Below are 57671 nucleotides of genomic sequence, written 5' to 3'. Positions count from 1 at the left end.
TTTTCGCCAGTTAATATATGAATAGCCGTGAGCGACTCGAATACTTGCTCCAACTCGACACCATAAGCGCCAATATTCTGCATTGGAGACGCACCAACCGTACCTGGAATCAAGGAAAGATTTTCCATACCAGCATAGCCTCTTTTTACACAAAAAAGAACTAACTCGTGCCAGTTGACCCCTGCACCAGCCGTCAAGTAAACGTGGTTGTCATCTTCCCGGATAATGTCAATTCCCTGAATATTAATTTTAACCACCAACCCATCGAAATTCTGACGGAGGAGCACGTTACTTCCACCACCAAGAATCAGTTTTGGGGTATCGATAAATTCCGAGAGTTGAAGCAAAGTCCGAAGATCCTCTTCGTTACTAATCTCGACCCAATACCGCGCATTGGCATCAATCCGGAATGTATTATAGGGCTTGAGCGATACGCGGCTTTGTATATTCAGCATGTAGTATTTCTGGTGAATAGCCAAAATTAACTAAAATCCGGCATGGGTTTGTACTGAGCTTGGTGGATTCACGTATTCGAATGCCAAAATGGCTATTTTAGCGTTTTATTTGTCGATGAGTATGCATTACAAAGTAGGGGGAGTATTTATACTGGCGGTATTCATTCTAAGTGGTTGCGCAGGAAGTCGTCCTGTCAGCTCAAGCCGAATGACTACCGACTATAATAGCTATAACGAAGATTTAGCTTCGGTACGTCCTGTATATGGGTCAACGTCAACCACTTCGCCCGTTGCAAGCCGCCCAACAGCCCCAGCAACTCCGACGACCACACCCCGAAAAACGGATACACGTAAACCGAACGCCCCCATTGAAGCGCTGCATATTAATCGACGGCTCGATTTGGTCCTTGATACAATTGCTACGCAAAATCGAACCATACGTTATGCGCCCGGCTATCGTATTCAGGTGTATGTTGGAAATCAACGTCAGGAGGTCGATGGCGCGAAGCTATTGATTTCGCAGAATTTCCCGGAACTAAGCCCTTATCTGACATACAATCAACCGACTTATAAACTCAAGGTAGGTGACTTTATGCGTCGTTTAGATGCCGAACGCTACTATAATTCCATTCGTAGATTAATTGCCTCGGCGCAGTTACAGCCGGATAAAGTAGATATCCGCCGTAGCCTATTAATAAAGTAATGGACGAGATTTCCCAAACATACATTACCTTTGAGTAGTTTTTGACAAATTTATACGTTGAACATGACCTATTTAAGATGATATGAAAAAAGCACTAATTACTGGTATTACTGGACAAGACGGGGCCTATTTGACTGAATTACTGTTAGAGAAAGGATATGAAGTACATGGTATTAAACGCCGAAGCTCTCTATTTAATACCCAACGTATTGACCATTTATACGAAGATCCGCATGAAAAGAATGTGAATCTTAAGCTACATTATGGCGATTTGTCAGATTCTGCCAATATTATCCGCATCATTCAGGAAGTTCAGCCCGACGAAATTTATAACCTAGGGGCTATGTCACATGTTCGGGTAAGTTTTGATGAACCCGAATACACGGCTCAAGTTGATGGTATTGGTACCTTGCGTATCCTAGAAGCAGTTCGCTTATTAGGCCTTACAGAAAAAACCCGTATTTATCAGGCGTCTACATCTGAACTATACGGTGGTGTTCAAGGACACGCTCAGTCTGAAACGACTCCATTTTACCCGCGTTCGCCTTATGCGGTAGCTAAATTGTATGGCTACTGGATTACGGTTAACTACCGTGAGGCTTACAATATGTACGCTTGCAACGGAATTCTGTTTAATCACGAATCGCCACTACGTGGTGAAACATTTGTGACACGCAAAATTACCCGTGCTGTATCGCGTATTGGTTTGGGCTTGCAGGACAAAGTTTACCTGGGCAACATGGACTCCCTACGCGACTGGGGTCATGCAAAGGATTACGTTGAAGCAATGTACCTGATTCTACAACAGGACAAGCCTGAAGATTATGTGATCGCTACGGGTGTAACAACCAGCGTACGTGATTTTGTACGGATGTCGTTTGCCGAAATTGGCGTTGAATTGGCGTTCTCTGGCGAAGGTGTTTCTGAAGTTGGAACGGTAGTAAGTTCGACCAACCCTGAATTCCCTGTTGAAGTGGGCAAAGAAGTGGTTTGTATAGACCCACGTTATTTCCGTCCAACCGAGGTTGACTTGCTCTTGGGTGATCCAACTAAAGCGATGACTAAGTTGAACTGGAAACCTAAATATGATCTGCCAGCTCTTGTAAAAGACATGATGACAGCTGATATCGACCTATTCCGTCGTGATCAACTTTTAGCTAATAGCGGGCATCAGATCCTGAATTATTACGAATAGAAGAGAGAATACAATAATGATTCTTGTGCGGTCGGGTTCTCAAACCCGACCGTTTTTTGTGCATAAAAAAAGCGTCGGGTTTGAGAACCCGACGCCACATTAAAGATTTACTGTGTTATTAGACTGGCACAGCGTAGTAGTACATCCGTGAGCTGTTAGGGTACATGCCGATCAGCATCAAGCCTTCACCTTCTTTCACCGACGCCATAATTGCCTGAAGGTCTTTTGTGCTTTTAACGTTTTTGCCGTTAGCTTTCACGATAATAAAGCCTTCTTCAACATCAGTTTCAGCCAGTTTGCCATCAACGATCTTCTTGACCCGGACACCACCGCTTACGCCTAATTGTTTAGCATCCTGAGCAGAGAGGTCTTCGAATTGAGCACCAAGTGTACTTAGTGAGGTGTTCGCTGCTGTAACTTCCGTTTTCTTGATGATATCACGACCACCATTCCGGTTACGAAGCTCGACTTTAACATCGCGTTCGGTGCCATCGCGGTTAATTGTAACCGTAACAGCATCTCCAGGACGACGACGGCCGATGATTTCACGCATCTGAGCATCTGAATCCAGTGCCTGGCCTTCCATCTTCACAATAACATCGCCTTTTTTCAGACCAGCAGCTTCAGCAGCGCCTTTTTCAACAACGTTTTCAACATAGATACCCCGACCTACTTTGGCGCCCTTTTCTTTCGCTATAGTGCTATTTAGTTCAATAGGCAGAATACCAATGTAACCGCGTTGTACATTGCCATATTTAAGCAGATCAGCAGATACTTTCTTCACGAGAGATACAGGAACTGCAAAGCCATAACCGCTGTAATAACCAGTTGCTGAAGCAATCGCAGAGTTGATTCCAACTAATTCACCACGTAGGTTAACTAAGGCTCCACCCGAATTGCCTGGGTTGATAGCTGCATCTGTTTGAATGAAAGCTTCTACAGGAGTATCACCTTGTTTATCTGTACGAGCCCCTTGCTGACCTTGACGCTGAGCGTAGTCCTGATCCAGAATACCAATCCGACGACCTTTAGCACTTACTATACCAGCTGTAACAGTCGACTCCAGATCAAGCGGATAACCAACGGCTAGCACCCATTCGCCTAATTTCAGCGCATCAGAGTCACCAAGTGTGATAGAAGGCAGGTTGTTTGCTTCTACTTTAATAACGGCCAGATCTGTTAATGGATCAGTGCCAATTACTTTCGCTTTGAAGCTACGCTTGTCCGTCATAATTACTTCAACTTCGTCGGCATCCTGCACTACGTGGTTGTTCGTAACGATGTAGCCGTCTTTGCTGATGATTACGCCTGAACCAGAAGCCTGTCCCTGTTGACGACGGGGTTGTTGCCGTTGTCCACCAAACTCATCGCCGAAGAACTCCCGAAAAATGTCGGGCATTTGTTGCTGACGAACAGTACGAGTCATTGTCGTCCGAATATGTACAACCGTTGGGGTTACGGCTTCGGCTGCGGTCGAGAAATCACCTGGCACAGATGATGGTCCACCTGGCATTGAGGCCAAACGACCCAAAATAGTTGGGGCTGGCGACGATTCGTTAAAAATTACATCCCGGTTGTTGAATCCCAACAGGCTGTAAGCGGCCAGCGTTATTCCACTCGATAGAAGTGCTATCAACGCTAATAATTTCCAGTTGCTTTTCATGTTTAAATGGGAAAATCTAATTGCTTTCTTTTTGTGTTAGAGACAGCTTTCACTGTTTGTAGGTATAACGGAAAGTCGCTTCCGAAAAATCCAGGTCTTGTGGGTGCTTAACAAAATTTAACAAGGCTTTGTTAGAGAGCGTTTTGGACCTTTAATGACTCTTTAACGCATAGGAACCGTCTACCAACTTATGGTAAATTTCAAATTTTGTACCAATAGTATAAATAAGTACGATCATGACGATTTGACATGATTTTATACCACCCAAGTTCGAAATAATGCCAAAATGAACAATTTATTTGTGAATAATTCACAGTCTGCCCTAAGAGGAAGGCAGAAGCCGGATAGCTTATAAGCTATGAAGTGTGAAAGTCTACTTGATTGCTAATTGCTCAAATGCCTTTTCGGCGGCAGCTTGTTCCGCTTTTTTCTTGCTGTAGCCGCTACCCGTAGCAAACGCTTCATCGTCAACAAGAACCTGGGCGATAAACTCGCGAAAGTGGCTGTTGCCTTTTTCGGAGACAATTTCAAAACGAATCTCTTTGCCTTCTCGTTGCGCCCATTCGATCAGGCGGCTTTTGTAGTTACCGTTGTTCTGCACTACCGATTCGATATCGTAGTGAGAGAGAAGGTCTTTTAAAATAAATTGACGGGAGAACTGGAATCCTTTATCTAAGTAAACCGCCCCGACTAATGCTTCGAGCGCATCGCCATACATCGATGTGCGAGCTGGCAGACTGCGAGTTCGACTTCCGTCGTATTCAATCAGTTGATCGAGGCCAATTTTTCGGGAAATCCCGTTCAGTGTTTCCCGGTTAACAATCCGGGAGCGAATTTCGGTCAAGAAACCTTCGTCTTTGTAGGGGTATTTCTTGAAGAGAAACTCGGCAATAACCATACCCAGTACGGCGTCGCCTAAATATTCCAGTCGTTCGTTTGATTCCCTAAATCCCTCAATAGCCGTCGCCTTTGACGCTGACGTGTGACGCAGCGCCAATTGATACAACCCCAGGTTTGATGGGCGGGCGCCAATAATATGGCCAATTGAACGACGCAGATTCTTGCGCGGATCGCTGTTGCCAGACCGAAACCACTCTAAAGGGTTAAATAAACTACGAGGCAGAGCGAGTTGCACGACTCAGCTAAGTTTACGGAAAATAATGATGGCATTATGACCTCCGAACCCAAACGCATTACTCATTACGGTTGTTATGGATCGCTCCTGAGCCGTATTGAATGTTAAATTAAAGCGTGGGTCGATTTCTTCATCGTCAGTGAAGTGATTGATTGTCGGAGGAACGATTTGGTGTTCCATCGCTTTTAGACAGGCAATCGCTTCTACGGCACCCGCTGCACCCAGCAAATGGCCAGTCATCGACTTAGTCGAGCTGATATTTAGCTTGAATGAATGCTCTCCAAATAATTGATGGATCGCTTTCAGTTCCTGTGGGTCACCAATTGGTGTTGAGGTGCCGTGGGTATTAATGTAGTCAATGTCGGTGGGTGCGATACCGGCGTCGTTAAGAGCATCCTGCATAGCTAAAAATGCGCCTAATCCGTCCGGGTGTGGAGCTGTGATGTGATAAGCATCAGAAGACATTCCACCTCCAATTAATTCTGCATAGATTTTAGCTCCCCGTGCCAGAGCGTGTTCATACTCTTCGAGGATAATGGCACCGGCCCCTTCTCCCAGTACAAAACCATCACGATCTTTATCGTAAGGCCGGGAGGCTGTTTCGGGTGAGTCATTACGTTCTGATAAAGCCCGATTGGCGTTGAAACCACCAATGCCTGCCCGTGTAACAGCCGCTTCTGAACCACCCACAACGCACATGTTCAGACGCCCTAAACGGATGTAATTAAGCGCATCAATGATCGCGTTGTTCGTAGAGGCACAGGCAGAAACTGTTACGTAGTTTGTGCCCCGGAAACCGTAGCGCATCGAAATCTGGCCCGATGCACTATCAGCAATCATGCGAACGATGAAGAAGGGGTTGATACGAGGAGTACCATCACCTTTAGCATAGTCGATCATTTCGTCCTCAAACGATTTGAGTCCACCAATACCCGATCCCCAAATGACACCAACTTTGTTTTTGTCTAAGGTATCGAGATTCATGTTCGCATCACGAACGGCTTCTTCGGTAGCGATGAGCGCGTAATGGGTAAACGCATCCATTTTACGAGCTTCCTGCCGAGGAATAAACTGAGTGACGTCAAGCCCTTTCACTTCGCAGGCGAACCGCGTCCGAAATTTGCTGGCGTCAAACTTCGTAATGGGACCGGCCCCGCTTACACCGGCGGCTAAGTTGTTCCAATAAGTGGGTACATCATTGCCAATGGGTGTCAACGCACCGAGGCCGGTCACTACTACTCGTTTGAATGTCATACAGTTGTACTGCGTAATGGAAAAAGAGAAACAACGCCAAGCCTAAACTAGCTGGTGTTGACTTCCAGGTACTTAATGGATTTACTGATCGGAATGAACCATTCGAGCTCGGCCTAGTCGCCTTACTTCCGAATCAGGTTTCCGTCAATGGGCTTACTTGCCGATGTGTTTTTCCAGATATTCGATGGCCAAACCAACGGTAGAGATTTTTTCAGCCTCGTCGTCGGGGATAGGCAAGTTGAATTCTTTTTCAAATTCCATGATCAGCTCAACTGTATCGAGCGAATCGGCACCCAGATCGTTGGTGAAGCTTGCTTCTGGCGTTACTTCTGACTCTTCAACACCCAGTTTCTCAACAATGATATTCTTAACTTTTTGTGCAATGTCCGACATTTTGATAGTCTGTTCTAGTTAAAAAACTGCGCAAAGAAACGTATTTACCTTTGTATTATCAAACAATTTTTTGGACTATAAATCGTTCGTGAAAGCTGCGTATATAGATCTAATGTTCTAAAAATCAGCCGGTTGCAGATAGAAATCAAATAAAAAGATAGTTTCCTATACAATGGCGTATTCTGTAAAAAACTAGTCTAATTACGAATCACAACTGACTTACAGACGTAAGTTGGAATAATACCTGTGCTTCGAATTAGCACTTCAGCGTCTTGTTGTTGGGTATTTCCGGTTAGTACAAGGGCCGTATCTAAGCCAAATTTGTTACCGCCCAGAATATCAGTTCGTAAGGTGTCGCCCACCATCAAAATATCTCGCTTACTAATATGAGCCGCATTCTCGAGTCGCTCATAGGCAAACATGAACAATTGGGCATCAGGCTTACCGAATCGGATAAACTGTTTGCCAACAATGTTCTCGATCATTTTGGCTATGGCGCCAATCGCAATGGCAACACGGGTTTTTGAAACAGGATAGGTATTATCCGTATTGGCGACAATTACCGGGATATTACGTTTTCTAAGCAAATTCACGGTCTTGGTTAGGTCGGTATTCCAGTCAAAACCCTCATCGTCCAGAAGTACCAATGCATTAATATCAGCCACATCCTTAAGATCAACCTCGCTGATAGGAAGGGTTTTTAGACCAGTGGTTTCGAGATAATGGGCCGACTTTTCAGTACCCAGATAGGCTACAGTTCCATTGTGAACCTTTAAATCCAGGTACTCTCGAGCCAGCATTCCCGACGATATAATGCGTTCAGGTGTAATGGCATAGAAGCCTTTTCGGTAATACGATTCGGCGAGTTCGTGTGGCCCACGCGAGGCATCGTTGGTTAACACATAAAAATCTTTACCGCTCTCCCGAAGCCAGTCGAAAGTATGTTCAATACCCGGTAAAAGACCTTCTGAATTTTTTAAAACCCCAAATGCATCGAAGAAAATTACTTTATAGTTTTCGGCTACAGTCTTGAAATCGGTAAGTTGCATAAGGGGATTAGCTGAGTAGTAAGTTCGTTGTTTACCTATAGATTATTGGTAAAAATACGACCCAAGCCGAATTTTCAATTAGTTTTCTTTAATCTGGGCTCGTATAACAATAATTAATTGGTCAACAGCTAATAACAGCCTACCTGTATAAACTCCCTGAGTTCAGTGACTTGAGCCTCCAGAAAACTAGTTTTCGTTATTAGAAGGAGTAGACATTATCAATTAATTTCTAGGAGGAGGGGGGAAGTTTTCGGGTGGCCCACCTGGACGATCATCCGGTGGCCCCTCGCCATGAGAGTGGGGTGGTCGCTGACGTTGGCCAAATAAACGAGCTAGGTCAGTGACTAATTTCGCGAAATCTGCCTGTTGGTCTGAACGACAAAGTGATTTGATTTGCTGGAAATGGGAAAAGTTCAGTTCAGCGATTTGCTGCTGTACATCTGCAATTTGCCGAACCAGCGAACTCTTTGTTGAATCAGGGTGAACTTGAGTGAGTAGACCGTAATAGGATTGAAACAGCCGAATCGACTTAGTATTTAACTGCATCGTCTGCTGTTTATGCTGCCTAACTAGGTCTAAGTATTGTTTTTGCTGCTGTTCATCGAAATGAAGTCGAGCAATAATTAGTCGGGATGGTCCTTTATCATCGGGCTGCGGTCCTTGCATCTGATCCTTATGAGGAGATTGATCAGACCTGAAGATCAAAAAACCAATGGTCAGCAGATTAACTAAGAGCAGACCAAGTACAGCAAGGGTCAGTAGCTTTGTCCGCTCCATAGATCATATGGTTGATTGGTAGACGGATAAAGCTGCATGTCTGACACAACTGCGTTTAACTCAGCAGAGTTTGGACTAAAGGGGGCCGACTGCTGGCTTATAATATGCCAGTTAAGCAGTAGCAATAAGGCAAACGAAGCAATTGTAAGCCAGACTGTTCGGGCTGATAGATATACTGTGGAAGCTTCCGTATCGAGTCGATTCTGGATTTTGGCGAATAGAAACGGACTTGGGTCAACCCGCTGGATGCCATCTGAACTAGAAAGTATATCGTTGATCCATTTATTTTTCTTAGGTTCCATATTGATTGAGACGACAGGAGTTGAGGATTCCTACGGGTTCTGTAGAGTTTTATATAAACCGGCCAATTGTTTTTTTAGATTTTCAATGGCTCGTTGTAGTAACGACTCAACGGCTCCTACGCTTATTACCATTACTGCTGCCGCTTCAATATTGTTCAATCCTTCGATTTTTGTTAGAACGTAAGCTGTTTTTTGCTTGTCGGAAAGCTTGTCAATAGCGCGGAATAAGATAGCCGCACGCTCCTGGTTTTCGAGGGCAATACCTGGGTGATAAAAATCGGTAGGATGGTGTAGTACGTCGCCGGTGGAAGCATCGAACAGGCTGGTAAGGAAAGCAAATCGCTTCTGTCGCTTTTGATGTTTTAAGAAATCGAGCGATTTATTAACCGCAATTCGATAGAGCCAGGTTGTCGGACTAGCGTCTCCTTTAAAAGTACTTGCCGAGCGAAATACTTCGACAAAAACATCCTGCGTAATTTCTTCGGCATCTTCGCGACGGTGAACATAGCCCAATGCCAGCGTAAATACCTGACTTTTTGTTTGGTCATAGAATTCACGGAAAGCCTGATTACTGCCTTCCTGAATTTCTTTGACCAACAATGACAAGTCACGTAGATTGTTTATCATCAAGCTATATGCTCAATGCCTGGAGCGATGCTTTGACGGCTTGTCGTGACAAAAGTCATCTATCGAGAAAGCTATATCCCTAATGCTCGTAGGATTTTATCGGCATCAAACTGCTCAATAGATGGGAAATAGATTTCATATGCCTCGCGTTGCAATTTGATCGCATAGGTTCGGTGGAAAAAATAACGACCGTATTTGATCACGTAGTTGAGTATGAAAAAACGATAAGCTTCGGGCAGGAATCGAATTTCGTTTTCGGTAAGCGGGAATACTTTATGGTACTCTTTTAAAAACAGCAGGAAGCGTTCTTCCATCAATGGCCCAATAACGTAACTAAATACCGTCCGGTCGCCAGCATTGGAAACTACCCGACTGAAAAAGTAAAAATCCAGGACCCGATAACTGATGCGAAACCAATCGTAATCCCAACGAGAGTAAAGTTCGAGGTTTTGCGTAACTGAAAAGTTGCCAATATTCCAGTCAACGAAAACAGGCATGGTTTCTACAGTGCCTGCTACGAGTTTTTGTCGGTTGGCTAGAAACAATTCGCACTGTCGTTTTAACTCATCGATATGCAGTCGGTGCTCAAACTGACCAACTTCTGTATCTAGTAAATCTAGCAGATCCCAAACATCTGAACGTAGCGTTTTTGATGATTTAGGCAGCACTGTACTTACCCGAGAACAAGCCTTATGGAACTTCGCAACCTGTCGGCCAAGCATTTGAATATGGTGCTCTTCTAACCGACGGGGAAGTTTTAGCTGAATTCGAATTGGGTTATAGAACACCACCCAGGCATCAACAAAACTATCTTTTTGTCGATACGTATAAACCTGACCATCACGCACCAGCGATTTAGCAAGTACATTCTCAAACGGATAGAGCAGATTGTTGGCCAACGCATGAATAATGCGATGGTCTTCCAGAAAGTGCTCATACTTACCGAAATAAGACAACTTAGCGATGATATGCTCGCCATCCTCAAACGTAACTTTGAAGACGTGATTGGTTGAAACCTTTGCACTAATATCTTCAATAGTCAGGATTGGAACAGAACCATCAAACTCTGCCCAGGCCTTTTTTATAATGGTAGGATAATCGACAAGACGCATATTCTATGGTTTTCTGTTTACGGTTCACTGTTTACGGTTGCGCGAAGCGATCATGCGTCAGCCAACCGTAAACAGTGAACCGTAAACAGAAAACTCTTTAAATAATCTCAAAATATCGTTTCAGTTCCCAGTCGCTGACCTGGCGGAGATATTGCCGCCATTCCCAGTCGCGAGTGCGCGTGAAATGGTCAACAAATTCGACGCCAAACAGTTCAGCCGCCACTGGCGAATTGGCCATTGCCCGCGTGGCTTCGTCCAAATTCGTAGGTAATATGCCATTCCGCTTATCGGCATAACCATTTCCAACCGAAGCTGGAATGTCTAATGTTAATTTATGCCGGATGCCATACAAGCCAGAAGCTAATGACGCAGCTATTGCCAGATACGGATTTGTATCGGAACCAGACACCCGATGTTCAACACGCGTATAGGCCTCCTTATGATTTAACACCCGAAGCGCAGTTGTCCGATTATCTACCGACCAGGTTAATGTAGTAGGGGCCCAGGCACCTTCAACCAGCCGTTTATAGCTGTTGATGGTTGGCGCAAACATGGGCGTAATATGGGGCAGGCAATACAATTGGCCGGCCATGAACTGGCGCATTAGCTCACTCATGTTATCTGGTTGAGTGGCATCATAAAACAGATTTTTTGTCTGTTCGGGGTTCCAGAGACTCTGGTGAATATGACCGCTACAACCGGGCAAATCAGCGTTCCATTTCGCCATAAACGTAGCCACTATGCCATGTCGGTAAGCAATTTCCTTCACAGCGGTTTTGAATAGAGTAGCTTTGTCGGCGGCTCTAACGACTTCATCATGCATGATAGCCGCTTCGTAAACGCCCGGCCCCGTCTCGGTATGAAGCCCTTCGAGCGGTATATCGAATTGAGCCAGTAAATCGAATAGATCGTGATAAAAGGCACTTTCGAGCGAAGGGCGCAGGATAGAATACCCAAACATGCCTGGCGTAAGTGGCTCTAATTGCCGAAAGTCTTTATGCTGTAGACTTTGGGGTGTTTCGCGGAAATTGAACCACTCAAACTCCTGGGCAAATTCAGCGTGGAAACCCATTTGCTGGCACTGGCTGGCAATGCGTTTGAGCAAACTACGTGGACAAGCGGCTAAAGCGTAGCTAGACGGCTGATTAGTTGGGCTAGGACTAAAATCGGCGAGAAAAAAGGGAATATTATCTTCCCAGGGAAGTTGCCGAAAGGTAGAAACATCAAGCCGAACCGGCGCGTCGGGATAGCCGGATTGCCAGCCCGTTGTTTTACCATTATCGTAAGGCGTATCGGATGAATCCCAACCCCAAACGACATCACAAAAACCGAACCCATCGGTCAAGCCATCCAGAAACTTCTGTCGATGAATGATTTTGCCGCGCAGAACGCCATCAATATCGGTAAACGCATATTTGATTTTTGGGCTATCACTTTGATTGATGAAGTCGATAATGTCTTGCTGATTCATGATTCTGGGGCAGATTAGGCTGGGAACGCGTCCATTTTATTTGTCATTGCTATCAGCCCAAAGAATTAACCTTTGATAAGCCACAATGATATATTGAAGCAATGGATGTTTAGCTTGTAGAATAAGCGAAGTATAAACGGGAACTTCCTTATCCTCAAACTCCAGATCTATCTTCATTAGCGTTGTCCCTCTACCTTCGAAATAACTATACCAGGAATTGAATTTTCTGAAACGAATGGCTTGCCGTCCATCCGATGAATCGCAAATATAAACGACTACTGCACCTTCTCGTTTAAAGAAATCTCGAAATATAGCAGCAATCGTTGGGGGTAGAAGAGAGTCAGATGGAGGATTTATAGTAAGTATATTTTCTTCAATACGAATAATGAACTCATATACATCCTTATTGAATTCAGGATATTCTGGAAATAAATAGCCTGATGGCTTAAACATCACTTCGTAGGTTATTCCTACTCCATTTACAAAATAATAGGAGTTTGTAGGGCCACCACCAAAAATAAAATCATGCTTTAATGACTGATGTTCCTCGTTCTGCATTACGTTTTTTCAATTCAGCAATGGCGGCTTTTTGACTTTCAGTTAGTTCGCGAGGCTGGTTTTCTTCTAATTTCCTTTGCTCCAGAATCCACTGGAACAAGGCTGCTCCACCTTTAGGGCGGCTGTTGGAGTCATGTATTCGTTCCATAATGCTTTATTTATAAGAGCCAAAGATACTATTTAGCTGTAAAACAATAATGAACCCAATTCGCGTTCGATCTGGTCGAAATAGCTAGTTAATGAGTATTTCTTTAGAGGATCAAAGACAGAATTAATTAACTAAACAACAAGTTTGTTGCCTATTTCACATTATCCAGATTAAAATGCAGTCCACTGTTTTCGCGCCGGGCCATTGCCATTTTAATAACCAGGTAAGCTACTTCGATCATGTTCCGGAGTTCGCAAATAGGAACCGATACTTTCGATTGGCGATAGAGTTCTTCGTGTTCTAAGTAAATTAATTCAAGACGGTCCATCGCTCGCTTCAGGCGTCGATTGGTGCGTACAATGCCAACATAGTTGGACATGATCGATTCCAGTTCTTTTTTCATCTCGGTCACTAGCACCAATTCCTCAGGATGGGTTGTGCCTGCGTCGTTCCAGGCTGGGATATTTTCAGGTAAAACGGCCTGATCGAGTAATTCTACCGTTTTCTCATAGGCTCGATGGCCAAAGACAACGGCTTCGAGGAGTGAATTGGAGGCCAGGCGGTTGGCACCGTGAAGACCCGTACAGGAGCACTCACCAACCGCATAGAGGAACTGAATGTTGGTCTGTCCCCATTCGTTAACCCGCACACCACCACATAGGTAGTGTTGCGCCGGTACAACGGGGATATAATCTTTCCGTAAATCCAGCCCCAAATGGTCGCGGCAATAGGCGGTTATATTGGGAAAGTGTTCAACAAATCGTTCGTAATCGCAGTGAGTTACATCCAGATAAACGTGTGGATCCCCCGCTTTTTTCATTTCGGAGTCGATGGCACGGGCCACAATGTCGCGCGGGGCCAGCGACAGGCGCGAGTCGTAATTCTCCATAAACGTCTCACCTTTGCGCGTTCGTAGTACACCGCCAAACCCACGAACGGCTTCGGAAATCAGGAAATTGGGTTTTTTACCGGGTTCGTACAGGGCCGTCGGGTGAAACTGGATAAACTCCATGTCCTTGCCGATCCCCTTGGCGCGGTAGGCCATTGCAATGCCATCGCCAGTTGCAATGTTTGGGTTCGTCGTATTCTGATAAATATTCCCGATACCGCCAGTTGCCAGTAGGGTCGTTTTGGCCAGAAACTGTTCGACTTGCCCGGTACGGGTATTTAGTACGTAAGCACCAAAGCACTTATTATCAGTGTCATAACGATGAACCGTTTCGCCAAGTTGGTGGCGTGTGATGAGTTCAACGGCGTAGAAATGCGTAAAAATCTCAATGGATTTCAGCGAATTTGCCTTTTCGAGTAATGCCCGTTCTATTTCAGCGCCAGTAATGTCTTTAAAGTGCAGAATTCGAAAATCGGAATGGCCGCCCTCTTTGGCGAGGTCGTAATCGGAGCCACCATGTTCCTTGTCGAAACGTGTGCCGTAATCAATCAGCTCCTGGATACGGACGGGTGCTTCGCGAACAACGATCTCAACAATATGCCGGTCGCTCAGAAAGTCGCCTGCCACCATCGTATCTTCGATGTGTTTTTCAAACGAATCTCCTTCCGACCAAACAGCTGCAATACCACCCTGAGCGTATTTAGTGTTAGTTTCTTCGGCCTGAACTTTGGTGATTACACCGATTTTTACAGCCTGCTGTAACTTCTCAAAGTGCATTGCCAGCTTAGTAGCATAACTCAGGCCCGCAATGCCGGAGCCGATAACCAGAAAATCGAATTGATGGGGCATTGATCTAAGGAATATTTAAAAGGCGGTCATCCAAGTCGCCTTCTGCAATGGTGTCTGCTTCGCTTTTATCGTAGATCGCAACCAGATAGACCGTTTCATCAATTAATTTGACGCACGATATAGCTCTAGCTCCGCCACGCTTGCCCTTGTTTTTACTGGATATTGCTAATCGAATTTTATAGCAGTCCTTACCCAATGATTCACCTTGTTGCGGGTCTTGCTGCAAGGATTCAATTAAGTTTGCTAAATCACTTTTGAACGAGGGGTATTTCTTTCGTAGTTGTTTAGCATCACGCAACGCATCGGAGGTGAAAATTACTTTATAACTCATCAAGAACTTGTTGAGCTGTTTTAAGAGTAATCTTACCTTTCTGATGAAGCTTTATCTCGGCTAATCCTCGCTCAATACCGTCCAAAATCTCCCGTTTCTTACGTGCCTTAGGAGTTTCTTTTACAGTTGTCGCTTTAATTTTCATCACTTTGGCGAACTGCTTCACTAAACGTAGTTCGTCTGGTGTTTGAGGTTGCAAAATAATCTGTTGCATATCTTTCTTATTTACTTGCTCAACTCCAGCATCCTAGCCACCGACTCATACGCCTTCAAACGAATATCTTCCGGTACAATAATTTCCGGTTGTTCGTAAAGCATGGCGTTGTATACCTTCTCCATTGTGTTCATTTTCATGTAGGGGCATTCCGAACAGGCGCAGGTATTGTTCTGGCTGGCGGGGGCAGGAATGATTTTCTTGTGCGGAACGGCTTCCTTCATCTTGTGCAGAATGCCCGCTTCGGTACCAACGATAAACGTCTGCTCGGGGCTATCGACCACGTATTTCAACAAGGCTGTTGTTGAACCAACATAATCGGCTTCACTCAGAATATTCTCCTGACATTCGGGGTGGGCGATGAACTTCGCTTCGGGGTAATCAATGCGAAGTTTGTGCAATTTTTCGAGCGAAATATCGATGTGCACAATGCAGGCTCCATCCCAAAGCACCATATCGCGGCCAGTTTTCTTTGAAACGAAACGGCCAAGGTTGGCGTCTGGCGCGAAAATGATTTTCTGATCTTTCGGTAAACTCTCAACAATTTTCAGGGCATTCGAGGAGGTAACGATAATATCGGATAATGCCTTGATTTCGGCCGAGCAGTTAATGTATGACAGTACAATATGATCGGGATATTGTGCCTTGAACTCAGCGAATTTATCGGCTGGGGCCGAATCGGCTAGTGAACAACCCGCGTTTAGATCAGGAATAACGACCTTTTTCTCGGGAGATAAGACCTTTGCTGTCTCGCCCATAAAATGTACGCCACAGAATACAATCATGTCGGCGGGGGTAGCGGCTGCCTGCTGCGATAAACCAAGGCTATCGCCAATGTAATCGGCTATGTCCTGAATGGCACCGTCCACGTAATAATGGGCTAGAATAACGGCATTCTTTTCTTTTTTCAGCCGGTTAATCTCGGCAACTAAATCTATGTCTTCGGCGACTGGTTTATTCACATAACCAATGCGTTGAACTTCTTCCAGGAGTGCTTCCATTCGGGTATCGACAGGTGGTTTACTACTAAACAACGAATACTAAGAAAATGTCACGATATTCTTTCGAGAGAAAGCGTAGCGAATCCACCGCTCGGCGGACCGGCAGGGCAAATCCACCGCACCGGCGGGGCGAATTTCAGGAAATCGTTTGGGCTTTCAAACAACAGCTTGTATTTGATTAGTTTTGAGAGAAAGCTGCTCTATTTATGACCGACGATTTTCTTCAATTACGCGTTGTGCGTATTGTTCGTGAAACGGCCGATGCCAACAGTTACTTTCTGGAACCATTAAATGGTCAATTCGTTGCGTATCGTGCCGGACAGTTTCTGACCCTGATCATAAATCATCATGGCCACGAAGTTCGTCGATCATACTCGCTCAGTTCGACTCCTGATGAACAATTCTTACGATTGACAATTAAGCGAGTTCAAAATGGAGAAATTTCCCGCTACCTGCACGATACATTGCGCGTTGGTGATGTGGTAAGGAGTTTGCATCCCGCTGGTCGATTTACCCTTGGTGAAAATCCGAAAGGAGATATAATTTTATTCGGAGCGGGAAGCGGTATCACCCCTTTGTTCGGGCTTATTAAGCAGGTTTTAAGGGAAGAATCAAATCGGTTTGTAACCCTGCTCTACAGCACCCCAAACGAGCGAAATACTATTTTTCGAGAGGAGCTAAATGTCTTACAACGTCAATATCCAGATCGGTTCCGATTAATTTACCTGCTAAGTAGTCCGACTGAAGATTGGAACGCCTTACGAGGAAGGCTGAACAATGTAATGTTGGAGCGTCTCTTGCCTGAATTGGTTAAAAACTCAGATCCAAAAGAACTCCGTTTTTATGTATGCGGCCCAGGTGATTACATGCGAATGATTCAGTTTACACTAGTATTCAGCGGTTTTCGACCAGAACAGATTCGACGCGAGAATTTTGTTGTTGAGCCTGTTTTTCTAACACCACCACCTATTGCGGCCCAGGATCGAATGGTGTTGTTAAAGTTGCGAGAGCGCGAGATCGAAATTCAGGTGCCAGCTTATAAATCCATTTTACAGGCAGCTTTAGACGAGGGAATTCATTTGCCCTATAGCTGTCGGGGTGGTCGTTGTTCCACCTGTGCCGCCCGTTGTTTATCAGGAAAGGTCCACATGACTATCAACGATGTATTGACGGATCGCGACCTTGCAGAAGGCTGGGTGTTAACATGCACGGGCTATCCTGAAAGCGACGGAGTTGTGATTGAGTTGTAAAGTAGCGTGGACTTCCAGTCCGCGTAGCCAAAGGCTAAAAAGGTAATTACAACTTAGCCTTCGGCTACGCGGACTGGAAGTCCACGCTACGTTATACTTTCGTTTTCAAAAACTCAATGACTACATTCAGCCCTCGCTGGTAATGATGATTGTTCGGAATCACAATATCCGCTTCGGCACGGTATGGCTTGATGAATTGGCGGTAGGTTGGCTTCACGTGGTATTTCCAACGATACATTACATCATCTAAATCATAGCCCCGCTCTTCGGCATCGCGCTTCACCCGCCGTTCGAGTTTAATGCTGTTTTTGGCATCGATGAAAATCTTCAGATCCATCTGATCCGCTAGTTCACGGAAATGGAAAACGAAAATGCCTTCAACAATAATGATCGGTGCAGGCTTAAACGTCAACATCCTTGGTACAATGGCCGGGTTGTTGAACGTATATTCTTTTTGCGTGACAATCTCACCATTATGTAACTGCCCAATGTGCTTGGCATAGAGATGGTGATCAATGGTTTCGGGTAAATCGAAATTATGGATACCCTGATCATCTACCGGAATGACATCGCGGCTGAGGTAGTAATTGTCCTGCGAAATCAGGCATATCTGCTCGTCGGTGAAGGCATTCAGGATACCTTTCAGAAAGGACGTTTTACCCGAAGCACTGCCGCCGGTAATGCCGACGATGAAAGGTTTGGTTGCCATGATGAAGTAAGAAAAATAACAAAAAAAGCAGGAAAACGCAGACGGCCAATAAAAAAGCGGTTCACCTGCTAAGTGAATCGCTTTTAAATCAATGGCTAAACTATTAATTGGCCAATTTAGAATTCTGGTCGTTTCTTTAGATTCTATTGTGTTGATAAACAATTCAATAGAATCCAAAGAAACGACTAGAATCCACTAGAATCTATTTTGGTTTAAGCAACGACAGCTTCGGCGAGAACGAGTACTTTGTTCTGAAGTACTTCCACTACGCCACCATCAACGATGAAGGTTTGTTCGCCAGACGCCGTCTGTACGATAAGCTTGCCCTTATCCAATGTGCTTACCAGAGGAGCGTGGTTGTTCAAAACCTGAAACTGCCCTTCGCTACCTGGAAACGTAACCGCACTGGCTTCGCCAGAAAACACCTTACGGTCGGGAGTGATAATATCTAATGTCATACGAGAAAGATGTATGATGTATGATGTATTATATATGACAGGTTATTAGCACGCACCTACATCATACATACTATATCATATATCTTTTATAATGCTCCTTTTACAAAATTAAGCACGCTACCAATTTGAGTCTTCGCAGCGGGTTCAGCAGCTTTAGCTACTAAGCCGCCCTGATCGAGTTTACCAACACTGGCTAGAGCAGTTGAAATCAGCGATTGGCCTGTCGATTGAGTGCTTCCGCCTAATGACGACAAAGCTCCACTAATACCGCTTAAGCCACTCGTTAGTTGACTTCCTTTACCCAGTAACGAGCCCGCAGCCAGAATGCCTTCGAGTTGGTTGCCACCTGAGGCTAATTTAGCCAGGCTAACAGCTTTGCCTAAAGCACCACTACCAAGCGCTCCTGTTGGAATCAACGGAAGTAAAGCCTTCAGCTTACTCACCTGCGCCAGTACTTTATCCTTGAATGAGGTTGGCTTAGCCTGGGCTTCGGCTTCTAAACCGGCAATGCCTGTTTTCAACTCCTGCGTTGTCGTTTCTTTGTCGCCTTTATCAAGGGCCGCTACAGCATTGTCAAGATGAGTCGTTGCAGAAGCATCCTGCACTGTCGAAGCCTTAACTACACCACCAACAATGGATTTTGTGGGTATGGCTATAGCTTGGGCCGACATAGACGCTGTTGTCACTAAGCAGAATGACATAAAGGCTACTCCTATTCTCAATCGAATCGTTTTCATAAAACTAAGTGTGTTTATTGTCAAACTATCAGACTTGAGGAAGGAGGTTTGGTTTCCAGCCTACGATTAATAAAGTATTAAATTATAGGCTGGAAACCAGAAATATAGCTTATTGACCAGCTTCTTTCATCATTTTCTCTCCCTTCGCAACGGCATCTTCAATAGTGCCAACGAGGTTGAATGCTGCTTCTGGCAGGTGGTCATATTTACCGTCGATGATCAGGTTGAAACCTTTGATCGTGTCTTCGATCGGTACAAGAACGCCTTTCAGACCCGTGAACTGTTCAGCTACGAAGAAAGGCTGCGACAGGAAGCGTTGTACACGACGAGCGCGGCTTACAACCAGTTTGTCTTCTTCCGAAAGCTCTTCCAGACCCAGAATGGCGATGATATCCTGCAATTCTTTGTAGCGTTGCAGAATCTCTTTTACGCGTTGAGCGGTGTTGTAGTGCTCGTCGCCCAGGATTTCGGCAGACAGAATCCGCGAAGTCGAATCAAGTGGGTCAACGGCAGGATAGATACCCAGCTCAGAAATTTTCCGGCTTAATACCGTCGTAGCATCTAAGTGAGCAAAGGTGGTAGCCGGAGCAGGGTCAGTTAAGTCATCGGCAGGTACATAAACGGCCTGTACCGATGTGATCGAACCCCGTTTGGTTGAGGTGATACGCTCCTGCATGACACCCATTTCGGTAGCCAGCGTAGGCTGATAACCTACCGCCGATGGCATCCGGCCTAAAAGAGCCGATACCTCCGAACCCGCCTGGGTAAAACGGAAGATGTTATCAACGAAGAACAGAATATCACGACCAGCACCTTCGCCGTCACCATCACGGAAGTGTTCAGCAATGGTCAGACCCGACAGAGCTACCCGAGCACGTGCTCCAGGAGGCTCGTTCATCTGTCCGAATACGAAAGTCGCCTGGCTTTTGGTCATCTCTTCCAAATCAACTTTGGTCAGATCCCAGCCACCTTCTTCCATCGAATGTTTGAATGCATCACCGTATTTAATGATACCAGCTTCAATCATTTCGCGGAGTAGGTCATTTCCTTCGCGGGTACGTTCGCCCACACCAGCAAATACCGACAGACCTGCATAGGCCTTCGCGATGTTGTTGATCAATTCCTGAATCAATACGGTTTTACCTACACCAGCACCACCGAAGAGACCAATTTTACCACCTTTTGCGTAAGGCTCCAGCAGGTCAATTACTTTAATACCTGTGAAGAGAACTTCGGTTGAGGTTGCGAGGTCTTCGAATTTAGGCGCAGCCCGGTGAATAGGAAGGCCAGTACCGGTTGTTTTTGGTTGTGGGATACCATCAATGGCATCACCAACCACGTTAAATAACCGACCCCGAATTCCGTCGCCGGTAGGCATTGTGATTTGAGCACGAAGGTCAATAACATCTAAGCCGCGATAAAGCCCGTCGGTAGAGTCCATCGCAATTGCCCGTACACGGTCTTCGCCAAGGTGTTGCTGAACTTCCAGAATGACCTGTTGGCCATTGGGTTTTGTTACTCTGAGGGCGTCCAGAATGGCGGGAATCCGGGTGCCTTCGCCCTCGAAACTCACGTCCACGACCGGCCCGATTATTTGCGTAATCTTACCCGTATTGACTGCCGTTGCGTTACTCATTGGTATGTGGTATTTCTTTATTGAAATGTTGCCCGTTGTTTGGGACTGCAAAAGTAGGAGAAAAACCGCGTAAGGTCAAGAATCAACGGAGTCATTTTCCTGTTGATTCGCAATCAAATAGGTTTGGCAGTTAGCTTTTTACGTGAAAAGTCAAACAAAAATAGCCCGGAGCGGATTTGTACAAAAACAAGTCGCTAGCAAATAGTCCTTAGTCAGCGGTCATCAGCCAATGGTTCATAGTTAGTAGCGAACTGATCGCTAACACTGTCAACTGACGACTGTTGACTATCGACTTATTGACTAACGATACTGACTCAACGACTCTTTTTCATGCTTCAACAACGTTCAAGTGGCTTGCTGCTTCATATTACCTCGTTGCCTTCTGCGCACGGTGTTGGCGATTTAGGCCCCGAAGCTTATCGCTTTGCTGATTTTCTGGAAGCATCAGGACAAACCTATTGGCAAATTCTTCCGCTTACGCCCGTTGATCCAGGCTCGGGATTTTCTCCCTACAGTAGTCCGTCGGCTTTTGCTGGAAATATTCTGATGGTTAGTTTGGAGAAATTGGTAGAAGAAAATCTGCTCAGTCAGGAAGCGCTGGATGTGTTTAACGAACAGCCTGTTCACGACGTAACCGTAACCGAGCCGCCTAGCTCATCGGGCAATACAACCCCAACCATATTAGCAGGTCCTCTTGTGTTAGCTCCGAATACAATGCATGCGGCCTGGATAAAAAAACGTCCATTGCTACAACAGGCGGCCGAAGTATTTTTACGGGATGCGGTTCCGGCCCAACGCAGTGATTATGATCGTTTCTGCGCCTGGCAAGCTGATTGGCTGAATGACTACGCGCTGTTTACGGCCCTGCAGGAATCGACGGGTGAGCCTACCTGGGTGCGTTGGCCGGAGGAACTAGTCAGGCGCGATCCGACGGCATTGGCTCGCCAGACCGACTTACTGCATGATCGAATTGAGGTCGTTAAGGTGATGCAGTACTTTTTCATGCGACAGTGGAATGAATTGACCGCCTATTGTTATGGAAAAAAAATTCATTTGATCGGCGATATTCCCATCTACATTCAATTCAATAGTGCCGATGTTTGGGCGAATCCGACTCTGTTTAAGCTCGACGCTAACTTTCAGCCCTTATTTGTCGCTGGAGCTCCGCCCGATTATTTTAGCGAGTATGGGCAGCGATGGGGTAACCCCATTTACGACTGGGCCGAGCATGAACGTACTGGATTTGCCTGGTGGATGCATCGGTTACGGCATCAGATGTCTTTATACAGCCTAACCCGATTAGACCATTTTCTGGGATTTGCCGTGTATTGGGAAATTCCGGCTAACGAACCGACAGCTAAAGTGGGCGAGTGGGTAAAAGCGCCTATCGAAGCCTTTATGCACGCAATGCATAGGCAATTTGTGCAACTAGCTATCATTGCTGAAGATTTGGGGGCTAAAGCCGCCGAAATACAACCGTATTTGCGGCATTACGGAATTCCCGGCATGCGTGTCGTTCAATTTGGGTTTGGGTACGACATGCCAACCTCAACACACGCCATTCACAACCATACCGAAAATTTTGTTGTGTACTCGGGAACGCACGACAATAATACAACGCTGGGCTGGTTCAACGAGTCGGATGAAATTCATCGGCAACGAATGAATGATTACCTGGGTTACAAAGTCACGGACAGGAACGTAGTAGAGCAGATTTGCCGATTGACTATGCAGTCGGTTGCGCGACTGGCGATAATGCCCGTTCAGGATATTCTGAATCTCGATGAAACCCATCGGATGAATACGCCTGGCCTGGGCGGACGAAGCTGGCAGTGGCGCTTACAAGCGGATCAATTGACCAATAAGATTGCCGAGAAATTATTGAAACTGACAAAGATGACAGGGCGGGCATAAGTATATGATTAGGTTAAAAGCATCTCTTTATGGACCTGCTTTTTGTCTGAAAGTCCGAAAGAAATAAATTTATTGTTAGTAGAATTGTCATTTTTTATCCTCGTTCTCAATCAAAATGATTGTATAGAACGAGGTTTTTTTATAATCTAAACCGATTAAATAAACCAGAATATATTTTTTGTATTTATAAATGTCACTTTGGCATTATATGTGTTTTAGAGTTAGAGATAACCATATTGATTGGCATACATCTAATTAAACAGACTCTCTTTTTCTGAGAGATCGACTAAAAAATAGACGCCTTTACTGTTCATACGCCGAATTGCTAATTAATTCGGCACGCTCACCCGTTTACTCAAATTAATCTACACTACTCATGTTGCGAAATTTATTGAGCCCCTTTCTACAGCTAACTGGACTTGTATTAGTTGTTGTGGCTTGTCAAAGTTCGGTCGATACCCAGCCTGTTAGCACAGCAAAAAATATTACTGCGTTCTCACTTCCCTATCTTTCTCCAGCCGTTACTGGCGTTATCGATTCGGTTATTCATACGGTTCGGGCTACAGTGCCAGTTGGTGCTGATTTGACTAAATTATCGCCCGGCATTACGATATCGCCGAATGCTGTGATAACGCCCGGCTCTACAGTTGCTCGGGATTTTACAAAACCGGTTTCGTACACTGTCACGGCGCAGGATAATACAGCTCAGACGTATACCGTCACGGTCAGTGTAGCCAGTTCTATTACAAATGGTGGTTCGTATGTGTATATAGGCAATGGCATCGGTAATTTTTTTGCTGTCGATGGAGGTACGGGGGCGGTTAAATGGCGGGTTTCCACAGGGTCGTCCATTACATCGAGTGCGTTTGCGGCAGTTGGAATGGCCTTTACTGGAAGCGACAATGGGAATCTCTATGCCTTCGATGCGGAAACAGGAACGCAACGCTGGAAAGTCAGTACAGGAAACGGTATCTTATCCAGTCCGGTGGTTTCGGGAACCACTGTGTTTGTGGGTAGCGAAGACCAAAATCTGTATGCGATCAATGTGCTGACAGGGGCCATACGCTGGAAATTCGGCACAGCGGGTGGGGTTACTTCGAGCCCTGCGGTTGTCAATGGGGTGGTATACTTCGGTAGCAAAGATCAGACCCTCTATGCTCTTGATGCCATTACGGGAACGCAACGCTGGAAATTTGGTGCCGGTGGTCAAATTACCTCGAGCCCTGCCGTAGTAGGTAGCCTGGTGTATATCGGTACCAACGATTACAATCTTTACGCACTGGATGCGACTACCGGAGCAATTAAATGGAAATATGCTACAGGTGGCCTCGTAGCCTCTAGTCCGGTGGTTTCTAACGGCATCGTGTACATCGGTAGCGAAGATAAAACGATCTATGCTCTCGATGCTACAACCGGTACTTTACGCTGGAAATATGGCACCGCTGGGCGAATAGCTGCCAGTGCAGCCGTTGAAAATGGCATTGTTTACATGGGTAGTGAAGACAAGACAATGTACGCTCTCGATGCCACAACTGGTACTTTACGCTGGAGATATAACACTGGGGGTATTGTTAGCGCAAGCGCGGTAGTATATAATGGCTTTGTTTATTTCGGGAGCCAGGACTCCAGCTTGTATTGCTTGAATGCCACTAGTGGTGTACTGCGATGGCGTGTGCCGCTGGATGCTAAGCTTCTGGGGAGTCCTTGCCTGCTAAACAGCGACTTTGTACCTTTCGCATCTGGAATTAGTGGCGGGCATCAATAGTTACATAGGCACTAACCAGCGGTTAACTGCGTTTTTCTTTCATGTCATCCTTATTTTTCTGGAAAGCCTGGAGTCGAACCTATCGACTTACCTATCTCTTTAGCTTTATTGTCTTCTGTATCAGCCTTGTTGCTTTTGTCATTGCCTGGTTACGTGGCCTGGGCAATGTTGTCAGTTGGGATGTACTAAGTGAGCTAAACGAACTACCGGTTATTTTCCATTCCTTCTCCGACGGAATCCTTGATTATGCGGTAAACGGGAAAGCCTATGCCGTTTCCGAACAGTTTGTGGCATCGGCTATGCGAGTCAGACCAGAATTGGCAACGGCTTTTCTGGGTGGCATTTGCATAGCCTTTGTTTTGCTGATTAGCGCCATTACCCGATTCGATAGAATTCGGTATTTGATTGGGATGGCAATCCTTATCCTTGGCTTAGCTTTTTTTCGCTGGGAAATGCTTGAAGTACCGGGGTTGGGCAGCAATTATCTGTTTCTGTTACTGACGTTTCTGTTTGGAACAACAAGTTATTATTTCCATGCCTTCCGATCCGATTATCCAATAGCCATTCGATTGGGCGTTTTTGGTCTGCTGACTCTTGGCGTTTCGCTGGTTTTGAGTGCTTTATCGCCAGTGAAATTTCCAGCTTTAGTCGTAGTCAGTTACGGAATGCCTGTTTTGCTGGCCTTGGGAAGTGGGTTCATTTTTTTCATTGCTACTGAAGTTGTTGCTGGGCTCGTCTGGCTTACATCTGCCGGACATTCTGAGGAAGGTAAGACGCCATCTCGCCGAACATTGGGAATCAACAACTTTCTGTTTATTAGCCTATTGTATCTAATTAATCTGGCACTCACCTGGCTGAAAAATACAAAATATATCGACTGGGATGTATGGGCTATTAGCCCCTTTATTCTCTATCTGATTTCGGTCAAGATGGGTGTTTGGGGCTTTCGTCGGTTAGTAGAGCAACAGGATACGTTCTCATTTCGTGATTCGGGTGCCTATTTGTATATGGGGCTGGCTTTGCTGACGACGCTTACGATTGGTTATACATTCGTTACGGCTAACGACCCATTGATAGAGGTATTCGAGGATGTGATTACCTATACACAACTGGCGATGGGCCTGTGTTTTGTTGCTTACGTCGTCATTAACTTTCTGCCGATTTATCAACAAAATCTGCCTGTATATCGCGTACTATACAAGCCCAAACGACTGGAGTTGAGCTTATTCCGTATTGTAGGGGTCGTTGGAGTAATTGCCCTGTTGGGGTCAGGTGGGTTAATTACTGTTCGCCAGAGCGTTGCGGGTTATTATAACGGATTGGGAGATTATTACATCGCCAGTAACCAGCCAACTTCGGCCAATGCATTTTATCAACTGGCGTTGGAGCAGGAGTTCCAGAATCACAAATCCAATTATGGAATGGCGTCGCTGGCATTGGCGCAGAATAACCAGACAGCGGCAGCTTTTTATTTTCAACAGGCGCTCCTGAAAAAACCGAACCCTCAGGATTATGCCGGTTTGAGTCAGACTTACTTAAATACTGGCTTATTTTTTGAGGCCGTTAAAGCGCTTCAACGGGGTATTCGGGCCTTTCCGAACAGTGGCGAATTGCAGAATAACCTCGGTTATCTCTATGCTCGTACCAGTGTTGCTGATTCAGCTTATTATTACTTCAAGTCGGCAACGACAACGTCTGGACGTAATGAAGTGCCGGAGTCGAATTTGCTGGCATTTTACGCCCGAAATCCCACTGTGCTGGCTGCTGATTCTACGCTAGCTCGTAGCGCAATAGAATCGACTTACGAATCATATCAGGCAAATGCATTGGCTCTACGAATTGTGGCCGCACAGGATACCACGCAACCACATAGGCCGACCTGGTTATCTGACGAAACCCTAAAGCAAGGCCTAAGCGTAAGTCGATTCGCAAGCTTATATAACTATGCTTTGGCTAATCAAGGTGCTGATAGTATCTCGGCAAAGGCGTTTCAGAAGTTATCTGACAATCCCGCCAATCAGGACTTTACAGACGATTTGCTATTGGCACGGGCCGCAACGGAATACAAACAGCATAATCACTCAACGGCTTTTGCCCTCATGGGGCAATTGGCCGAAGGAGATGGGAAGAGTGGATCGGCTTATCGCTCCATTGCCGGGTTGTGGTTCCTGGAGCAGGGTTTGTACCGGAAAGCCGCTGAAACATTTGGTTATAATACCGATACAACGTCGATTTACTATCGGGCAATAGCGTTTACTAAGGCGAACGAGCTGGCAATAGCACAGCGCTTTTGGGAAACGGCTGCCCAAAATGATCAGGCTGTTACCGCCTTGAAGCAGGTGCTTTACCAAGAGCGCAAGCCAGAGTCTGATTTGGAGAAAGCGTTTTATGCCACGTATCGTATTGATGATTTAAATCGGGGTGCTTATTGGGAAACGATTCAGGACCCAAATTTGAAGACGGTTGCCGGGGTTGCTTTGACCAATGACTATCTCGATAACTTACAGTGGCGAAATGCACAGCTGATTTTATCGGGATTACCAGACTCAAAACAAGTGAGTGCCTTTGCCGCTTCGTTGCGGGATGTTGCGGCTCTTCGGCTGTCGGCTTTCCGGCGGAGTGTTGGTTCGGCAGAGACGATGGCCAGGAAATCTATTTTGCCGCAACACTGGGCCGAACGAGACTATTGGCTTGGACAAACCTATGAACGCACTCACCGAATTAGCCAGGCACAACAAGCGTATCAAAACGCGTTAAAACTGGCTCCGTTAAACGCCCAACTTGTTACGGCGGCTGCCCAACTCGATCAGCAACAGAAGCGATCAAAAGCGGCCTACGATCTTGTGTTGACTGCGCTGTCGGTCAATGAAGACAATACCCAATTGCTGAAGCTGTATGTCACTCTTTGTCTGGACTTAAGCCTGCCCGATTATGCCGAGAAGGGTCTGGTAAAACTACAGTCAGCGACCTCTCCTGCCGATTATCAGGCGTTTCTGCCGACTTATCAGCAAAAATTAGCGTCAATCGAAAAGAGTAGGGAGAAATTTCTACAATGAAGTAGCTTTGTCTATCACCCCCCTAAGCTATGGATCGGAAATTGAACTGGCTGAAAGAAGCCTTTAGTCGTGACCTCAGCATTATGCAGGATGGTCAGGTAGTAGGCGGTATGCACCGCGATTTATTGAGCCATGATGTGGAAGCGTATTTGAACGCAACCCGTCTGCGATTCGATGTAACGGGCTTCCTCTTTCACTCGGTTACTATTTATGATCTGAACGCTGACAATCAAGTCATTGGGCATATTGCATTTAGTTTCGGAAAACGGGCCGAACTTAAACTGGCATCGGGTGAAAGCTATCTCTGGAAACGGCATAACATGTTGATGCGGGAATGGGACATGATTCGGGAAACACCAGATGGATTGCCCGAAAAAGAAGTGGTTAGTTACGACTTAACCCGCAAATTTTTCGAGGATGCTGGCGACATTAGCGTGCATGAAGATAAACCGATTGCTGCTGTCGAGCTTATTATTTTAACGGGATTATTCATCAGAAACTATTTTCAACGCCGTCGTCGAATCGCTGCCGGAGCTGGAGCTATAGCGGCAACCACATAAGCCTCACTACTATGAACATTATAGAAACTCGCAACATCGCCAAACGCTACGTAATGGGTACCGAAGTGGTTGATGCGCTTAAGTCGGTTACCATTAGCATTCAAAAAGGAGAATACGTTGCGTTCATGGGGCCGTCGGGTTCGGGGAAGTCCACGTTGATGAACATTGTTGGCTGTTTGGATTCACCCACGTCTGGTCAGTATATTCTGAATAATCAGGATGTTAGTAGTATGGGCGAAAACGAATTGGCTGAGGTTCGTAACAAAGAAATTGGCTTCGTTTTCCAGACGTTTAACCTGCTGCCTCGACAAACCTCGCTCGAAAATGTAGCCTTACCGCTCATCTATGCCGGTTATAGCAAAGCTGATCGTACCGAGAAAGCCATGCAGGCGCTCAAAAATGTTGGCTTGGAAAATCGGGCAGGTCACCGACCAAATGAACTTTCGGGTGGGCAACGGCAACGGGTAGCTGTAGCGCGTGCCCTGGTTAATGACCCCAGTATTCTGCTTGCCGATGAGCCAACCGGTAACCTCGATACGAAAACGTCCTACGAAATCATGGACCTGTTCGACCAGATTCATAGTAAAGGCAACACCGTTATTATGGTGACGCACGAAGAGGATATTGCCGAGTACGCTCACCGGATTGTTCGACTCCGCGATGGTCTGGTTGAGTCAGATCGCCTGAATACGAATATCCGCAAGGCGCAGGTGCTCATGCAGACATTAAAATGATTTAAGAATAGGGTATGGTCAAATAATTTATATTTAGCCATTCTTAACCTATTCGTCCTACTAACATGCTTCGTAAAATTCTGCTGGGGCTGCTCGCCGTACTGGTTATTATTCAGTTTATTCGGCCCGAGAAAAATCAGTCTGCAGTTGTGTCAGCCAATGACATCACAACAAAGTATGCCGTTCCTGCTGATGTTCATGCCGTTCTGAAACGAGCTTGTTTTGATTGTCATTCCAATAACACGACATACCCCTGGTACGACAACATTCAACCGGTTGCCTGGTGGCTCCATCACCACATAGAAGAAGGCAAGGAAGAACTCAATTTTTCAGAGTTCGCGACTTATTCGCCTAAGAAAGCCAGGCATAAACTAGAGGAAGTAGGGGAGGCTGTTACGGAAGGCTGGATGCCATTAGGCTCTTATTTGTGGATTCATACAGATGCCAAACTTAAACCCGAAGAAGCGAAGTTAGTAGCTGATTGGGCCAAGGGTCTTGAAGCCCAGATTCAGGTACCTGCTGGTGAGGAAAAAGAGGGCAAACATCACCACGAAGAACATTGATTTTTTGTTTTTGTCAGCCTATTTTTTGTCATGCTGTTTTTTGTCATTTCGACGTCAGGAGAAATCTTGAAATCTCTCATCAGTCAAGTTTAAGATTTCTCCTGACGTCGAAATGACAAAAAACAGCATGACAAAAGCAAAAAACTACACCTTCAATTTCAGCTTCTTACCCGTTTCAGCGGCCTGATAAATGGCCTGTAACAAGGTGACATCCCGCAGACCTTCTTCACCTGTAACGTGGCTGGGTAGTTGCTTTCCATCGAGCAGATCTTTGCAGACGCCATCCATATGAGCCGCTTGGTGGTTTACAACGGGCATCTCAATTGGGCCTTTGCTGGTACGACCTTTTAAGGGACCATAACCAAAAGCGGGCGACAATTCAAACCAGCCTTTTTCACAGGACGCATAAAGTCGTTCAACGCCTGACGCATAACTAGTGGTTGAGTTAGAAACGGCCCCGCTTGGAAATTCAAACTGCCAGAACATCGTCTCCTCAACATCTTTGAATTTTACGGGATCGGTTTTCGGAGCAAACTGGGCTGTTACCGAAATGGGTTCTTCGCCCGTTACGTAGCGGGCTCCCTGTATCGCGTAGATGCCTACGTCCATCAATGGACCGCCACCCGCCATGCTTTTCTTTAAACGCCACTGGTTCGGATCACCACTTCGGAAGCCATCGCTGCTCTCCACGAATTTAACGGCTCCAAATACTTTTTCCTGCCCTAAGCGCATCACTTCTTTGGTGAATGGCTCATAGTGAAGTCGGTAACCAATGGCCAGTTGTTTATTAGCCTTTTTACAGGCATCGATCATATTCTGACAGGCTTTCGGCGTAATGGCCATTGGCTTTTCGCAAATGACATGTTTGCCCGCCTTGGCCGCCCGAACAACGTATTCTTCGTGCATCGAGTTGGGAAGTACAACATACACCACATCAATGTCTTTGTTATCCACAATCCGATCGAAGGTTTTGTAGTCGTAGACGTTTTCTTTCGGGATGTTGTATTTCTTCATCCATTCCTCGGCTTTTGATGGCGTGCCGGTTACAATACCCGCCAGACGGCAGTTTTGCGTCTGTTGCAGAGCCGGAGCCAATAGGTTTGTACTATAATACCCTAAGCCGACCAAGGCAATACCTAGCTTGCGGCCAGGCTGTCCTAAGCCTTTTGTATCAGGGTTTGTCAGGAATGAATAAAGACCACTTGACTCGTTCTGGACAAGCTGATTATCGGCATAGCCGAGCATGGGCAGCGACAGCGCCGATGCACTCGCGCCCAGATTACGCAGGAAGGTTCGCCGGGAATTGGATTGCTGATTTTTCATGAATAGGCCGTTCTAAAACTCGGTTAAGCTGCGTAAACTGTCATACGCGCTGGAGTCTATAAAAAAGTACCGAAGCTGGGTTTTCTACCAACTTCGGTACCAGGTCATGTACTATTAAAAAAGTGAGCTTACGCGAGGCCAATCTGTATTTCGGTTACGCAGTTTTCCATTTGCTCCAGATCAACGACAGTGTACACCTCACGAACGAGCCCATTAGCCTGATGACCGTCCCGATGAAACTGACCAAAAAGGGCATCATATAACTCACCAAAGTCGCTCCAAGGGCCTGTATGGGTATACGATAGGCAGCGAAACGCGGGATATACCTGATACGAAAACCGATCGGATTTCTCGCCGGGTTGCTGAATAGGTAAAACAATCTCCAACTGAAACTCTTTGGTTACGTCGCCAGTGGCATCTGTATAAATCCACTGAATCGGGCCTGCAACGTCCAGATTAAGTAGGCTGGCTTCTTTATAGAGTTCCATCGCAACACCAGGCGCATATTGTGATAGCGTTTGCAAGGTTGTTCGAGTCGTAAACGTGAGCGCTGTGAATGGTTGGGTTTCTTTTTCGGATAAAGCGTTTTCTGGAAGTGTCAGTTGCGTTGTCATGATTTGTTGGGAATTGGTGAATGACCGCAACAAAGGTCGTGTGGGGTAGTGACAGCGGTATGTCAGTAGTTAATGTCAGGTTTACTATTCTTGACTCTTGTGCCTGAAAAGTTTTGAAATGTGCTTACAATTTCGCCAGCACGGATTGAGAAAACCAGTTGGGAATCAGATCGGTTTTCAACTCAATATGTACACCTTCGGAGATTTCGGCAATCCACACCTTTGTTTGGCCTGAATTATCGAAAATATAGGCACGATTGGTTAGGCGAATAGCATCTAGCAACAATGCGAGCGAACGGTGATAACGCTCAGTCACTTTATCATCGGGTACGGGATGCCCACCCGTTCGGACACGGTGTCGAATCCGGGCAATGTTAATTAGAGGATCTTCGGTTGCTACGTAATAAAGGTAATTTCGAAACCCAACGGCCTGCGCCCGCCGGAGCGTTTGTAACTTGTCGGCTGACGACATGACCGTTTCGAATGTAAATGACTGTCCAGCGTCGATCAGTTTTTGTCGTAAATAGTCTGTCAGGATAGCGCTTAAGTACGAGTTAAATCCTACGTTGCCAAAGTCTATAAATTCGTTTTCTATCAGTCGGATTCCGTCTATAAATTCGATTTGATCAGTGCGCTGTGATAGTGGATGGGTATTGAAAAAATCAATGATTTCTGCTTGAGAAATGGATAGGCTCATCCCCCGAAGGTCATAATAGCCATCTCGACGGACTTCTTTTTCGATGTCGTCTGGGTTCAAATATGTACCAAGTAACTCCGGGGCAATTACAGACTTCACGGTACTCTTCCCCGAACCGTTTGGCCCAGCAAACATTCTTAAGCGTCGAATCATACGCTCGGAATTGTATAGTGCTGTTGTTGTACTGTCTGAGGCTTTGGAATTACTTTTACTACTGTGCGGGTTCCATCTGGTTTTACCTCAACGATGTTGCCATTGTCAACAACATACGCGCTGTCGCCTGATGCAAGAGTCTGCCAGTAAGCTTGTCGGGTAGCTTGTTCCGCCAACTCGGGAATCTGTTTCTCTAAATAGTCGAGTGCTTGTTCAGTCAGTGCCATCAGTTGAGGTTATTTTAGGTAAAGATAACTTTTAAGAAGTGATTAGAATTCAACTAGCGTTAGTAAAAACAAAAACCGCTCTTAGCTCAAGAGCGGTTTTTGTTCTATAAGTGAAGTTAAGACTTTCGCTTAGGGCCATTCCACGTTAGTCATAAAAAACGAGCCAGTCCATAAGACTGGCTCGTGGTATTTAGCTGTCGAATGTAATTAAAAAATGTACTTGTTCTCAGCAATCATGGCATCGGCAATCTGACGGCGGGCATCTTTGAGGTTCATCGGATCAATTTTGGTGAATCGTTTCAATCCCATTAACATGCCGCGTAACTCGTCGCCTTCGGCAAAGGATGTAATCGCTGCCCGGCCAGCATTATTAACTTTCTCGACTGCTTCGTGCAGATAAACCAAAGCCATTTGCTTCTGGAGTGCTACCGCTTCTTCGCCTTTAATGCCAATCAGTTTTTCGACACGTAATAAGACTGACTCGGCAACGTACACTTCAATCGCCATATCGGCCACGTTCATCAGAATTTCCTGCTCGTTCGAGAGCGTCATCATGAATTTCTGAACTGCAGCGCCTGATACCATCAAGGCCGCTTTTTTCAGGTTCTTCAGCACTTTTTTCTCAGCAATGAACAAGCCTTCTTCCTCATCCGAACCGAAGTCTGGAATTGACATGATTTCTTTAGCAACGGCCATGGCTGGCCCCATCAGGTCAAGCTCGCCTTTCATGGCCCGTTTCAACATCATGTCCACGACGAGCATGCGGTTGATCTCGTTCGTGCCTTCGAAAATCCGATTGATACGGGCATCGCGGTAGGAGCGATCCATTGGCGCATCGGCCGAGTAGCCCATGCCGCCGTATACCTGAACACCTTCATCGACTACGTAATCCAGTACTTCCGATCCGTGGACTTTCATGATGGCGCATTCGATGGCAAACTGCTCCAGCGCTTTCAATTTCGCTTGGCCGTCTTCCATACCCTGCCCTTTAAAATCTTCGATCAGATCGTCGATATTCTGGCCAGCCCGATACGAAGCCGTTTCGGAGGCATATATTTTCAGCGCCATTTCGGCCAGTTTGTGCTTGATCGCGCCAAACTGAGAAATGGCCGTTTTAAATTGCTTCCGTTCGTTCGAATAGCGAATAGCGTTGTTAAGAACTTCTTTCGAACCGCCGATGGCAGCAATACCTAACTTGATCCGACCAATATTTAGGATGTTTACGGCAATCTTAAATCCATTGCCCCGCTCCGACAATAAATTCTCGACCGGCACTTTCACATCGTTGAAGAAAATCTGACGCGTATCAGAGCCTTTGATGCCCATCTTATGCTCCGGCTCGTTCATCGTGATGCCTTCGTACGTACGCTCAACAATAAATGCTGACAGATTTTTATCGGTCTGTCCGGCCTCGTCAATCTTGGCGAACACGATGTACACGTCAGCAAATCCACCATTGGTAATCCACATTTTCTGACCATTCAGAATGTAGTGTTTGCCGTCTTCAGAAAGGACAGCTTTTGTTTTGCCAGAGTTGGCATCTGAACCAGAATCAGGTTCAGTTAAGCAGTAGGCTGCTTTCCATTCGCCACTAGCTAGTTGAGGTAAGTATTTCGATTTCTGATCGTCGTTGCCGTAGTAGACAATGGGCAACGTGCCGATACCCGTATGTGCCGACAGTGCCACCGAAAACGAGTGGCCTGCACCAGTCACTTCGGCAACCAGCATAGAGGTGTTGAAGTTGGTACCAAAACCGCCGTACTGCTCAGGCACCGATGTGCCAAGAATACCTAGTTCACCGGCTTTGTCCATCAGCGACGAAATTAGCTCTGGCGACTTCGCATTGTCGATTTCATTCAGACGTGGCCAGATTTCCCGCTCCAGAAACTCACGGCAGGTAGCCGCAATCATCAGTTGCTCTTCAGTAAATTCTTCAGGAATAAAGACTTTGGCGGCTTCGGTTTCTTTGATCAGGAACTCGCCACCCTTAATGGAGGCTTTAGGCTCTGTCGCAATCATATTGCAGTCAGTTTATTATGCTTGCATACTAATTATACGACAAAGAAAATCATTTCAAAATTAGTATGCAAGCATACTAATAATATTTTTCGAATGATTGATTTAACCCACTAATCGGTAAGTGTGGACGTGGCAAATAAGGTAATTTGCATGCCATCTGGCGCTTGAATTCTAGAGACTTCACTCCAGGGAGCCGTGGTAGGCGGAGCAACTGAAGTAGCGCCACCATCAATTAATTTCTCAGTTGCAGTCGCAACAGGCTCGCTAACCCGCAACGCCAATCGAACGGGTCCCGAAACCCGGTTGCCTACTTCAATTTGGTCAATCCGAGCTGCGTGTTTTGCGTCGATCAATTCGAGCGATGCCCGACCAGCGTCCAGAATAATCCCGTTGCCAGCGTCTTCATGCCATTCTTTCGATGTTTCCAGGCCAACGGTGTCTCGGTAGAAACTGATCAATTCATCCAGATTTTCGACAGTAAGAATAAGTCTCAACTCTTTTATGGCTTTTTCCATGATATGTTTTGACATGTTATTTGATCTTTCCCAGCACCTTGTCCAGATTGACCGTTGCCGTGAGGTAATCGTACACAGCCTGTAAGTAATTCGACTTGGCTTGCGTCAGGGAAAGCTCAGCGTCCGACATATCTAACCGGGAAGCGATGCCCTGTTTCCAGCGATCGCGTGTAATTCGATAGCCTAGTTCTGCTACCGAGATGGTTTGTTGCTGGGTTTGAATCCTGAGCCGTGATTCTTCTACATTAGCTAAGCCAATCTTCACTTGGGCCCGTACAATCTCTTTAAGATTAGCCAGTTGCGTGTTACTTTGCTGGCGGGTAATCTGTGCTTGTTGAATACGGGCGTTCGTTCGGAAGCCGGTAAAAATCGGGACATTCACTTGTAGACCTACGTATGAACTTACAGGCCATTTGTAATCGCCAAACTGAAAATTATTGGCTTGCGATTGCGTCTGGGCCAAACCGATTGCCGATAATTTCGGCTGCTTTTCAGCGATCTGTTGTACGATTTGCTCCTGATTCAGCTTTTCTAGTAATTCCAGCCGACGTACTTCGGGGCGAGCCTGCACGGCATCCAGAAAAACGTCTGTTCCGGGCAAAGTGAATAGCGTTTCGTTGTAGCGAAGAGAATCCTGAAGTTCGATGACTTCCTGCTCGTCCAAGCCCATCGTCTGTTTCAGAATCGTTTTGGTGATGCCAATCCGATTTGTCAATTGAATGAGCGTCGGGCGCAGGTTCTCAACGGTAACGAAGGCGCGTAATGTATCGACTCGTGATACTCTTCCCTGAGCCAGCAATGAGCGGGAATCTTTTAGTGCCTGCTCGTTTCGGGCAATACTCTGTTGTTGCAGGCGAAGTTGTTCCTGCGTGATCAATACGTCCAGATAAGCCTTCTTCACATCCGTGACGACGTTGGCCCGAACGGTAGCCAACGCTTCTGTCGTGGCCGATTCATCGATTTGGGCCGCTCGAATGCCCGATCGAACACTAGCCTGAAAGAGTGGATGTGATACGGCAATACCACCTAGCAACGCATTTGATCCACCAACCCGAAAGGTTGCCACTTGATCGTCGCCGAGGCCAACAAAACTGCCGGGCAGGAAGGAGACCTGTTTATTGATGTAATATAAGTATTGCGCCGAAGCGGCAACGGTCGGTAAGGCATAGCCTCGCGCTTCAACGACTTTCTGGGCCGATTTAGACGTTTCCAGCGTAGCTATTTGTAAGTCGCGATTTTTATCAAGCGCCAGCTTGACAGCATCATCCATTGTTAGTTGCCGGACCTGAGCCTGAGCTACCTGACCTAGAGCCAGATACACAAAAGCTACAAACAGGACGACAATATAATTTGTGTGTCTCATGATTAATGTTGTTGAAAAAAGTTGTCAGTCTAGTGGGTATCAACGACGGTTTCCGTGTGACCCCGATGGGGTCAAATATTTATAGAAAATCTGTTGTGCTATAAACATCTGACCCCATCGGGGTCACACCAGAACCTAACTCAATTCTGCGTGTTCAACGGCCAAGTCCACCTCTGACTCCTTGTGCTTTGGCGTTCTGGAGAAGTAAGAATACACCGCCGGAATGATGTAAAGCGTTAGCAAACCGGCAAACAGAAGCCCGCCAACGATCACAGTTCCGAGTGAATTGCGGCTATTTTCTGTAAGTGCAATCGGGATTGTTCCGAAAATCATCGCCAGACTAGTCATCAGAATGGGCCGGAAACGGGAGGCTGCGGCTACCTTGGCGGCTTCCAGTGTACTCATGCCTGCTTCCTTGCTTTGGTTCGCGAATTCGACAATCAGAATACCATTTTTGGTGATTAAGCCGATCAGCGTAATGATGCCAATCTGGCTGAAAATATTGAGCGTCTGATCAAAAATCCACAGGCTGAGCAGGGCACCCGTCATGGCCATTGGAACCGTGAGCAGGATAATGAACGGATCAATCAGGCTTTCGAATTGAGCGGCCAGAATCAAGTAGATCAGAATCAGCGCAAATACAAATGCATAGAGTAAACTCGATGAGCTTTCGGCAAAGTCGCGCGATTCGCCAGCAAGGGAGGTTTTGATTGTTGGTGGCAAAACTTTCTGGGCAATCCGGTTCATTTCGGCAACGCCATCACCAATAGTTTTTCCCGGTACTAGCCCCGCCGAAACGGTCGCCGAGATGGCCTGATCGTAGCGGTAAATGGCGGCAGGACTGATGCTTTCCTTAAACGAAACTAGATTGTCCAGCGAAACAACTTCGCCCGTTCGGGTGCGTACGTACATGGACTTGAGGTCGTAAGGCGTATCGCGATCCTGCCGCTGAAGCTGACCGATAACCTCGTATTGACGGTCGTTGAAAATGAAGTATCCGTAGCGTTGCCCACTCAGCGCCAATTGCAATCCTCTTGCGATTTCAGCAACGGATATACCCAACTCGGCGGCTTTGTCCCGATTAATCTGAAGCACGAGTTCGGGTTTGTTCACTTTCAAATCCGAATCCGCAAAGCGCAGGATCGGGCTTTTGCGAGCTTCGTCCATGAATTTTGGCAGCACATCCGTAATGGCGGCCAGATTCGTACCCTGCAAGACAAACTGAACCGGTTGCGATTGCCCGAATCGACTGCCGATGGTTGGCGGCTGTACTGGGAATACCATTACTCCCCTGAAATTCTGGGCATTCCGGGAATAGGTAGCGAACACATCCGCCTGTGTAGTTGCTCTCTGATCGGCTTTCTTGAGAAACGTATTTTGAATCGCAACATTGACCGGAGCGGGAGGCCCAAAGGTAAGCGCTAGAATAGAATAGGTCTGAAACAGCCCCTGCGTCGAGTCGACCGAGAACTTGGCGATCTCGTTCATATACTTTTCCGTGTATTCGTACGACGAACCTTCGGGCGCTACAACCGCCAAACTAATCTGCGAGCGGTCTTCCAGTGGAGCCAATTCGGAAGGAAGTTGCTTGCCAATGAAATAGATCAAGCCAAACGTACCGATCAGTATTGGGAAGGCCACCCAGCGAAAGCGCAGGAACCAGCCCAATGATTTTTCGTACCCCTGATTCAAGGCCACAAAATACGGTTCGGTTGTGCGATAGAGCCAGTTTGGTTTGGTGTGTCGCTTGAGCAAATAGGCACTCATCATGGGCGAAAGCGTCAGCGCCACAAACGCCGACACAATCACTGACCCGGCAACGACCACCGCGAATTCCTGAAAGAGCTTACCAGTAATCCCCGGCAGGAACAGAATCGGGAGGAAAACGGCCGCTAGCGTAATGGTTGTTGAGATAACGGCAAAATAGATTTCCGACGACCCTTTGAACGCAGCCTGCAAAGGCGACATGCCTTCCTCAACTTTCGCATAGATATTTTCCAGCACCACAATGGCATCATCAACCACCAGCCCAATTGCCAATACCAGAGCTAACAGGGTTAAAATGTTGATGGAATAGCCAGCCACATACATAATGAAAAAGGCCGACACAATGGAAACCGGGATTGCCACAACCGGAATGATGGTTGAACGCCAGTCGCGCAGGAACAGGAACAGAATCAGGATAACCAGGCCAAAGGCTATGAAAAGCGTTTCTTCTACTTCGGAGATTGAGTCGCGGATTGGTTCGGTGAAATCTTTGCCGATAGTTAGTTGATAATCAGCTGGAATTTCTTTTCGTAATTCTTTCAATCTACGGTAAAATTCATCGGCAATGGCTACAGCATTGGCCCCCCGTTGCGGTTCAACAAAGACGCCAATTGTCGGTGAGTTTCCTTTCAGGCTGTTCAGAATGGCGGTTCGTTCGTTCTCGGCGCCTAGTTCAGCATAACCAATGTCCTTGAAACGAATAATGCTGCTTCCTTCCTGTTTGACGATCATGTTGTTGAAATCGTCCTCTTTCGTTAGCCTGCCGAGGGTTCGTACCGTCAGTTCGTTCCGGTCGCCTTCGATCCGGCCTGACGGTAAATCCACGTTTTCTTTTCGTAGTGCCTGTTCAATATCGGATGGCGTTAATTGATAGGCAGCCAATTTTGCGGGGTCGATTCGGAGTCGCATGGCGTATTTTTTCTCTCCGGCAATACCCACGCGCTTTACACCGGTAATGGTCTGCATCCGCTCTTTAATAACGGTGGAAGCAATGTTGCTCACCTCAAGAATGCTGCGGGTTTTGCTTTCCACGGCCATGAAAATCACGATGTCGCCACTATTTGCTTTCTCTACAATAGGCGGGTCAACATCACTGGGAAGCAAACGACGGGCTTTTGTCACTTTGTCCCGCACATCGTTGGCTGCGGCTTCCAGATCGGCGTCAAGATTAAATTCAATCGTGACCACACTGGCGGCTTCGCGCGATACCGACGAGATTGTGCGAATACCGTTCGCTTCGCCAATCGCTTCTTCCAGTGGCTTCGTGATCTGATAGGCGATTACGTCCGGGCTGGCTCCCGGATAAGTTGTTGTAACGGTAACGATGGGCGAATCTGTGACGGGATATTCCCGAATTCCCAGATAGGTAAGTCCTACGAAACCAAAAAGTATAATCAATACTGAGAGTACTCCAGCCAGCACAGGCCGTTGAATACTAATTCCCGATAAGCTCATGATTGGGTAAAATTTGGGTCAATACTAAATGCAGTAACTGCTTAATTGACAGACGAAATGGCCACAGGTACACCCGTATCGAGCCGTAGTAGGTTGGTTGTCAAGACAGTGTCGCCAATGGATAAGCCACTTAAAATCTGAACAGTGCCTTTGGTGCGGCTTCCCGTTTTTACATCCCGACGCTCTGCTTTACCCTGGTTCAGTCGGAAGAGCGAGTAACCTTTGGCGGTCGGAATCAGGGCTTCGGTCGGAATTTGAATACCATCCTGAGCAACGTGTAATGCAAAAGCAATTTTGGCTGATGAGCCCGGTACGAGTTTGCCGCTTTTGTTGTCGCTAACGGCTTTCACCAATAAACTCCGCGTGTTTGCCTCCAGCTTTGGTTCGGTTGCCGTAACGTTGCCTACGAATTGCTGGCTGCTATTTTCGGTCGTAAAATGAATAGCCTGGCCCGCCCGAACATCAGACGCGTATTTCTCAGGAATCGTGAAGTTGATCTCTACCCGACTCAAATCGTCGAATGAACTGAGCACGGTAGCAGGAGTTACGTAAGCTCCAATATCTACCCGCTTCAGACCCAGCCGACCCGAAAAGGGCGCCCGGATTTCGGTTTTAGCCAGATCGACGTCGACCATTGCCAATTCGGCTTGTAACACATTCAGGTTCGTTAAAATCTTGTCATATTCCTGCTGGTTGACAGCTTCGGTGGCCAGCAACTCGCGGAATCGTTTTTCGTCAAGCTTCGCCAGTTTTTCCTGAAGAGCTATTTTTTGTTTCTTCGCCAGCAGGTCAGCGTCATCTAATTTGAACAGTAACGTTCCTTGCCCAACATAATTGCCTTCACGGACATAGGCCCGAACTAGTTTTCGGGCTACTTCACTTACTAAATCCACTTCTTGGTTGGCGGCAATGGTGCCCGTGGTTTGGAGTTCGTCGGTGATGGTTTCACGTTTTACGACGAAAACGTCGGTGGCTACTTTTGTATCAGCAGGTGGTGCGGAAGCCGATTTGCTGGTAGATGCTTCTGGTTTATTGGAAAAAATTTTGGGTGTGATGAAAAAAAGAGCTACTGTAAAGATGATAGCACCAGCAATGAGCGATTTTGTTCGATTTGTGAGCGTTTTCATAATGAACGAGGTTGTATTGTTTTAATGTTCTACGATTATCGAACTACAATGTTTTATGGATGTCGAACAAGGAGGTGTGCTGGTTGGTTTCATTCGTTTGAAAAAACAGTGAATTTTTTTGAGCTACCTGATCGTTGTATTGGCAATTACTGTAGCTACGTTGTTTCTATAGTATATAGAGAATTGGAAGAAAATGGCTTATGAAACAGTACCAGCACCCCACCGTTGACCAGATTAGCTTAACCTGCGTATTGCATGCATTGAGTGATCCAGTTCGCCTAAATTATGTTCAATGTCTGGCCAAACTTACGAGCGAACAACCCTGCGGAACCATTCCAACGCCGGTTGCCAAATCGACCATGTCGCACCACTTACGAGTATTGCGTGAGGCTGGTATTATTCATATCCGAACGGAAGGCACACAGAGCTTGACCTCACTTCGGTTGCATGAGCTAGAAGCGAAATTTCCCGGTGTTTTGGATTCCGTTCTGAAAGCGGTGAACAAGGCAAGTTGAGGGCAATTAAAATTGCCTACATTTGAATTTTACAAATAAGGCTATGGGCGTTATTTCACTTGATGAGTTTTACAAAGAAATCGCTCCTGCCGAAGGTGGAGGCTTACGTTCTCTTTTACCGGATGGTATAAATAAAGAAATTGGGCACTTCAATGTATTTAGTATTGCCGATCTGATGGCTGCTAGTAAGGGCAAGCCATTCATGCCTTATAACCGAAGAGCTTACTACAAAATAAGCTTGATTCGCGGACGAAACCGAGCTGAGTACGCAGACAAGGTGATCGACATAGAGAAAAATGCGCTCTTATTCGCAACGCCCAAAGTGCCTTATCATTACTTACCGCAAGACACGGATCAGTCGGGCTATTTCTGTGTCTTTACGGATGAGTTTTTAGTGCAGTCAAAGAGCGGTGTTGTGGCCGATGAACTGCCTATTTTCCAACCCGGCGGCTACCCGATCTTCCAGCTTTCGGACGAAGAAACCGAAGAGATTAGTTTTATATTCAAGAAGATACACAAGGAGTTAGGGTCGAATTACGCCTATAAATATGACCTGATCCGTAATTATGTGCTGGAACTGATTCACTACGGACAAAAATTACAACCTGCTACGTCCTTATACCCTACACATACGGCTTCAGCTCGCGTATCCTCGTTATTTATTGAATTACTAGAGCGGCAGTTTCCGGTTGAATCGCCCCACCAAAAACTTAACCTGCGTACCGCCAAAGATTACGCGGAGCGGTTAGCCATTCATGTCAATCACCTTAATAAGGTCTTAAAGGAAAATACAGGTAAAACCACTACCGACATCATCAGCAGCCGGATTGTTCAGGAGGCTAAAATTCTGTTGAGGCAGACCAACTGGAACATTTCCGAAATTGCTTACAGTTTGGGCTTTGAAGAAGTAGCCCATTTCTCCAATTTTTTCCGTAAACAGACCTCACTTTCGCCCGTGGCCTTTCGTGGGTAAGAATCCTGATTTGAATTTTGCAACGATTGGATTGATGTTTGCAAACGGTCGCCCTGACCGCTGATCTACCTTTGTTCCATCTAAAATTTCAGCAGAAGATGGAACTGAGCAACAACACAATTCTACAATTCCTGGGGTTCTCGTCGTCTCTGTGGATAATACAAGCGTAGTTTATCAACTAACACATTGAACAATGACAACCAACAGTAAAATCGCTTTAGTCACTGGCGGTAGCCGTGGCCTGGGTAAAAATATGGCTCTTAGCCTTGCTCAAAAAGGTATCGATGTAATCCTGACCTATAACAGTAAAGAAGACGAAGCTCTGGCTGTAGTCGCTGAAATTGAAAAAGCAAGTCAAAAGGCTGCCGCCTTGCAACTCAATACGGGTGACACAAAAAGTTTCGATGCATTTTTCGATCAACTAACCGCCGTTCTGAAAGCGACCTTTTCCACTGACCATTTTGACTTTTTAATCAACAATGCGGGCATCGGAATAGGGGCTTCGTTTGCCGAAACAACCGAAGAACAGTTTGATCTGCTGATGAATATCCATTTTAAAGGCGTGTTCTTTTTGACACAAAAAGCACTGCCGTTTATTAACGACGGTGGTCGGATCATTAACCTGTCTACAGGTCTGGCCCGTTTCACATCACCCGGTTATGCCGCTTATGCGTCTATGAAGGGCGGAATTGAAACATTGACCAAGTACATGGCTAGTGAATTAGGTTCGCGGGGGATTGCGGTTAATATCGTAGCGCCGGGTGCTATTGAAACAGATTTTGGGGGTGGTGTTGTTCGGGATAACCCGCATGTGAACCAACATATTGCTGGAGTAACCGCTCTAGGTCGCGTTGGACGTCCCGATGATATTGGTGGTGTTGTGGCCTTCTTATGTACCGATGATGCAAAATGGATTAATGCCCAGCGCATTGAGGTATCGGGTGGTATGAACCTGTAAAAGCTAAGAAGCAACTTACTATTTATTGATCTGAATTCGGGAATAAAGCAACTAGATGGCCTATTGAAAGCTTTCTATTTTGTAGAAGATTGATTTTTAGCCGAGTAAATGCTCATTATTGACTAGTTAAAGAAACGTCAATAATGAGCATTTACTATTTATAATTATTGCATATAATGTTCACTTACCCGATAATTTATTTTTGTTATATTCTTAAGGTTTTGTATCAAAAACCACCATTAAACAAGAATTGACTGAGTTATACTCTCACTATTTTAAACAAACAGTATCCTATACAAGTTTAAATATAAAATACTAAGGTTACAAATAAGTCAACTATTGATGTTTAAAAGGTTTGATTTAGTATCTTGGAATTTATAAATATTTAAAATAATAAGATTTAGATTATTGGAAACTGTGCAAATAGCTGAAGGATTAGTACTAAGGGTTTTCGTTATGTTATGTTTGGTAACGTTGTTGGCCCAACCAAGTACACACTTACAGGGACAGTCATTACCGGATATTCCTTCTGATATAAATTTGGCTGGAACTCCTATTCACGTAACTCAGCAAGGACGATTGTTGATCCAGCAAGAGATGCAGATTTTGTATGCCCATCCAGCCACTATTCATCACGATATAAGTGTATTGCAGCAGTTGACACCTATATTAAAACCCCTATTAGATAAAGCTAATTTGCCTGATGATTTTCGTTTTGTTGTCTTGCCTTTTGCTGAGGTAGATTCGGTTGGATTCTGGGCTTTGTCAAAACTCCACGGCAGGCGTCTTAATCTTCGTATGGATAGTTATGTTGATGAACGATTTCATTTTGCTATAAGCACAGAAGTTGTACTCAACGAACTCGTCCGGTTGCAGGAAACTCAGAAAAATTATGCATTAACCTTATTAAAGTATTTGCAGGAGAATACCGATTCACGACTTTCCCAGTTGACCGATCCCATTTATATTTTACTTGGTACACAAAACTCACCGCTGATATGGAAAATTTTAGCTCGAAAACTGGTTTTTGAACAGGAGGTACTAAACTATCGTCCTTCAGTCAACTATATACTATACACCTATCCAAATGGAGAAGGGCAAACGCTTAATGCCATCGCTGAGCGTTTACAAATCACTGAAGACCAAGTAAGACCTCTCAATAGGTGGTTAAAAACGACTTATATACCAACCAATAAAGAATACTCTATACTTGTACAGGTAACATCTGAAGAATTTTCGAGAGTACAGCTATTGGCTACATCAGAGTCTAGAAATGATAAATTACGTCAGCCATCTAGCGCTTTCCCCGTGTTGGTTAAGGTAAAAGACAAATCAGATAAGTTGCGATCAGATGTCGTTTTTTATACGATAAACGAGCGACATGGCGTGCAGGCCCAGAATTGTGACAATATAATTACATTGGCATTCTATGGAAATATTACGGTTGGTAACTTTCTTAAATACAATGACTTAAGCGTTGATAATAGTGCCATTCGACCTGGCGAGGTCTATTATCTTCAAACGAAAGCTAAACGGGGTAAAATTCCATTTCATGTTACGCAGAAAAATCAGACTTTGTTAGAAATATCAAATAGGTACGGCATTCGACTAAAATCACTTCTGAAATACAATCACATGACCGCTACGCAGAAGCTTCAGCCAGGCCGGATTGTGTGGTTGCAAACGAAACGGCCAACTAGTCAGCCTATAGAGTACATACAATTGCCTCCTGAGGAACCTATCATTGCCAGGGCCAAACCCCTAATGCCCTACCAGGACTCTTTACAAAAGCAACCTGATGAGATTAAGATACTGCCTAAGCCTTCAATAGTCAAGGACAGCTTGGTAATTGCAGATGACCGTCTACAGACAGTAGATGATGATACACTTATTCTATTAGATGTAGCTCCAACTGCGGTTCCAGTGACCACAAAGCAACACGTTGTTACCCCTGGACAAACGTACTATGCTATTTCCCGTTTATATGGAGTTACGGTTAATCAACTTTATGACTGGAACAAGCTGTCGGAACGTATTCCGCTTAGAATAGGTCAAAGGCTTATTGTAGGTGTTAGTACACAACAACAAGTAATCGTTAGTAAGCCAATCTATAAACGAAAAACAATTGTAAAAAGACAACTTACTCCATTGACAAGAAACGCCATTTTTTATACGGTTCATACTGGAGAGACGCTCTATCGAATTGCACTCCTGAATAAAGTACAGGTCAAGGATTTGGTGCGTTGGAATGACCTGAAAAAATATGTGATTGAGGTTGGCCAGATATTATTGATTTGGAAATAAAAAAGCCGAATGTAGGACTACATTCGGCTAGAGTTTTACAACTATGTATCTGTGGTAAAATTTCTAATTAATTCAGCCGCTCAAAAATTCCGGCTACGCCCTGACCACCGCCTACGCAGGCCGATACCATTCCATATTTCTGATCACGACGGCGCATTTCGTTCAGCAGTTGTACTGATAATCGGGCACCCGTAGAGCCAAGGGCGTGTCCCAAAGCGATTGCTCCACCATTCGGGTTGATCTTACTTCGGTCGAGGCCTAATTCCTGAATAACCGCTAGGGATTGGGCTGCAAAGGCTTCGTTTAATTCAATCAGGTCAATGTCATCTTGTTTCAAACCCGATTTTTTGAGTGCAATGGGAATAGCAGCCACTGGCCCGATACCCATAATTTTAGGTTCAACCCCAGCCGTGGCATAAGAGACCATTCGGGCAACCGGTTTCAAATTCAGTTCATTAACCAATCGTTCCGACATAACAACCACGAAAGCAGCTCCGTCGGATGTTTGCGATGAGTTACCTGCCGTTACTGAACCACCAGCCGCAAATACAGGCTTTAACTTAGCCAGACCTTCAGCGCTGGTATCTTTACGTGGGCCTTCATCTTGCGAGACGGTCCACTCGCGTGTTTTCTTCTTATTACTTTCGGCATCGAAATAGGTTTCGTTTACCTTGATCGGAACGATCTCATCTGTAAATTTCCCTTCTTTCTGGGCTGCTAATGCTTTCTGATGTGATTCAAATGCAAATTCGTCCTGTGCATCCCGGCTGATCTTGAACTGTTGAGCTACTTGTTCTGCCGTGAGACCCATACCAATATAATAGTCAGGATGTGCTTTGGCAATTTCGTAGTTCAACGCTGTTTTCCAGCCCATTACGGGTACTAGCGACATAGATTCTGTGCCTCCGGCAATGATACAATCGGCCAAACCTGCGTGGATTTTAGCCGATGCAATGGCAATGGCTTCCAATCCCGAACCACAATACCGGTTTATAGTCATGCCGGGCACACTATTGGGCAGCGAAAGCAGCGCAATATATCGGGCAATTTGCATGCCCTGCTCGGCTTCAGGCACGGCATTTCCTACAATAAGGTCTTCAACGCGAGCTGGATCAAGGTTAGGTACCTGACTTAATAAATGCTTGATTACTTCAGCCGCCATATCGTCGGGGCGGGTGAAACGGAGACCTCCGCGTGGGGCTTTTCCCACTGCTGTACGGTAACCGGCTACAATGTATGCGTCCATAAAAGCAATGTTATTTACTGGTTAAGCAGGAAATTACTAGGATAACCGATTTTATAGCTGATTAATTGCCGTAGCAATAAATTATTATGCAAGCATACTATTTTTCTTTGAAAACTGCAATGGCACACTAGGGGGTAAGTTGCCTTTTGAAAAAACTCCAGGCTTCCAGGTAGACGTTGATGTCATTCGGGTAGTCGTGTTTACCACCAATGACTTTTAATAAGGTAACTTCTGGTTTGCCTTTTTCTTTGTATGTATATCGCTCAATTGTTTTATGATCATTGGGGTCTGTATCGGGCAATAACTCTTTGAGAGGCTGTTTTTTGTAGCCCGCTAAGTCTGCCCAATAATGGAATGTACGCTCAGTGGAACGAACAAGACCCATACTGATAGTCCCGGTTATTACTTCCCCACCTTCATAGGGGTTCGTTTGATCGGCTGTACCATTTACAATCATTACGGGAATCGCAATTCTTTTCTCGGGACAATCCAGGTTATTTGTGTCAGGGAGATTAGCAATCAGAGCCGTTATCGCCCGAAATTTTTCGGGCATCGTCAGGGCAAGCTTATAAGCCATATGCCCGCCCCCAGATGTACCAACGGCAAATACCTGTTTTGGATTAATCTGGTATTTCTCCGTGAAATAGCTGATCATTTGACCAAAGAAGGCGTTTTCGTTTATATCTTCCTTATTGGCTATGGAGTTTGCCGTTTTACGACATTCATTCCAATAGCGTTTGTAGCCGTCCGGGTAGACCAGCAGTAAATTCTCAGTATCTGCTTTTTCTTCCAGTTTGTCGGCTCCTTTCTGGGCTCCTTCGCCATTTCCTCCTGAACCGTGCAGGATGAAAATTAACGACGAATTCGCCTTTGCTGGTTTTATAAAATGAAAGACCCGATAATGACTTTCTATTAAAATAGAATCAGTTAATAGTGGCTTTTGGGCTAATACTGTACCCAGTCCAAGAACCCAGAAAAATAGCAAGAATCGTAACATAGAATAGATAGAGAAAGTGTAAGCAAAGTTATTCCCTTGGGATATAAAGCACCTAACGCTTATTCATACTCCACAAACAAAATAAGCCGCTCATTGAGCGGCTTATACCTAATCAAAGTCAATCAAAAAATCACATAAATCAGTGGTCAGAAATGACGATCACCAGCTTCCCGCTTGCCAAGCATAACAGCTCCGACCATCGCGATGATGAATAGGATAGAGGCCAGCTCAAATGGTAAAATATAGTCGCTGTACAACAATTTCCCTAAGTTCTCAACCAAGCCCGTTTTACCATTAAATGTAACCCCATTAACCGTAGGAACCTGAGCACTTTTAGCCCGGAAAATGGTAATAAGCATAACCATTAACACCCCCCCCAACGACCACAGATATCATTTTGGTCAGGTTTGTCTTTGACTCTTCATCTTCTTTCCGAAGATTGAGGAACATGATCGTGAACAGGAATAAGACCATAATCGCCCCTGCATAGACGATAATATTGACTGCCGCCAAAAACTGAGCATTCAGAAGAATATAATGGCCCGATAGGCAAAAGAAGGTCGCAATTAAAGCCAGAACGCTATAAATTGGGTTACGCGCCGTAACAACACCAATAGCACTAAACAGAGTCAGGGCTGTTAGTAGAAGAAACAGATAGCCAGTGGGCGTAAGCGTTTTAAAAAAGGTAAGTATTTCAGTCATAATCAATGGTCAGAAATTGTCAATTGGGGTCAGTAATTGCCAACATTCGTCAGGTACCCACTATTGGCAATACCTGACAAATGTTGACTGTTCCTGACAGTGAGTGACAGTTTTACTAGGTGGCGGCTCGCGTTAGACTGGGTTCGGTTGGCGTAGTTTTTACTTCAGAATTATTCGCACGAATATAGCGGTCATCCATCTTTTCAACCAGCCGGTCTTTACCGTAAATTACTTCGTCCCGCTCCTGAAAAACAGGCACCATTTTGTCATGTCGGAGGTAAACAGCCTGTTTAGGACAAGCCTCTTCGCATAATCCGCAAAAAATGCAACGCAGCATGTTGATTTCATATACCGCTGCGTATTTCTCTTCCCGATATAAGCCTTCTTCGCCCTTTTTGCGTTCTGCCGCTACCATCGAAATCGCTTCGGCTGGGCAGGCTACTGCACACAAGCCACAAGCGGTACAACGCTCGCGACCCTGTTCATCCCGTTTCAGAATGTGATGACCCCGGTAAATTGGCCCCAGGTATTTTTTTACTTCTGGGTATTGAATAGTCGGCTTCTTGCGGAAAAAGTGGCGGATTGTAATGGCCAGACCACTAATAACGGCTGGCAGATACATTTTCTCTGCCAGCGTCATTTCTTTATTGCTAACCTGCTTAGAGCGGTTTGTTAATTGCATAATAGTAAGGCGTTTGTAGTTATAATCAACTTCGGACTACAGCTATAAACCGATTAACCCCTTTGTGGTACAATTTCCCGTTTAGGTGCGCGAGACATGGATGAAACCGCCAGTACGATCATTACGATGGCAATCAGCCAGGTTGCGTATTTGAAATTATAAAGCAAACCAGCACCGGTTATTACCACATTAAGAATAGCTAATGGGATAAATGTTTTCCAGCCCAGATTCATCAACTGATCATAGCGGAAACGTGGAACTGTCCAACGAACCCACATAAAGAAGAAAATGAAGAACAAAATCTTGCCAAAGTAAGCGGCCACGCCAATGGCTGTTGCCACATTATGACCGGTTATAGCGCCCAGCGATTTTTCGAGTGCCTGACCAATTTCGTTCATAAATGGGTAGTGGAAACCGCCAAAATACAGCGCTGAAATAAAGGCCGATGAAACAAACATATTGATGTATTCGGCGAATAAATAAAAGCCCAGTTTCATCGAACTGTATTCGGTGTGGTAACCACCAACAAGTTCGGTTTCACACTCTGGTAAATCGAAAGGAGTACGATTACACTCGGCGAAGGCGCAGGTCAGGAAAATAACAAAGCCTAGGGGTTGGGTGAAAATATTCCACTCAAAAAAGGTTGCCTGCTCATTGATAATAGCGGTCAGTGACAGTGAACCGCTCATCATCAGAATGGCAATGAGGGACAGACCCAACGCAATTTCGTAGCTAATATTTTGCGATGCCGCCCGAATAGCTCCTAGCAAGGAAAACTTGTTATTAGAAGCCCAGCCACCCACCATGATGCCGTAAACACCTAACGAAACAACGCCGAAGATGTATAAGACACCAATGTTGATTTCGATCGCCTGAATCGGAATTGCATAGTTACCAAATTTAATGGTATCCCCAAATGGAATGACGGCGCTCGACATTAGAGCGGTCAACATGGCTAAGCATGGTCCCAGAATAAAGAGCCATTTACTGGCTTGAGAAGGGATAAAATCTTCTTTGAAGAACATTTTACCGCCATCGGCCAGGGGTTGCAATAAACCCCAGGGACCAGCTCGGTTTGGGCCAATGCGATCCTGCAAAAAAGCAGCCACCTTCCGTTCTCCATAGGTAGAGTAGGCGGCAATACCCAGCGTTATCGCAAAAATGATAAGGATAATTAGTCCTTTAACGAGTAATACGGTTAAGTCCATTTTCTCAGTTATAAAATTGTAGAGTTATAAAGTCGTAAAGTTTTAAAGCTTAGAGAGTAACTCTACAACTTTAGAACTCTACAACTTCGTAACTTATCAAGGTTCTGGCTCCATTGCCGATGGCAGTACTTTCGCAAAACGTTCTGGTGCTAATTGCTTAATGTCCAGTTGCGACGTATCACGTTCATCGTGAATGGGCTTATATTCAGCAGCCGCTAAGCGCTGCCCAAAGCTTGGTTTGATCGTATCGGCCCGATATTTATTTGCCGAAATAACTGAACTCCGGGAGATTTTGGTTGGGCCTTCAATCGTCCAGTCGCTGGTTTTCTTTTTGTCGAATCGGCAAGTGTTGCAGATAAACTCCAATACTTCGCCCCACTCATTTTTACGAGCGGTTACCCGGATCACATCTTCACCTCGGTACCAGAGCGTAACCTTGCCCGAGCAGGTTGGGCAATCGCGGTGCGCATCAACAGGTTTCGAAAACCATACGCGGTTTTTGAACCGGTAGGTTTTGTCCGTCAAGGCACCGACTGGGCATACATCGATAACGTTACCTGAGAAATCATTGTCGATTGCTTTCTCGATGTACGTCCCAATTTCAGAGGCATCGCCCCGGCCTAATACACCATGAACACGCTTGTTCGTGATTTGGTCGGCAGTGTACACGCAACGGTAGCACAGAATGCAACGCGTCATGTGTAGCTGAATATACGGGCCAATGTCTTTCTTCTCAAACGTCCGGCGATCCTCTTCGTAACGAGTTGTCGATTTGCCGTGATCGAAGGCAAAATTTTGCAGATCGCACTCGCCAGCCTGATCGCAAACGGGGCAATCGAGTGGGTGATTCAGCAACAGGAACTCAACAACGCCATTCCGGGCATCAATTACCTGCGGACTTGTTTCGTTCTCGACCACCATACCATCCTGCACAGCTGTCAGACAGGAAGCTACCAATTTAGGCATTGGACGTGGGTCTTTGGCTGAACCAGCAGCTACCCGAACCAGACAGGCCCGGCATTTGCCACCGCTACCTTTTAAGGGCTGATAGTAGCACATGGCCGGAGGAGCTACTGCCGGACCAATTTTACGGGCGGCCTGCAAAATGGTCGTACCGGGCTCAACTTCAACTTCTATTCCGTCAATCGTGACTTTTAGTAATTGCGGCTTTACGTCTTCCATATATCGTAATGCGGCTGGAAAGCCGCAACTCGGTTAAAATAATTGCACGGCTTTCCAGCCGCGTTACACCAATGCCATTTCGCCCCGATAAACCGCTCCTGGTTGAGTGGCTTCGGATGGGTGATCGATATGCCACTGGAATTCATCCCGGAAATGACGAATCGCACTGGCAACAGGCCAGGCAGCCGCATCGCCAAGCGGGCAAATTGTATTTCCTTCAATCTTTTTGGATACGTCAACAAGAAGATCGATATCCTGCTGATGACCGTGACCGTATTCGATCCGGTGCAGAACTTTCTCCATCCAACCCGTTCCTTCCCGGCAAGGACTACATTGGCCACAGGATTCGTGATGATAGAAGCGAGAGAAATTCCAGGTGTTCCGAACAATACAGGATGTTTCGTCGAAGAGGATAAAACCACCGGAGCCGAGCATCGTACCTGTAGCGAAACCACCATCTGAGAGCGATTCGTACGACATCAGCCGTTTCTCGCCATTCGCCAGTGTTAACGCTAAGTTAGCTGGCAGAATGGGGACGGATGATCCACCCGCTACCAAGGCTTTGAATTTATGGCCCGGACGAATACCACCGCACCATTCATCGGCATAAATAAAATCTTCGACCGGAACGCCGAGTTCGATTTCATAAACACCAGGTTTGTTGATATGGCCAGACGCTGAAATCAGTTTCGTTCCTGTGCTGCGTCCAATGCCAATGCCTGCGTAAGCCTCTCCACCATTATTGATAATCCACGGTGTTGTGGCGATGGATTCAACGTTATTAACTACTGTTGGACTTTGATATAAGCCTTTTACGGCTGGAAATGGCGGCTTATTCCGTGGGTTACCACGTTTGCCTTCCAATGACTCGAGCAACGCCGTTTCTTCACCACAGATATACGCTCCTCCGCCTGGTTGTACAACCAGTTCGAGGTCGTAGCCGCTACCAAGAATATTTTTACCCAAAAAGCCTTTTGCTTTCGCTTCGGCAATGGCTTTTTCGAGGATATGAATCACGTACATCAATTCACCGCGTACGTAGATGAACGACTTGTTGGCGCCCAGTGCAAACGATGAAATAATCATTCCCTCAATAAGCAAGTGAGGGATATTCTTCATTAAATAGTGATCCTTGAACGTACCCGGCTCTGATTCGTCGGCATTACAAACGAGGTAACGGGGAACACCTTCTGGTTTCGCCAGAAAGCTCCATTTCATCCCCATAGGGAAGCCAGCACCACCCCGGCCCCGAACACCCGCTTTTTTTACTTCTTCGACAATAGACTCAGGCGTCAACGTCTTCAATGCCTTTTCGACAGCTGTATAACCACCTTGCTTCCGGTATACGTCGAAAGTTTCGATACCAGGAACGTTGATATGTTCAGTTAAAATCTTGATAGCCATGAGGAAGGTTATTTCGACAGTTCGTCAATGATTTCGTCCACGCGCTCGTTGGTGAGATGCATGTAATATTTCTCCCGAATCTGAAACACGGGACCCATACCACAAGCTGCCAGACATTCTACTTCTTTAAGGGTAAACTGACCATCCACAGTCGTTTGACCAGTATCAATACTAAGCCGTTGTTTCAGGTGAGCGTATACTTCTTCACCACCCATCAGACAGCAAGGACCCGTGCGGCAGTATTCGATAACGTGCTTGCCAACCGGGTTTAAGTGATACATGGTGTAAAACGATGCCACCTCGTATACTTCAATCGGTTGGATGTCAAGCATTCTAGCTACATAATCCATACCTTCAGGACTCGTCCAGCCTTCCTGCTCCTGCAACACGTGCAATAAGGGTAATAGCGCGGACTTCTGTTTGCCTTCGGGATAGCGGGCAATAATTTCTTTTGCCTTCTCTAATCGTTCGGGCGTAAACTGTACGGAGGGGTTATTTGTCTCTGTCGTCATGTGTTTAATCTGCAAAAACCATTGTTTCGGCTTCTGAACTGGCTACAGGAATAGACAGACCTTCCAATTCTAAACCTTCAATGTGAAATTGGATTCCTTCATAAATCAAACGCTCGACTTCATCTTTGGTCGGTGCGGTTGCTACACACCCCGGTAAATCAGGGACATAAGCACCGTAACCTGTATCGGATTTCTCGATAATGACCAAATACTTTTTCATCGTTCAATCTGCGCCTGTTTATAAATACTACTCAACGTTCCTGAGGGAACAGAGTCATTCAAACTATGGTACGCTATTGTCACTAAACCTGTTTTACTAGTGTGCTTGAATTGACGGTGGCTACCTCGTTGCCGAACCTGATACCATCCATCTTCTTCAATCAGACGAACGATCTCACGAAACTTAATGGCCATTACTACGCGTCTAACTCGCCAGCAATTACGTTCATGCTACTCATAATGACAATGGCATCTGACAAGGTCAGACCTTTGCACATTTCTGGGTATGCCTGATAATAAATAAAGCACGGACGGCGGAAGTGTAACCGGTAAGGAGCACGACCACCATCGCTGATTAGATAAAAACCTAGCTCACCATTTCCGCCTTCTACAGCATGATACACCTCACCAACGGGTGCGTCGATTTCACCCATCACAATCTTGAAGTGATAAATGAGGGCTTCCATGTTTTTATAAACTTCCTGTTTCGGAGGCAGGTAGTATTGTGGAGCATCGGCATAGTAAGGACCTTCGGGAAGGTTGTCCATAGCTTGCTGAATAATGCGTAAGCTCTGCCACATCTCCTCGTTCCGAACCATGAAACGGTCGTAGGTGTCGCCACTTTGACCAACCGGAATGTCGAACTCGAAATCCTGGTACGACGAATACGGATTCATCACCCGAACGTCGTAATCGACACCGGCAGCCCGTAGGTTTGGCCCCGTGAATCCATAACTCAAGGCCCGCTCCGCCGAAATTCCACCAACGCCAATAACCCGATCCATAAAGATTCGGTTACGATTGAACAGATTTTCGAACTCGGTCAGCACCTTTGGAAAACGAACCAGCAATTCCTTGATCTTACGAATGGCAGTAGGAGAGAGGTCACGCTCCATACCGCCAATACGACCCATATTGGTGGTTAAGCGGGCTCCACAAACTTCTTCGTAGATTTCGTAGATATTTTCCCGTTCCTGATAGATGTACAGGAAGCCCGTAAAAGCGCCTGTATCCACCCCCAGAATTCCGTTACAAATGAGATGGTCGGCCAGACGGGCCAATTCCATCAGAATAACGCGGATGTACTGCGCCCGCTTAGGAATATCGATGCCCAGCAACTTCTCGACCGTCATATGCCAACCCATGTTGTTAATGGGTGATGAACAGTAGTTCATCCGGTCGGTAAGGGTTGTGATCTGATAGAATGGCCGACGTTCGGCAATTTTTTCAAATGCCCGGTGGATATACCCAATCGTTTGCTCTCCCGACACAATTTTCTCCCCATCCATTTGCAGGACATTCTGGAAAATACCGTGTGTAGCTGGGTGCGTAGGACCGAGGTTAAGCGTGGTCAGTTCATTAACATATTGAACCGGACCTTGCTCGGCAGGCAGATTTTTATTCGCTATATCGAGTTCTTCAGAAACCATATTAAAAGAGCGAAAGAGCGAAAGAGTGAATAAGTGGCTGGCGTATGGATTTCGCTCGTTCACTCATTCACTCATCCACTCATTATTTATCGTCCAAACAATGCATCAATTTTATCTTCCCGTGTGCCGTCTTCGAGTGGGTACTCTTTACGCATTGGATAGTAATCCATTTCTTCCATGTTCAAGATCCGGCGCAAATCTGGATGACCATCGAAGATAATACCAAACAGGTCAAATGTTTCACGCTCCATCCAGTTCGCACTGGCGAAAAGCGGGGTCATTGTCGGAATGTGAACATCTTCTGCTGTCAAATAAACCTTAATTCGTAACCGGAAATTATTGATTAGGCTATGAATATGGTAGACAACACAAAACTCTTTGCCAACTGAATCGGGATAGTGGATTGCGGTAATGTCGGTCAGAAAACCAAACTGGAAAGTCTGATGACCTTTCAGGTAAGTTATTAGGGGAACGATCTGATCGCGACTGGTAGAGCAGGTCAGTAAGTCATACGGATCATCGAAATCCGTAACGGCCTCGCCAAACTGGTTGATAATTGTCTGCGCAACTTCTTCGTTGGTCAGCATTGTCAATTGGTGAATGAGTGAAAAAGCAATTCAATGAGATAGACCAACCAATCGTTCAGTTGTCTTTCACGAACCCGCTATTTATTGAATGCTATATGAATTCAGTAAATGCTGATACTCTTCGGTATTGCGTCGGCGCAACGATTCATTTCGGGCTAGTTCCTGCACCTGCAATACGCCGTCCAGAATCTGTTCTGGGCGAGGTGGGCAACCTGGCACGTAAACGTCGACTGGAATAATGCGATCAATACCCTGCAACACACTGTACGTATCGAATATGCCACCACTCGACGCACAGGCACCAATGGCAATAACCCAGCGAGGCTCAGCCATTTGTAGATAAACCTGCTTCACGATAGGGCCCATCTTTTTGGCAATCGTACCTGCCACTAGCAACATATCTGCCTGACGAGGAGAAAAGCTAGGGCGTTCCGCTCCAAAACGACCTAAATCGTAGTGAGAAGCCATGGTCGACATAAACTCGATGCCACAGCAGGAAGTTGCGAACGGTAACGGCCAGAGCGAATTTGCCCGGGCCAGTCCAATTATTTTATCGAATGAAGTTGCCGAGAAACCTGGGCCATCATAACTCGCAGGAGATTCGGCCAGCTTTATGTCTGTTGCCATAAAAAAACGTTGTAGTTAGTTAGTATAACAACGAATAAATATGTTCTAAAATTCATTTATTGTGGTCTATTCCCACTTGAGAACTCCCTTCCGGATGATGTAATAAAAGCCAGCCAGAAGGAGACCCATAAAGAGCACCATCTCAATAAAGCCTGCCATGCCTAAGCCTTTAAAATTAACGGCCCAGGGATATAAGAAGATTACTTCTACATCGAACAAGACAAACAAGATGGCAATCAGAAAATATTTGATGGAGATTGGGGTACGTGCATCGCCCTGAACAGGAATACCGCACTCGAATGGATCATCCTTTTTCTGGCTGTGACGCTTTGGTCCGAGGGCATGAGTAGCAACCATTGTTGTTACGATGAAACCAAGAGCTAAACCAAGCTGGATAAGCACCGGCAGGTAATCGGCCGGAACATAGGTTGTGTTCATACTAATGAGTTGAGAAGACCTGCGCAAATGTAGCGATAAAACAGATAGACACACGATAGAAAGTCTATGTAACACTACACCAAATATGTGTCAAATATACAACAATGGCTTGTTTTACCAATGCCTGACGCGGAGACTCAACTATTAGAAAATAGTTAAAGCCTCCCGATTAGGAGAGGCTTTAACTATAAAACGAGTAAAAGTGCTTATCGATTGATAATGATACGTCTGGATATATCAAAGCCTGCCGAGCGTACTCTGACCAAGTAAACTCCCTGTGCTAACCCAGTTAGATCAATCGCTTTACGTTCATCCAGAACAGGAACCTGGGTTGAGAAAAGTTTTTGTCCGCTCAATGAGAATACATCGAATGTCGGCATTCTTCAAATTCTCAATGGTTTCAACGGTGATTGTTCCCGTAGTTGATGGATTCGGATAAATACTTAAACCCCCGTTTGACTGGTCGAACGTAAACGCTTTGGGCGCGCTATAATCGGAGTAACAGGTTATTGTATTGTTACTGGAAAGTGCGAAGGTTGTTTTCGTACGGGCTGAATAATTAGCCGAGACAACAACTTTTACAACTGCACTGGTTTGGGGAAGTATCTCTCCGCCAGCTCGTTGCCAATCAAATAGATCAACCTGCCCTCCAGAAGGAGTAGGTAATACAGCTTGCAAACTATAAGCACCAACTTGCTCAATGGTAGGGGTTGGGACTTTAGGACGTACCGTCAGTGTGATAGTAGCTGGTTGAGACGATTTACAACCATATACGTTGACTGCCTGAAGCGTGTAATTGCCACTTTTATTTAGGGCAATTGTTTTACTTATTGTAGTAGTCGTGCTGAAGCTCCATAGACCTGTGCTGTTTGCTGAGGTATTCGCAAGGAGCGACAACGTTGAATCAGCGCATACCTGC

General features: G+C 45.8%; 58 protein-coding genes and 1 pseudogene (2 of these 59 only partly in view). 13 read left to right on the top strand and 46 right to left on the bottom strand.

The window, feature by feature from the left end:
* Positions 1-455, bottom strand: partial view of a UDP-N-acetylmuramate dehydrogenase gene (murB, locus tag H3H32_RS29580; RefSeq protein ID WP_182459316.1) — the beginning only. 571 nt of this gene lie to the left of the window's left edge; the window shows 455 of its 1026 coding nt (coding positions 1-455); the start codon lies at positions 453-455; the stop codon falls past the left edge of the window.
* 88 nt (positions 456-543) lie between these two features.
* Between murB and H3H32_RS29575 the strand changes: the two genes are divergently transcribed.
* Together H3H32_RS29575 and gmd are read left to right on the top strand one after the other, a co-directional pair.
* Entirely contained in the window at positions 544-1158 is a 615-nt protein-coding gene (locus H3H32_RS29575; RefSeq protein WP_240543534.1) for an SPOR domain-containing protein, read from the top strand.
* Between the two features lie 82 nt (positions 1159-1240).
* On the top strand, positions 1241-2353 hold the full coding sequence (gene gmd, locus H3H32_RS29570; protein WP_182459315.1) for a GDP-mannose 4,6-dehydratase: 1113 nt from the start codon (positions 1241-1243) through the stop codon (positions 2351-2353).
* Between the two features lie 118 nt (positions 2354-2471).
* Here gmd and H3H32_RS29565 read toward each other — a convergent pair whose 3' ends face one another.
* The 16 genes from H3H32_RS29565 to nadA all read right to left on the bottom strand — a co-directional run bounded on the left by H3H32_RS29565 (position 2472) and on the right by nadA (position 16126).
* Positions 2472-4016 (bottom strand): Do family serine endopeptidase, encoded by a 1545-nt coding sequence (locus tag H3H32_RS29565; protein ID WP_182459314.1) that lies wholly within the window; start codon positions 4014-4016, stop codon positions 2472-2474.
* A 373-nt stretch (positions 4017-4389) separates the two neighbouring features.
* Positions 4390-5151 carry a ribonuclease III gene (rnc, locus tag H3H32_RS29560; protein WP_182459313.1) on the bottom strand — a complete coding sequence of 254 codons (762 nt, stop codon included), beginning with the start codon at positions 5149-5151 and terminating at the stop codon, positions 4390-4392.
* 3 nt (positions 5152-5154) lie between these two features.
* On the bottom strand, positions 5155-6405 hold the full coding sequence (fabF, locus tag H3H32_RS29555) for a beta-ketoacyl-ACP synthase II (protein WP_182459312.1): 1251 nt from the start codon (positions 6403-6405) through the stop codon (positions 5155-5157).
* 153 nt (positions 6406-6558) lie between these two features.
* Entirely contained in the window at positions 6559-6798 is a 240-nt protein-coding gene (locus tag H3H32_RS29550; RefSeq protein ID WP_018617787.1) for an acyl carrier protein, read from the bottom strand.
* Between the two features lie 197 nt (positions 6799-6995).
* Complete coding sequence (locus H3H32_RS29545; protein ID WP_182459311.1) at positions 6996-7847, bottom strand: TIGR01459 family HAD-type hydrolase; 852 nt, start codon at positions 7845-7847, stop codon at positions 6996-6998.
* A 222-nt stretch (positions 7848-8069) separates the two neighbouring features.
* A complete protein-coding gene (locus H3H32_RS29540; protein ID WP_182459310.1) occupies positions 8070-8624 on the bottom strand; it encodes a periplasmic heavy metal sensor in 555 nt (184 codons plus the stop codon).
* On the bottom strand, positions 8603-8926 hold the full coding sequence (locus H3H32_RS29535; protein ID WP_182459309.1) for a hypothetical protein: 324 nt from the start codon (positions 8924-8926) through the stop codon (positions 8603-8605). The genes H3H32_RS29540 and H3H32_RS29535 overlap by 22 nt, the downstream gene beginning before the upstream one ends.
* A gap of 30 nt (positions 8927-8956) precedes the next feature.
* Positions 8957-9553, bottom strand: coding sequence for an RNA polymerase sigma factor (locus tag H3H32_RS29530; RefSeq protein ID WP_240543533.1), 597 nt, complete (start codon positions 9551-9553; stop codon positions 8957-8959).
* Between the two features lie 71 nt (positions 9554-9624).
* Entirely contained in the window at positions 9625-10665 is a 1041-nt protein-coding gene (locus H3H32_RS29525) for an aminoglycoside phosphotransferase/kinase family protein (RefSeq protein ID WP_182459308.1), read from the bottom strand.
* A 97-nt stretch (positions 10666-10762) separates the two neighbouring features.
* Positions 10763-12136 (bottom strand): glutamine synthetase family protein, encoded by a 1374-nt coding sequence (locus H3H32_RS29520; RefSeq protein ID WP_182459307.1) that lies wholly within the window; start codon positions 12134-12136, stop codon positions 10763-10765.
* A gap of 36 nt (positions 12137-12172) precedes the next feature.
* Positions 12173-12694 carry a DUF6169 family protein gene (locus H3H32_RS29515; protein ID WP_182459306.1) on the bottom strand — a complete coding sequence of 174 codons (522 nt, stop codon included), beginning with the start codon at positions 12692-12694 and terminating at the stop codon, positions 12173-12175.
* Positions 12660-12842, bottom strand: coding sequence for a hypothetical protein (locus H3H32_RS29510; RefSeq protein ID WP_182459305.1), 183 nt, complete (start codon positions 12840-12842; stop codon positions 12660-12662). The genes H3H32_RS29515 and H3H32_RS29510 overlap by 35 nt, the downstream gene beginning before the upstream one ends.
* A gap of 151 nt (positions 12843-12993) precedes the next feature.
* Positions 12994-14580: an L-aspartate oxidase gene (gene nadB / locus H3H32_RS29505; protein WP_182459304.1), complete on the bottom strand. Its 1587-nt coding sequence runs from the start codon at positions 14578-14580 to the stop codon at positions 12994-12996.
* Between the two features lie 4 nt (positions 14581-14584).
* Complete coding sequence (locus H3H32_RS29500; protein ID WP_182459303.1) at positions 14585-14911, bottom strand: type II toxin-antitoxin system RelE/ParE family toxin; 327 nt, start codon at positions 14909-14911, stop codon at positions 14585-14587.
* On the bottom strand, positions 14901-15125 hold the full coding sequence (locus H3H32_RS29495) for a hypothetical protein (RefSeq protein ID WP_182459302.1): 225 nt from the start codon (positions 15123-15125) through the stop codon (positions 14901-14903). The genes H3H32_RS29500 and H3H32_RS29495 overlap by 11 nt, the downstream gene beginning before the upstream one ends.
* Before the next feature lie 11 nt (positions 15126-15136).
* Positions 15137-16126 (bottom strand): quinolinate synthase NadA, encoded by a 990-nt coding sequence (gene nadA, locus H3H32_RS29490; protein ID WP_182459301.1) that lies wholly within the window; start codon positions 16124-16126, stop codon positions 15137-15139.
* A 206-nt stretch (positions 16127-16332) separates the two neighbouring features.
* On the opposite strand from nadA, the gene H3H32_RS29485 reads away from it, so the two are divergent.
* Positions 16333-17376: a ferredoxin--NADP reductase gene (locus H3H32_RS29485; RefSeq protein ID WP_182459300.1), complete on the top strand. Its 1044-nt coding sequence runs from the start codon at positions 16333-16335 to the stop codon at positions 17374-17376.
* A 91-nt stretch (positions 17377-17467) separates the two neighbouring features.
* Here H3H32_RS29485 and udk read toward each other — a convergent pair whose 3' ends face one another.
* The 4 genes from udk to atpD all read right to left on the bottom strand — a co-directional run bounded on the left by udk (position 17468) and on the right by atpD (position 20916).
* Positions 17468-18085 (bottom strand): uridine kinase, encoded by a 618-nt coding sequence (gene udk, locus H3H32_RS29480; RefSeq protein WP_182459299.1) that lies wholly within the window; start codon positions 18083-18085, stop codon positions 17468-17470.
* 212 nt (positions 18086-18297) lie between these two features.
* Complete coding sequence (atpC, locus tag H3H32_RS29475; RefSeq protein ID WP_182459298.1) at positions 18298-18543, bottom strand: ATP synthase F1 subunit epsilon; 246 nt, start codon at positions 18541-18543, stop codon at positions 18298-18300.
* Between the two features lie 86 nt (positions 18544-18629).
* A complete protein-coding gene (locus H3H32_RS29470; protein WP_240543532.1) occupies positions 18630-19280 on the bottom strand; it encodes a hypothetical protein in 651 nt (216 codons plus the stop codon).
* A 109-nt stretch (positions 19281-19389) separates the two neighbouring features.
* Positions 19390-20916, bottom strand: a complete 1527-nt coding sequence (gene atpD / locus H3H32_RS29465; RefSeq protein WP_182459297.1) for a F0F1 ATP synthase subunit beta — start codon at positions 20914-20916, stop codon at positions 19390-19392.
* Between the two features lie 330 nt (positions 20917-21246).
* Here atpD and malQ point away from each other — a divergent pair, with 330 nt between their 5' ends.
* The 6 genes from malQ to H3H32_RS29435 all read left to right on the top strand — a co-directional run bounded on the left by malQ (position 21247) and on the right by H3H32_RS29435 (position 29508).
* A complete protein-coding gene (gene malQ / locus H3H32_RS29460; protein ID WP_182459296.1) occupies positions 21247-22830 on the top strand; it encodes a 4-alpha-glucanotransferase in 1584 nt (527 codons plus the stop codon).
* Positions 22831-23206: 376 nt separating this feature from the next.
* A complete protein-coding gene (locus tag H3H32_RS29455) occupies positions 23207-24595 on the top strand; it encodes an outer membrane protein assembly factor BamB family protein (protein ID WP_182459295.1) in 1389 nt (462 codons plus the stop codon).
* 41 nt (positions 24596-24636) lie between these two features.
* On the top strand, positions 24637-27651 hold the full coding sequence (locus H3H32_RS29450) for a tetratricopeptide repeat protein (protein WP_182459294.1): 3015 nt from the start codon (positions 24637-24639) through the stop codon (positions 27649-27651).
* Between the two features lie 29 nt (positions 27652-27680).
* Positions 27681-28211, top strand: a complete 531-nt coding sequence (locus H3H32_RS29445; RefSeq protein ID WP_182459293.1) for a hypothetical protein — start codon at positions 27681-27683, stop codon at positions 28209-28211.
* A gap of 11 nt (positions 28212-28222) precedes the next feature.
* On the top strand, positions 28223-28945 hold the full coding sequence (locus H3H32_RS29440) for an ABC transporter ATP-binding protein (protein WP_182459292.1): 723 nt from the start codon (positions 28223-28225) through the stop codon (positions 28943-28945).
* A gap of 65 nt (positions 28946-29010) precedes the next feature.
* Positions 29011-29508, top strand: coding sequence for a heme-binding domain-containing protein (locus tag H3H32_RS29435; protein WP_182459291.1), 498 nt, complete (start codon positions 29011-29013; stop codon positions 29506-29508).
* 144 nt (positions 29509-29652) lie between these two features.
* Here the strand turns inward: H3H32_RS29435 and H3H32_RS29430 are convergent, their stop codons facing one another.
* The 9 genes from H3H32_RS29430 to H3H32_RS29390 all read right to left on the bottom strand — a co-directional run bounded on the left by H3H32_RS29430 (position 29653) and on the right by H3H32_RS29390 (position 40768).
* Positions 29653-30831: a Gfo/Idh/MocA family protein gene (locus H3H32_RS29430; RefSeq protein WP_182459290.1), complete on the bottom strand. Its 1179-nt coding sequence runs from the start codon at positions 30829-30831 to the stop codon at positions 29653-29655.
* A 128-nt stretch (positions 30832-30959) separates the two neighbouring features.
* The gene (locus H3H32_RS29425) at positions 30960-31445 is read right to left on the bottom strand and encodes a GyrI-like domain-containing protein (protein ID WP_182459289.1); all 486 of its coding nucleotides are present in this window, start codon (positions 31443-31445) and stop codon (positions 30960-30962) included.
* 124 nt (positions 31446-31569) lie between these two features.
* Positions 31570-32295 (bottom strand): ATPase, encoded by a 726-nt coding sequence (locus tag H3H32_RS29420; RefSeq protein WP_182459288.1) that lies wholly within the window; start codon positions 32293-32295, stop codon positions 31570-31572.
* Complete coding sequence (locus H3H32_RS29415; protein WP_182459287.1) at positions 32292-32522, bottom strand: hypothetical protein; 231 nt, start codon at positions 32520-32522, stop codon at positions 32292-32294. The genes H3H32_RS29420 and H3H32_RS29415 overlap by 4 nt, the downstream gene beginning before the upstream one ends.
* A gap of 207 nt (positions 32523-32729) precedes the next feature.
* Entirely contained in the window at positions 32730-34541 is a 1812-nt protein-coding gene (locus H3H32_RS29410) for an acyl-CoA dehydrogenase FadE (RefSeq protein ID WP_182459286.1), read from the bottom strand.
* 110 nt (positions 34542-34651) lie between these two features.
* Entirely contained in the window at positions 34652-35056 is a 405-nt protein-coding gene (locus H3H32_RS29405) for a VOC family protein (protein WP_182459285.1), read from the bottom strand.
* A gap of 16 nt (positions 35057-35072) precedes the next feature.
* On the bottom strand, positions 35073-36419 hold the full coding sequence (locus H3H32_RS29400) for a TolC family protein (protein ID WP_182459284.1): 1347 nt from the start codon (positions 36417-36419) through the stop codon (positions 35073-35075).
* A gap of 135 nt (positions 36420-36554) precedes the next feature.
* Entirely contained in the window at positions 36555-39641 is a 3087-nt protein-coding gene (locus H3H32_RS29395) for an efflux RND transporter permease subunit (RefSeq protein WP_182459283.1), read from the bottom strand.
* Between the two features lie 41 nt (positions 39642-39682).
* Complete coding sequence (locus H3H32_RS29390) at positions 39683-40768, bottom strand: efflux RND transporter periplasmic adaptor subunit (RefSeq protein WP_182459282.1); 1086 nt, start codon at positions 40766-40768, stop codon at positions 39683-39685.
* A 200-nt stretch (positions 40769-40968) separates the two neighbouring features.
* Here H3H32_RS29390 and H3H32_RS29385 point away from each other — a divergent pair, with 200 nt between their 5' ends.
* The 4 genes from H3H32_RS29385 to H3H32_RS29370 all read left to right on the top strand — a co-directional run bounded on the left by H3H32_RS29385 (position 40969) and on the right by H3H32_RS29370 (position 45518).
* The gene (locus tag H3H32_RS29385; protein ID WP_182459281.1) at positions 40969-41283 is read left to right on the top strand and encodes an ArsR/SmtB family transcription factor; all 315 of its coding nucleotides are present in this window, start codon (positions 40969-40971) and stop codon (positions 41281-41283) included.
* 43 nt (positions 41284-41326) lie between these two features.
* Positions 41327-42256 carry a helix-turn-helix domain-containing protein gene (locus H3H32_RS29380; RefSeq protein ID WP_182459280.1) on the top strand — a complete coding sequence of 310 codons (930 nt, stop codon included), beginning with the start codon at positions 41327-41329 and terminating at the stop codon, positions 42254-42256.
* 193 nt (positions 42257-42449) lie between these two features.
* Complete coding sequence (locus H3H32_RS29375) at positions 42450-43214, top strand: SDR family NAD(P)-dependent oxidoreductase (protein WP_182459279.1); 765 nt, start codon at positions 42450-42452, stop codon at positions 43212-43214.
* A gap of 417 nt (positions 43215-43631) precedes the next feature.
* Positions 43632-45518 carry a LysM peptidoglycan-binding domain-containing protein gene (locus H3H32_RS29370; RefSeq protein ID WP_240543531.1) on the top strand — a complete coding sequence of 629 codons (1887 nt, stop codon included), beginning with the start codon at positions 43632-43634 and terminating at the stop codon, positions 45516-45518.
* A gap of 67 nt (positions 45519-45585) precedes the next feature.
* Here H3H32_RS29370 and H3H32_RS29365 read toward each other — a convergent pair whose 3' ends face one another.
* The 16 genes and pseudogenes from H3H32_RS29365 to H3H32_RS29295 form a co-directional block, all read right to left on the bottom strand.
* Positions 45586-46764: an acetyl-CoA C-acyltransferase gene (locus H3H32_RS29365; RefSeq protein WP_182459278.1), complete on the bottom strand. Its 1179-nt coding sequence runs from the start codon at positions 46762-46764 to the stop codon at positions 45586-45588.
* Positions 46765-46891: 127 nt separating this feature from the next.
* Complete coding sequence (locus H3H32_RS29360) at positions 46892-47761, bottom strand: CE1 family esterase (RefSeq protein WP_182459277.1); 870 nt, start codon at positions 47759-47761, stop codon at positions 46892-46894.
* A 146-nt stretch (positions 47762-47907) separates the two neighbouring features.
* Positions 47908-48463, bottom strand: a pseudogene (locus tag H3H32_RS29355) (NADH-quinone oxidoreductase subunit J family protein).
* 115 nt (positions 48464-48578) lie between these two features.
* Positions 48579-49145: a NuoI/complex I 23 kDa subunit family protein gene (locus H3H32_RS29350; RefSeq protein WP_182459276.1), complete on the bottom strand. Its 567-nt coding sequence runs from the start codon at positions 49143-49145 to the stop codon at positions 48579-48581.
* Between the two features lie 53 nt (positions 49146-49198).
* The gene (gene nuoH, locus H3H32_RS29345) at positions 49199-50353 is read right to left on the bottom strand and encodes an NADH-quinone oxidoreductase subunit NuoH (protein ID WP_182459275.1); all 1155 of its coding nucleotides are present in this window, start codon (positions 50351-50353) and stop codon (positions 49199-49201) included.
* Positions 50354-50449: 96 nt separating this feature from the next.
* Positions 50450-51535: an NADH-quinone oxidoreductase subunit G gene (locus H3H32_RS29340; protein WP_182459274.1), complete on the bottom strand. Its 1086-nt coding sequence runs from the start codon at positions 51533-51535 to the stop codon at positions 50450-50452.
* 63 nt (positions 51536-51598) lie between these two features.
* Positions 51599-52939, bottom strand: a complete 1341-nt coding sequence (nuoF, locus tag H3H32_RS29335) for an NADH-quinone oxidoreductase subunit NuoF (protein ID WP_182459273.1) — start codon at positions 52937-52939, stop codon at positions 51599-51601.
* Between the two features lie 8 nt (positions 52940-52947).
* Positions 52948-53451 (bottom strand): NADH-quinone oxidoreductase subunit NuoE family protein, encoded by a 504-nt coding sequence (locus H3H32_RS29330; RefSeq protein ID WP_182459272.1) that lies wholly within the window; start codon positions 53449-53451, stop codon positions 52948-52950.
* Between the two features lie 4 nt (positions 53452-53455).
* Complete coding sequence (locus H3H32_RS29325) at positions 53456-53671, bottom strand: type II toxin-antitoxin system HicB family antitoxin (protein ID WP_182459271.1); 216 nt, start codon at positions 53669-53671, stop codon at positions 53456-53458.
* Positions 53668-53865 (bottom strand): type II toxin-antitoxin system HicA family toxin, encoded by a 198-nt coding sequence (locus H3H32_RS29320; protein ID WP_240543530.1) that lies wholly within the window; start codon positions 53863-53865, stop codon positions 53668-53670. The genes H3H32_RS29325 and H3H32_RS29320 overlap by 4 nt, the downstream gene beginning before the upstream one ends.
* A gap of 2 nt (positions 53866-53867) precedes the next feature.
* Positions 53868-55100: an NADH dehydrogenase (quinone) subunit D gene (nuoD, locus tag H3H32_RS29315; RefSeq protein ID WP_157583963.1), complete on the bottom strand. Its 1233-nt coding sequence runs from the start codon at positions 55098-55100 to the stop codon at positions 53868-53870.
* A gap of 86 nt (positions 55101-55186) precedes the next feature.
* Entirely contained in the window at positions 55187-55687 is a 501-nt protein-coding gene (locus H3H32_RS29310; RefSeq protein WP_182459270.1) for an NADH-quinone oxidoreductase subunit C, read from the bottom strand.
* An 81-nt stretch (positions 55688-55768) separates the two neighbouring features.
* On the bottom strand, positions 55769-56314 hold the full coding sequence (locus tag H3H32_RS29305) for an NADH-quinone oxidoreductase subunit B (protein WP_182459269.1): 546 nt from the start codon (positions 56312-56314) through the stop codon (positions 55769-55771).
* 66 nt (positions 56315-56380) lie between these two features.
* Positions 56381-56752, bottom strand: coding sequence for an NADH-quinone oxidoreductase subunit A (locus H3H32_RS29300; protein ID WP_182459268.1), 372 nt, complete (start codon positions 56750-56752; stop codon positions 56381-56383).
* Between the two features lie 206 nt (positions 56753-56958).
* Positions 56959-57132 carry a T9SS type A sorting domain-containing protein gene (locus H3H32_RS38075; RefSeq protein ID WP_309547119.1) on the bottom strand — a complete coding sequence of 58 codons (174 nt, stop codon included), beginning with the start codon at positions 57130-57132 and terminating at the stop codon, positions 56959-56961.
* Positions 57062-57671: the 3' end of a sialate O-acetylesterase gene (locus H3H32_RS29295; protein WP_309547118.1), read on the bottom strand. The gene runs 1472 nt beyond the window's last position; 610 of the gene's 2082 nt are visible here — the last part of the coding sequence; its start codon lies off the right edge, out of view; the stop codon is at positions 57062-57064. The genes H3H32_RS38075 and H3H32_RS29295 overlap by 71 nt, the downstream gene beginning before the upstream one ends.

This window comes from Spirosoma foliorum (assembly GCF_014117325.1).
Lineage (GTDB): Bacteria > Bacteroidota > Bacteroidia > Cytophagales > Spirosomataceae > Spirosoma > Spirosoma foliorum.
The sequence above is the reverse complement of the archived record's forward strand: the minus strand, read 5'-3'. Positions and strand labels throughout refer to the sequence as shown.

Excerpts from the sequence above, each read along its gene's own strand:
- H3H32_RS38075 (WP_309547119.1), bottom strand. The coding sequence starts at position 57,132 with ATGCCGACATTCGATGTATTCTCATTGAGCGGACAAAAACTTTTCTCA.
- H3H32_RS29325 (WP_182459271.1), bottom strand. The coding sequence starts at position 53,671 with ATGAAAAAGTATTTGGTCATTATCGAGAAATCCGATACAGGTTACGGT.
- H3H32_RS29540 (WP_182459310.1), bottom strand. The coding sequence starts at position 8,624 with ATGGAGCGGACAAAGCTACTGACCCTTGCTGTACTTGGTCTGCTCTTA.
- nuoH (WP_182459275.1), bottom strand. The coding sequence starts at position 50,353 with ATGGACTTAACCGTATTACTCGTTAAAGGACTAATTATCCTTATCATT.
- H3H32_RS29410 (WP_182459286.1), bottom strand. The coding sequence starts at position 34,541 with ATGATTGCGACAGAGCCTAAAGCCTCCATTAAGGGTGGCGAGTTCCTG.
- H3H32_RS29495 (WP_182459302.1), bottom strand. The coding sequence starts at position 15,125 with ATGCAACAGATTATTTTGCAACCTCAAACACCAGACGAACTACGTTTA.
- H3H32_RS29415 (WP_182459287.1), bottom strand. The coding sequence starts at position 32,522 with ATGGCACTGACTGAACAAGCACTCGACTATTTAGAGAAACAGATTCCC.
- H3H32_RS29455 (WP_182459295.1), top strand. The coding sequence starts at position 23,207 with ATGTTGCGAAATTTATTGAGCCCCTTTCTACAGCTAACTGGACTTGTA.
- H3H32_RS29390 (WP_182459282.1), bottom strand. The coding sequence starts at position 40,768 with ATGAAAACGCTCACAAATCGAACAAAATCGCTCATTGCTGGTGCTATC.
- H3H32_RS29350 (WP_182459276.1), bottom strand. The coding sequence starts at position 49,145 with ATGCAATTAACAAACCGCTCTAAGCAGGTTAGCAATAAAGAAATGACG.
- H3H32_RS29545 (WP_182459311.1), bottom strand. The coding sequence starts at position 7,847 with ATGCAACTTACCGATTTCAAGACTGTAGCCGAAAACTATAAAGTAATT.
- H3H32_RS29385 (WP_182459281.1), top strand. The coding sequence starts at position 40,969 with ATGAAACAGTACCAGCACCCCACCGTTGACCAGATTAGCTTAACCTGC.
- H3H32_RS29550 (WP_018617787.1), bottom strand. The coding sequence starts at position 6,798 with ATGTCGGACATTGCACAAAAAGTTAAGAATATCATTGTTGAGAAACTG.
- H3H32_RS29320 (WP_240543530.1), bottom strand. The coding sequence starts at position 53,865 with ATGGCCATTAAGTTTCGTGAGATCGTTCGTCTGATTGAAGAAGATGGA.
- H3H32_RS29485 (WP_182459300.1), top strand. The coding sequence starts at position 16,333 with ATGACCGACGATTTTCTTCAATTACGCGTTGTGCGTATTGTTCGTGAA.
- H3H32_RS29450 (WP_182459294.1), top strand. The coding sequence starts at position 24,637 with ATGTCATCCTTATTTTTCTGGAAAGCCTGGAGTCGAACCTATCGACTT.
- udk (WP_182459299.1), bottom strand. The coding sequence starts at position 18,085 with ATGGCAACCAAACCTTTCATCGTCGGCATTACCGGCGGCAGTGCTTCG.
- H3H32_RS29380 (WP_182459280.1), top strand. The coding sequence starts at position 41,327 with ATGGGCGTTATTTCACTTGATGAGTTTTACAAAGAAATCGCTCCTGCC.
- H3H32_RS29340 (WP_182459274.1), bottom strand. The coding sequence starts at position 51,535 with ATGGAAGACGTAAAGCCGCAATTACTAAAAGTCACGATTGACGGAATA.
- H3H32_RS29500 (WP_182459303.1), bottom strand. The coding sequence starts at position 14,911 with ATGAGTTATAAAGTAATTTTCACCTCCGATGCGTTGCGTGATGCTAAA.
- fabF (WP_182459312.1), bottom strand. The coding sequence starts at position 6,405 with ATGACATTCAAACGAGTAGTAGTGACCGGCCTCGGTGCGTTGACACCC.
- H3H32_RS29565 (WP_182459314.1), bottom strand. The coding sequence starts at position 4,016 with ATGAAAAGCAACTGGAAATTATTAGCGTTGATAGCACTTCTATCGAGT.
- H3H32_RS29435 (WP_182459291.1), top strand. The coding sequence starts at position 29,011 with ATGCTTCGTAAAATTCTGCTGGGGCTGCTCGCCGTACTGGTTATTATT.
- H3H32_RS29530 (WP_240543533.1), bottom strand. The coding sequence starts at position 9,553 with ATGATAAACAATCTACGTGACTTGTCATTGTTGGTCAAAGAAATTCAG.
- atpC (WP_182459298.1), bottom strand. The coding sequence starts at position 18,543 with ATGACATTAGATATTATCACTCCCGACCGTAAGGTGTTTTCTGGCGAA.
- H3H32_RS29300 (WP_182459268.1), bottom strand. The coding sequence starts at position 56,752 with ATGAACACAACCTATGTTCCGGCCGATTACCTGCCGGTGCTTATCCAG.
- atpD (WP_182459297.1), bottom strand. The coding sequence starts at position 20,916 with ATGAGTAACGCAACGGCAGTCAATACGGGTAAGATTACGCAAATAATC.
- malQ (WP_182459296.1), top strand. The coding sequence starts at position 21,247 with ATGCTTCAACAACGTTCAAGTGGCTTGCTGCTTCATATTACCTCGTTG.
- nuoD (WP_157583963.1), bottom strand. The coding sequence starts at position 55,100 with ATGGTTTCTGAAGAACTCGATATAGCGAATAAAAATCTGCCTGCCGAG.
- H3H32_RS29420 (WP_182459288.1), bottom strand. The coding sequence starts at position 32,295 with ATGATTCGACGCTTAAGAATGTTTGCTGGGCCAAACGGTTCGGGGAAG.
- H3H32_RS29395 (WP_182459283.1), bottom strand. The coding sequence starts at position 39,641 with ATGAGCTTATCGGGAATTAGTATTCAACGGCCTGTGCTGGCTGGAGTA.
- H3H32_RS29525 (WP_182459308.1), bottom strand. The coding sequence starts at position 10,665 with ATGCGTCTTGTCGATTATCCTACCATTATAAAAAAGGCCTGGGCAGAG.
- H3H32_RS29360 (WP_182459277.1), bottom strand. The coding sequence starts at position 47,761 with ATGTTACGATTCTTGCTATTTTTCTGGGTTCTTGGACTGGGTACAGTA.
- H3H32_RS29375 (WP_182459279.1), top strand. The coding sequence starts at position 42,450 with ATGACAACCAACAGTAAAATCGCTTTAGTCACTGGCGGTAGCCGTGGC.
- nuoF (WP_182459273.1), bottom strand. The coding sequence starts at position 52,939 with ATGGCTATCAAGATTTTAACTGAACATATCAACGTTCCTGGTATCGAA.
- H3H32_RS29330 (WP_182459272.1), bottom strand. The coding sequence starts at position 53,451 with ATGACGACAGAGACAAATAACCCCTCCGTACAGTTTACGCCCGAACGA.
- H3H32_RS29440 (WP_182459292.1), top strand. The coding sequence starts at position 28,223 with ATGAACATTATAGAAACTCGCAACATCGCCAAACGCTACGTAATGGGT.
- H3H32_RS29425 (WP_182459289.1), bottom strand. The coding sequence starts at position 31,445 with ATGACAACGCAACTGACACTTCCAGAAAACGCTTTATCCGAAAAAGAA.
- H3H32_RS29520 (WP_182459307.1), bottom strand. The coding sequence starts at position 12,136 with ATGAATCAGCAAGACATTATCGACTTCATCAATCAAAGTGATAGCCCA.
- H3H32_RS29400 (WP_182459284.1), bottom strand. The coding sequence starts at position 36,419 with ATGAGACACACAAATTATATTGTCGTCCTGTTTGTAGCTTTTGTGTAT.
- H3H32_RS29445 (WP_182459293.1), top strand. The coding sequence starts at position 27,681 with ATGGATCGGAAATTGAACTGGCTGAAAGAAGCCTTTAGTCGTGACCTC.
- H3H32_RS29535 (WP_182459309.1), bottom strand. The coding sequence starts at position 8,926 with ATGGAACCTAAGAAAAATAAATGGATCAACGATATACTTTCTAGTTCA.
- H3H32_RS29365 (WP_182459278.1), bottom strand. The coding sequence starts at position 46,764 with ATGGACGCATACATTGTAGCCGGTTACCGTACAGCAGTGGGAAAAGCC.
- H3H32_RS29430 (WP_182459290.1), bottom strand. The coding sequence starts at position 30,831 with ATGAAAAATCAGCAATCCAATTCCCGGCGAACCTTCCTGCGTAATCTG.
- H3H32_RS29510 (WP_182459305.1), bottom strand. The coding sequence starts at position 12,842 with ATGGAACGAATACATGACTCCAACAGCCGCCCTAAAGGTGGAGCAGCC.
- H3H32_RS29470 (WP_240543532.1), bottom strand. The coding sequence starts at position 19,280 with ATGAAAACGATTCGATTGAGAATAGGAGTAGCCTTTATGTCATTCTGC.
- H3H32_RS29515 (WP_182459306.1), bottom strand. The coding sequence starts at position 12,694 with ATGCAGAACGAGGAACATCAGTCATTAAAGCATGATTTTATTTTTGGT.
- H3H32_RS29305 (WP_182459269.1), bottom strand. The coding sequence starts at position 56,314 with ATGGCAACAGACATAAAGCTGGCCGAATCTCCTGCGAGTTATGATGGC.
- gmd (WP_182459315.1), top strand. The coding sequence starts at position 1,241 with ATGAAAAAAGCACTAATTACTGGTATTACTGGACAAGACGGGGCCTAT.
- H3H32_RS29575 (WP_240543534.1), top strand. The coding sequence starts at position 544 with ATGGCTATTTTAGCGTTTTATTTGTCGATGAGTATGCATTACAAAGTA.
- H3H32_RS29405 (WP_182459285.1), bottom strand. The coding sequence starts at position 35,056 with ATGGAAAAAGCCATAAAAGAGTTGAGACTTATTCTTACTGTCGAAAAT.
- nadB (WP_182459304.1), bottom strand. The coding sequence starts at position 14,580 with ATGCCCCATCAATTCGATTTTCTGGTTATCGGCTCCGGCATTGCGGGC.
- nadA (WP_182459301.1), bottom strand. The coding sequence starts at position 16,126 with ATGGAAGCACTCCTGGAAGAAGTTCAACGCATTGGTTATGTGAATAAA.
- H3H32_RS29310 (WP_182459270.1), bottom strand. The coding sequence starts at position 55,687 with ATGCTGACCAACGAAGAAGTTGCGCAGACAATTATCAACCAGTTTGGC.